61 protein-coding genes and 2 riboswitches (1 of these 63 only partly in view) are annotated in these 56,670 nt (G+C 42.6%); of the genes, 47 read left to right on the plus strand and 14 right to left on the minus strand.

Annotated features, from left to right (window positions below; genetic code table 11):
- From ACIQ0H_RS15200 to ACIQ0H_RS15350, 31 genes are all read left to right on the plus strand, one after another.
- Positions 1-164, plus strand: partial view of a 3-hydroxyacyl-CoA dehydrogenase/enoyl-CoA hydratase family protein gene (locus ACIQ0H_RS15200; protein ID WP_403416323.1) — the final stretch only. Its footprint begins 2,221 nt before the window's first position; the window shows 164 of its 2,385 coding nt (coding positions 2,222-2,385); the start codon falls outside the window, past its left edge; its stop codon occupies positions 162-164.
- Between the two features lie 74 nt (positions 165-238).
- Positions 239-1,414: an acetyl-CoA C-acetyltransferase gene (locus ACIQ0H_RS15205; RefSeq protein WP_403416326.1), complete on the plus strand. Its 1,176-nt coding sequence runs from the start codon at positions 239-241 to the stop codon at positions 1,412-1,414.
- A 151-nt stretch (positions 1,415-1,565) separates the two neighbouring features.
- A complete protein-coding gene (locus ACIQ0H_RS15210; protein ID WP_403416329.1) occupies positions 1,566-3,353 on the plus strand; it encodes an acyl-CoA dehydrogenase family protein in 1,788 nt (595 codons plus the stop codon).
- A gap of 118 nt (positions 3,354-3,471) precedes the next feature.
- Complete coding sequence (locus tag ACIQ0H_RS15215; protein ID WP_403416332.1) at positions 3,472-3,831, plus strand: arsenate reductase family protein; 360 nt, start codon at positions 3,472-3,474, stop codon at positions 3,829-3,831.
- A gap of 75 nt (positions 3,832-3,906) precedes the next feature.
- On the plus strand, positions 3,907-4,290 hold the full coding sequence (gene gcvH, locus ACIQ0H_RS15220) for a glycine cleavage system protein GcvH (protein ID WP_403416335.1): 384 nt from the start codon (positions 3,907-3,909) through the stop codon (positions 4,288-4,290).
- A gap of 70 nt (positions 4,291-4,360) precedes the next feature.
- Complete coding sequence (locus tag ACIQ0H_RS15225; RefSeq protein WP_403416338.1) at positions 4,361-4,702, plus strand: toprim domain-containing protein; 342 nt, start codon at positions 4,361-4,363, stop codon at positions 4,700-4,702.
- Between the two features lie 17 nt (positions 4,703-4,719).
- A complete protein-coding gene (locus tag ACIQ0H_RS15230; protein WP_403416341.1) occupies positions 4,720-5,019 on the plus strand; it encodes a thioredoxin family protein in 300 nt (99 codons plus the stop codon).
- A 54-nt stretch (positions 5,020-5,073) separates the two neighbouring features.
- Positions 5,074-5,179: riboswitch (SAM riboswitch) on the plus strand.
- A gap of 108 nt (positions 5,180-5,287) precedes the next feature.
- Positions 5,288-6,313, plus strand: coding sequence for a methionine ABC transporter ATP-binding protein (locus ACIQ0H_RS15235; RefSeq protein ID WP_403416573.1), 1,026 nt, complete (start codon positions 5,288-5,290; stop codon positions 6,311-6,313).
- Positions 6,306-6,974, plus strand: a complete 669-nt coding sequence (locus tag ACIQ0H_RS15240; RefSeq protein ID WP_403416344.1) for a methionine ABC transporter permease — start codon at positions 6,306-6,308, stop codon at positions 6,972-6,974. The genes ACIQ0H_RS15235 and ACIQ0H_RS15240 overlap by 8 nt, the downstream gene beginning before the upstream one ends.
- 49 nt (positions 6,975-7,023) lie before the next feature.
- Positions 7,024-7,872, plus strand: a complete 849-nt coding sequence (locus ACIQ0H_RS15245) for a MetQ/NlpA family ABC transporter substrate-binding protein (RefSeq protein ID WP_403416347.1) — start codon at positions 7,024-7,026, stop codon at positions 7,870-7,872.
- Between the two features lie 349 nt (positions 7,873-8,221).
- Positions 8,222-9,424, plus strand: coding sequence for a dicarboxylate/amino acid:cation symporter (locus ACIQ0H_RS15250; RefSeq protein WP_403416350.1), 1,203 nt, complete (start codon positions 8,222-8,224; stop codon positions 9,422-9,424).
- 258 nt (positions 9,425-9,682) lie between these two features.
- The gene (gene sufC / locus ACIQ0H_RS15255) at positions 9,683-10,462 is read left to right on the plus strand and encodes a Fe-S cluster assembly ATPase SufC (protein ID WP_403416353.1); all 780 of its coding nucleotides are present in this window, start codon (positions 9,683-9,685) and stop codon (positions 10,460-10,462) included.
- Positions 10,463-10,481: 19 nt separating this feature from the next.
- Positions 10,482-11,789, plus strand: a complete 1,308-nt coding sequence (gene sufD / locus ACIQ0H_RS15260) for a Fe-S cluster assembly protein SufD (protein ID WP_403416356.1) — start codon at positions 10,482-10,484, stop codon at positions 11,787-11,789.
- Complete coding sequence (locus tag ACIQ0H_RS15265) at positions 11,789-13,018, plus strand: cysteine desulfurase (RefSeq protein ID WP_403416359.1); 1,230 nt, start codon at positions 11,789-11,791, stop codon at positions 13,016-13,018. The genes sufD and ACIQ0H_RS15265 overlap by 1 nt, the downstream gene beginning before the upstream one ends.
- The gene (gene sufU, locus ACIQ0H_RS15270) at positions 13,008-13,454 is read left to right on the plus strand and encodes a Fe-S cluster assembly sulfur transfer protein SufU (RefSeq protein ID WP_403416362.1); all 447 of its coding nucleotides are present in this window, start codon (positions 13,008-13,010) and stop codon (positions 13,452-13,454) included. Before ACIQ0H_RS15265 ends, sufU begins: the two co-directional genes overlap by 11 nt.
- An 18-nt stretch (positions 13,455-13,472) precedes the next feature.
- Positions 13,473-14,870 carry a Fe-S cluster assembly protein SufB gene (sufB, locus tag ACIQ0H_RS15275; protein ID WP_403416365.1) on the plus strand — a complete coding sequence of 466 codons (1,398 nt, stop codon included), beginning with the start codon at positions 13,473-13,475 and terminating at the stop codon, positions 14,868-14,870.
- A gap of 203 nt (positions 14,871-15,073) precedes the next feature.
- On the plus strand, positions 15,074-15,937 hold the full coding sequence (locus ACIQ0H_RS15280) for a DUF72 domain-containing protein (protein WP_403416368.1): 864 nt from the start codon (positions 15,074-15,076) through the stop codon (positions 15,935-15,937).
- A complete protein-coding gene (locus ACIQ0H_RS15285) occupies positions 15,937-16,761 on the plus strand; it encodes a sulfite exporter TauE/SafE family protein (RefSeq protein ID WP_403416371.1) in 825 nt (274 codons plus the stop codon). The genes ACIQ0H_RS15280 and ACIQ0H_RS15285 overlap by 1 nt, the downstream gene beginning before the upstream one ends.
- A 15-nt stretch (positions 16,762-16,776) precedes the next feature.
- Entirely contained in the window at positions 16,777-18,138 is a 1,362-nt protein-coding gene (locus tag ACIQ0H_RS15290; RefSeq protein ID WP_403416373.1) for a bifunctional metallophosphatase/5'-nucleotidase, read from the plus strand.
- Positions 18,139-18,184: 46 nt separating this feature from the next.
- Positions 18,185-18,949, plus strand: a complete 765-nt coding sequence (gene yunB / locus ACIQ0H_RS15295; RefSeq protein ID WP_403416376.1) for a sporulation protein YunB — start codon at positions 18,185-18,187, stop codon at positions 18,947-18,949.
- A gap of 54 nt (positions 18,950-19,003) precedes the next feature.
- Positions 19,004-19,183, plus strand: a riboswitch (Lysine riboswitch).
- 144 nt (positions 19,184-19,327) lie between these two features.
- Positions 19,328-20,902: a Na+/H+ antiporter NhaC family protein gene (locus ACIQ0H_RS15300; protein WP_403416379.1), complete on the plus strand. Its 1,575-nt coding sequence runs from the start codon at positions 19,328-19,330 to the stop codon at positions 20,900-20,902.
- A 244-nt stretch (positions 20,903-21,146) separates the two neighbouring features.
- Complete coding sequence (locus ACIQ0H_RS15305; protein ID WP_403416382.1) at positions 21,147-22,337, plus strand: ABC transporter substrate-binding protein; 1,191 nt, start codon at positions 21,147-21,149, stop codon at positions 22,335-22,337.
- A gap of 271 nt (positions 22,338-22,608) precedes the next feature.
- Entirely contained in the window at positions 22,609-23,484 is an 876-nt protein-coding gene (locus ACIQ0H_RS15310; RefSeq protein WP_403416385.1) for a branched-chain amino acid ABC transporter permease, read from the plus strand.
- 13 nt (positions 23,485-23,497) lie between these two features.
- Positions 23,498-24,448: a branched-chain amino acid ABC transporter permease gene (locus ACIQ0H_RS15315; protein WP_403416387.1), complete on the plus strand. Its 951-nt coding sequence runs from the start codon at positions 23,498-23,500 to the stop codon at positions 24,446-24,448.
- On the plus strand, positions 24,438-25,226 hold the full coding sequence (locus ACIQ0H_RS15320; RefSeq protein ID WP_403416390.1) for an ABC transporter ATP-binding protein: 789 nt from the start codon (positions 24,438-24,440) through the stop codon (positions 25,224-25,226). The genes ACIQ0H_RS15315 and ACIQ0H_RS15320 overlap by 11 nt, the downstream gene beginning before the upstream one ends.
- Positions 25,219-25,926, plus strand: a complete 708-nt coding sequence (locus tag ACIQ0H_RS15325; RefSeq protein ID WP_403416575.1) for an ABC transporter ATP-binding protein — start codon at positions 25,219-25,221, stop codon at positions 25,924-25,926. Before ACIQ0H_RS15320 ends, ACIQ0H_RS15325 begins: the two co-directional genes overlap by 8 nt.
- A gap of 550 nt (positions 25,927-26,476) precedes the next feature.
- A complete protein-coding gene (lipA, locus tag ACIQ0H_RS15330) occupies positions 26,477-27,421 on the plus strand; it encodes a lipoyl synthase (protein WP_403416393.1) in 945 nt (314 codons plus the stop codon).
- Positions 27,422-27,471: 50 nt separating this feature from the next.
- Positions 27,472-27,594: a hypothetical protein gene (locus ACIQ0H_RS15335; protein ID WP_403416396.1), complete on the plus strand. Its 123-nt coding sequence runs from the start codon at positions 27,472-27,474 to the stop codon at positions 27,592-27,594.
- On the plus strand, positions 27,591-27,902 hold the full coding sequence (locus ACIQ0H_RS15340; RefSeq protein ID WP_403416399.1) for a YutD family protein: 312 nt from the start codon (positions 27,591-27,593) through the stop codon (positions 27,900-27,902). Before ACIQ0H_RS15335 ends, ACIQ0H_RS15340 begins: the two co-directional genes overlap by 4 nt.
- A gap of 113 nt (positions 27,903-28,015) precedes the next feature.
- Positions 28,016-28,465, plus strand: a complete 450-nt coding sequence (locus tag ACIQ0H_RS15345) for a DUF86 domain-containing protein (RefSeq protein ID WP_403416402.1) — start codon at positions 28,016-28,018, stop codon at positions 28,463-28,465.
- Positions 28,466-28,468: 3 nt separating this feature from the next.
- Positions 28,469-29,230 carry a TIGR01457 family HAD-type hydrolase gene (locus tag ACIQ0H_RS15350; RefSeq protein ID WP_403416403.1) on the plus strand — a complete coding sequence of 254 codons (762 nt, stop codon included), beginning with the start codon at positions 28,469-28,471 and terminating at the stop codon, positions 29,228-29,230.
- Positions 29,231-29,419: 189 nt separating this feature from the next.
- Here ACIQ0H_RS15350 and ACIQ0H_RS15355 read toward each other — a convergent pair whose 3' ends face one another.
- On the minus strand, positions 29,420-29,656 hold the full coding sequence (locus ACIQ0H_RS15355; protein WP_403416577.1) for a YuzB family protein: 237 nt from the start codon (positions 29,654-29,656) through the stop codon (positions 29,420-29,422).
- Positions 29,657-29,851: 195 nt separating this feature from the next.
- On the opposite strand from ACIQ0H_RS15355, the gene ACIQ0H_RS15360 reads away from it, so the two are divergent.
- A complete protein-coding gene (locus ACIQ0H_RS15360) occupies positions 29,852-30,919 on the plus strand; it encodes an NAD(P)/FAD-dependent oxidoreductase (RefSeq protein ID WP_403416406.1) in 1,068 nt (355 codons plus the stop codon).
- 175 nt (positions 30,920-31,094) lie between these two features.
- Here ACIQ0H_RS15360 and ACIQ0H_RS15365 read toward each other — a convergent pair whose 3' ends face one another.
- Positions 31,095-31,427 carry a YuzD family protein gene (locus ACIQ0H_RS15365; protein WP_403416409.1) on the minus strand — a complete coding sequence of 111 codons (333 nt, stop codon included), beginning with the start codon at positions 31,425-31,427 and terminating at the stop codon, positions 31,095-31,097.
- 85 nt (positions 31,428-31,512) lie between these two features.
- Between ACIQ0H_RS15365 and ACIQ0H_RS15370 the strand changes: the two genes are divergently transcribed.
- The 5 genes from ACIQ0H_RS15370 to ACIQ0H_RS15390 all read left to right on the plus strand — a co-directional run bounded on the left by ACIQ0H_RS15370 (position 31,513) and on the right by ACIQ0H_RS15390 (position 35,098).
- Complete coding sequence (locus tag ACIQ0H_RS15370; RefSeq protein WP_403416411.1) at positions 31,513-31,749, plus strand: NifU family protein; 237 nt, start codon at positions 31,513-31,515, stop codon at positions 31,747-31,749.
- A 327-nt stretch (positions 31,750-32,076) separates the two neighbouring features.
- Positions 32,077-32,439, plus strand: coding sequence for a HesB/IscA family protein (locus ACIQ0H_RS15375; RefSeq protein WP_403416413.1), 363 nt, complete (start codon positions 32,077-32,079; stop codon positions 32,437-32,439).
- Positions 32,440-32,676: 237 nt separating this feature from the next.
- Entirely contained in the window at positions 32,677-33,891 is a 1,215-nt protein-coding gene (locus ACIQ0H_RS15380; protein ID WP_403416414.1) for an NAD(P)/FAD-dependent oxidoreductase, read from the plus strand.
- A 141-nt stretch (positions 33,892-34,032) separates the two neighbouring features.
- Positions 34,033-34,530 carry an NUDIX domain-containing protein gene (locus ACIQ0H_RS15385; protein ID WP_403416416.1) on the plus strand — a complete coding sequence of 166 codons (498 nt, stop codon included), beginning with the start codon at positions 34,033-34,035 and terminating at the stop codon, positions 34,528-34,530.
- A 241-nt stretch (positions 34,531-34,771) separates the two neighbouring features.
- Positions 34,772-35,098, plus strand: a complete 327-nt coding sequence (locus tag ACIQ0H_RS15390; RefSeq protein ID WP_403416419.1) for a YuiB family protein — start codon at positions 34,772-34,774, stop codon at positions 35,096-35,098.
- Between the two features lie 57 nt (positions 35,099-35,155).
- Here ACIQ0H_RS15390 and ACIQ0H_RS15395 read toward each other — a convergent pair whose 3' ends face one another.
- Entirely contained in the window at positions 35,156-35,632 is a 477-nt protein-coding gene (locus tag ACIQ0H_RS15395; protein WP_403416421.1) for a divergent PAP2 family protein, read from the minus strand.
- Positions 35,633-35,796: 164 nt separating this feature from the next.
- Here ACIQ0H_RS15395 and ACIQ0H_RS15400 point away from each other — a divergent pair, with 164 nt between their 5' ends.
- Both ACIQ0H_RS15400 and ACIQ0H_RS15405 read left to right on the plus strand, forming a co-directional pair.
- On the plus strand, positions 35,797-37,308 hold the full coding sequence (locus tag ACIQ0H_RS15400) for a leucyl aminopeptidase (RefSeq protein WP_403416424.1): 1,512 nt from the start codon (positions 35,797-35,799) through the stop codon (positions 37,306-37,308).
- A gap of 63 nt (positions 37,309-37,371) precedes the next feature.
- Entirely contained in the window at positions 37,372-37,656 is a 285-nt protein-coding gene (locus ACIQ0H_RS15405; protein ID WP_403416426.1) for a hypothetical protein, read from the plus strand.
- Positions 37,657-38,017: 361 nt separating this feature from the next.
- On the opposite strand, the gene mnhG is transcribed toward ACIQ0H_RS15405, so the two are convergent.
- From mnhG to ACIQ0H_RS15440, 7 genes are read right to left on the minus strand one after another with little or no spacing between them, the layout of a single operon-like run.
- Positions 38,018-38,386, minus strand: a complete 369-nt coding sequence (gene mnhG, locus ACIQ0H_RS15410) for a monovalent cation/H(+) antiporter subunit G (RefSeq protein ID WP_403416428.1) — start codon at positions 38,384-38,386, stop codon at positions 38,018-38,020.
- Positions 38,370-38,651: a Na(+)/H(+) antiporter subunit F1 gene (locus tag ACIQ0H_RS15415; RefSeq protein ID WP_403416431.1), complete on the minus strand. Its 282-nt coding sequence runs from the start codon at positions 38,649-38,651 to the stop codon at positions 38,370-38,372. Before ACIQ0H_RS15415 ends, mnhG begins: the two co-directional genes overlap by 17 nt.
- Entirely contained in the window at positions 38,648-39,127 is a 480-nt protein-coding gene (locus ACIQ0H_RS15420; protein WP_403416434.1) for a Na+/H+ antiporter subunit E, read from the minus strand. Before ACIQ0H_RS15420 ends, ACIQ0H_RS15415 begins: the two co-directional genes overlap by 4 nt.
- Before the next feature lie 6 nt (positions 39,128-39,133).
- Positions 39,134-40,615 (minus strand): Na+/H+ antiporter subunit D, encoded by a 1,482-nt coding sequence (locus ACIQ0H_RS15425; protein ID WP_403416436.1) that lies wholly within the window; start codon positions 40,613-40,615, stop codon positions 39,134-39,136.
- Entirely contained in the window at positions 40,608-40,949 is a 342-nt protein-coding gene (locus tag ACIQ0H_RS15430; RefSeq protein WP_403416439.1) for a Na(+)/H(+) antiporter subunit C, read from the minus strand. The genes ACIQ0H_RS15425 and ACIQ0H_RS15430 overlap by 8 nt, the downstream gene beginning before the upstream one ends.
- Complete coding sequence (locus ACIQ0H_RS15435; protein WP_403416442.1) at positions 40,940-41,371, minus strand: Na(+)/H(+) antiporter subunit B; 432 nt, start codon at positions 41,369-41,371, stop codon at positions 40,940-40,942. Before ACIQ0H_RS15435 ends, ACIQ0H_RS15430 begins: the two co-directional genes overlap by 10 nt.
- Positions 41,358-43,766, minus strand: coding sequence for a Na+/H+ antiporter subunit A (locus ACIQ0H_RS15440; protein ID WP_403416443.1), 2,409 nt, complete (start codon positions 43,764-43,766; stop codon positions 41,358-41,360). The genes ACIQ0H_RS15435 and ACIQ0H_RS15440 overlap by 14 nt, the downstream gene beginning before the upstream one ends.
- A 1,045-nt stretch (positions 43,767-44,811) precedes the next feature.
- Between ACIQ0H_RS15440 and ACIQ0H_RS15445 the strand changes: the two genes are divergently transcribed.
- Entirely contained in the window at positions 44,812-45,375 is a 564-nt protein-coding gene (locus ACIQ0H_RS15445) for a YufK family protein (protein ID WP_403416445.1), read from the plus strand.
- A 25-nt stretch (positions 45,376-45,400) separates the two neighbouring features.
- On the opposite strand, the gene ACIQ0H_RS15450 is transcribed toward ACIQ0H_RS15445, so the two are convergent.
- Together ACIQ0H_RS15450 and ACIQ0H_RS15455 are read right to left on the minus strand one after the other, a co-directional pair.
- Entirely contained in the window at positions 45,401-47,161 is a 1,761-nt protein-coding gene (locus ACIQ0H_RS15450) for a transglycosylase domain-containing protein (protein WP_403416447.1), read from the minus strand.
- A 128-nt stretch (positions 47,162-47,289) separates the two neighbouring features.
- Positions 47,290-48,522 carry an MFS transporter gene (locus ACIQ0H_RS15455; protein WP_403416449.1) on the minus strand — a complete coding sequence of 411 codons (1,233 nt, stop codon included), beginning with the start codon at positions 48,520-48,522 and terminating at the stop codon, positions 47,290-47,292.
- A gap of 128 nt (positions 48,523-48,650) precedes the next feature.
- Here ACIQ0H_RS15455 and ACIQ0H_RS15460 point away from each other — a divergent pair, with 128 nt between their 5' ends.
- Positions 48,651-49,403: a peptidylprolyl isomerase gene (locus ACIQ0H_RS15460; protein ID WP_403416452.1), complete on the plus strand. Its 753-nt coding sequence runs from the start codon at positions 48,651-48,653 to the stop codon at positions 49,401-49,403.
- 56 nt (positions 49,404-49,459) lie between these two features.
- Positions 49,460-49,663 (plus strand): hypothetical protein, encoded by a 204-nt coding sequence (locus ACIQ0H_RS15465; protein ID WP_403416580.1) that lies wholly within the window; start codon positions 49,460-49,462, stop codon positions 49,661-49,663.
- A gap of 147 nt (positions 49,664-49,810) precedes the next feature.
- Here ACIQ0H_RS15465 and ACIQ0H_RS15470 read toward each other — a convergent pair whose 3' ends face one another.
- Complete coding sequence (locus ACIQ0H_RS15470) at positions 49,811-50,260, minus strand: hypothetical protein (RefSeq protein WP_403416454.1); 450 nt, start codon at positions 50,258-50,260, stop codon at positions 49,811-49,813.
- A gap of 101 nt (positions 50,261-50,361) precedes the next feature.
- Here ACIQ0H_RS15470 and ACIQ0H_RS15475 point away from each other — a divergent pair, with 101 nt between their 5' ends.
- On the plus strand, positions 50,362-50,775 hold the full coding sequence (locus tag ACIQ0H_RS15475; RefSeq protein ID WP_403416457.1) for a pyridoxamine 5'-phosphate oxidase family protein: 414 nt from the start codon (positions 50,362-50,364) through the stop codon (positions 50,773-50,775).
- A gap of 43 nt (positions 50,776-50,818) precedes the next feature.
- Here the strand turns inward: ACIQ0H_RS15475 and ACIQ0H_RS15480 are convergent, their stop codons facing one another.
- Positions 50,819-51,724 (minus strand): MerR family transcriptional regulator, encoded by a 906-nt coding sequence (locus tag ACIQ0H_RS15480; protein ID WP_403416459.1) that lies wholly within the window; start codon positions 51,722-51,724, stop codon positions 50,819-50,821.
- Between the two features lie 1,088 nt (positions 51,725-52,812).
- On the opposite strand from ACIQ0H_RS15480, the gene ACIQ0H_RS15485 reads away from it, so the two are divergent.
- The 4 genes from ACIQ0H_RS15485 (at position 52,813) to ACIQ0H_RS15500 (ending at position 56,653) form a co-directional block, all read left to right on the plus strand.
- Complete coding sequence (locus ACIQ0H_RS15485) at positions 52,813-53,880, plus strand: ABC transporter permease (protein ID WP_403416462.1); 1,068 nt, start codon at positions 52,813-52,815, stop codon at positions 53,878-53,880.
- 3 nt (positions 53,881-53,883) lie between these two features.
- The gene (locus tag ACIQ0H_RS15490) at positions 53,884-54,555 is read left to right on the plus strand and encodes an ABC transporter ATP-binding protein (protein WP_403416464.1); all 672 of its coding nucleotides are present in this window, start codon (positions 53,884-53,886) and stop codon (positions 54,553-54,555) included.
- 164 nt (positions 54,556-54,719) lie between these two features.
- The gene (locus ACIQ0H_RS15495) at positions 54,720-56,159 is read left to right on the plus strand and encodes a cryptochrome/photolyase family protein (RefSeq protein ID WP_403416467.1); all 1,440 of its coding nucleotides are present in this window, start codon (positions 54,720-54,722) and stop codon (positions 56,157-56,159) included.
- Positions 56,160-56,353: 194 nt separating this feature from the next.
- Positions 56,354-56,653, plus strand: a complete 300-nt coding sequence (locus ACIQ0H_RS15500; RefSeq protein ID WP_403416582.1) for a DUF3243 domain-containing protein — start codon at positions 56,354-56,356, stop codon at positions 56,651-56,653.
- Positions 56,654-56,670 lie beyond the last annotated feature (17 nt).

A 56,670-nucleotide genomic window follows, 5' to 3' on the forward strand; every position in this document is an offset into this window, starting at 1 on the left:
TGGCATTTGTGTTGGCTGGCGGAAAAGTACCATACGGAACACTTGTGGAGGAGCAGTATATGTTGGACCTTGAACGTGAAGCATTCCTAAGCCTGGTAGCAGAACCAAAATCACAGCAACGTATGCAACATATGCTCGTAAAAGGGAAACCATTGCGCAACTGATTTGTATAGATAAGCGTTCAAAAAGGAACTTTTCACCGGACTTTTTGAACTTCCGATAAAGAGGAGGAATTTCAATGCGTGAAGCAGTACTAGTAGCCGGTGCACGGACTCCGGTTGGCAAAGCCGGCAGGGGGTCACTTGTGTCAGTGCGTCCAGATGACTTAGGGGCGCTTGCCATTCAAGAAACATTGAAACGTGCGGGAGGCTATGATGGGCCAATCGACGATTTAATTATAGGTTGCGCGATGCCAGAAGCAGAACAGGGGATGAACGTAGCGCGTAATATTGGCGCGCTAGCAGGTCTACCCGATACGACGCCTGCGATTACGGTCAATCGGTTTTGTTCGTCGGGCCTGCAATCCATTGCCTATGCAGCGGAGCGTATTATGCTCGGATCTTCGCAAGCAATACTTGCAGGCGGCGTCGAGTCCATGAGTATGGTGCCAATGATGGGCAATACCATTCGACCGAATGCTCATTTGGCAGAGATAGCTCCACAGTATTACATGGGAATGGGTCACACGGCTGAACAAGTTGCCGTCAAATACGGCATTACTCGCCAGGAACAGGATGAATTTGCTGTTCTGTCCCATAAAAAAGCAGGTGCTGCGATTGCGGCTGGAAGATTTGACGATGAAATCGTACCTGTTGAAGTTGTGAAGCGTACTGTCGATGATAACGGTAAATATAGCGAGAAGACATTTACGTTTGGAATGGACGAAGGCGTTCGTCATGGCACAAGCATGGAAGGGTTAGCGAAACTACGACCGGCATTTTCAGTGACGGGTTCTGTTACGGCGGGGAACGCGTCACAAACCTCTGATGGTGCGGGAGCTGTTTTAGTCATGGATCGTGAAGTGGCAGAGGCGCAAGGTTTGAAGCCAATCGCAAAATTCCTGTCATTCGCAGTGGGCGGCGTGCCACCTGAAGTGATGGGCATTGGACCCATTGTAGCGATTCCAAAAGCACTTAAACTTGCAGGCCTTTCTATAGAAGATATCGATGTATGGGAATTAAATGAAGCATTTGCTTCACAAACCCTCCAGGTGATCCGTCATTTAGGTCTTGATATAGACAAAGTAAACTTCAACGGTGGCGCCATCGCGCTTGGGCATCCACTTGGGGCTACTGGAACGATTTTAACCATTCGCATGATGAGTGAATTAAAACGTCAAGGCAAGCAATTTGGCGTTGTGACCATGTGTATTGGCGGGGGAATGGGCGCAGCGGGTGTCTTTGAACTTTTATAAGTGGAAGGCAGTCTAACACCGCGACGTCCTGTCGCAACGACTGCATGACCCACTTCGTGTGGGCCTAAAGCGGAAGCGGCCTGCCCAGAAACGATTTATGACCCTAGCATCTGGCCGCTGGAGTCTGGACAATCAAAAGGAGGAAACGATCATGACTGAATTAAAAACCAATGAACTAATCAAAGGTGGAGCTTTCCTAACAGAGGATATTGACGCGAATCGTATATTTACACCGGAAGATTTTTCAGACGAGCAGAAAATGATTGCCAAAACAACAGAAGACTACGTGAAAAACGAAGTGCTGCCTGTCGTAGGAAATCTTGAAAATCATGAGTTTGAGCATTCTGTTAGACTCCTTAAATCTGCTGGAGATCTGGGTCTATTAGGTGCGGATGTGCCAGAAGAATACGATGGTCTAGGCTTAGACAAAATTTCATCTGCTTTGATTGCTGAAAAAATGTCTATCGCAGGGGGATTTTCTATTACGCACGGCGCACATGTTGGTATTGGGACACTGCCAATCGTTCTATTTGGTAATGAAGATCAAAAGAAAAAGTACTTGCCAAACTCTGTCACAGCCGACAAGATTTTTGCATACGCATTGACAGAGCCAGGTTCAGGTTCGGATGCACTAGGTGCGAAAACAACGGCAAAGCTTAACGCAGAAGGAACACATTATGTCTTGAATGGTGAAAAACAATGGATTACTAATGCTGGATTTGCAGATGTATTTGTTGTCTATGCAAAAATTGATGGCGATAAATTTACGGCATTTATCGTTGAAAAAGAATTTCCTGGCGTTTCTGTTGGAGCGGAAGAGAAAAAGATGGGGATTAAATCATCTTCAACTCGTACGCTTATTTTACAAGATGCACAAGTACCCGTTGAAAACCTATTAGGTGAAATCGGCCGCGGTCATGTCATTGCTTTTAATATCTTAAACATTGGCCGCTACAAGTTGGGAGTAGGAGCAGTTGGTGCTTCGAAGCGTACACTTGAACTAGCGATTACGTATACCAATCAACGTCAACAGTTTAAAACACCAATTTCGTCATTCAACTTAACGAAACAAAAGTTAGCGACAATGGCATCTAAATTATACGCAACAGAAAGTTTGATTTACCGTACGGTTGGTTATTTTGAAGAACGTCAAAGCCAGTTGAGCCTTGATGAGCAAAAAGATGGTAAAGCGATTGCAGCGGCAATTGCGGAATATGCAATCGAATGTTCCATCAATAAAGTGGTTGGCTCAGAAGTACTGGATTATATCGTAGATGAAGCCGTTCAGCTTCACGGCGGTTATGGCTTCATGCAGGAATATGAAGTTGAGCGCATATACCGCGATTCTCGTATCAACCGTATTTTTGAAGGAACAAATGAAATCAACCGTCTCATCGTACCGGGCACATTCTTGAAAAAAGCGATGAAAGGCGAATTGCCTTTGCTCCAGCAAGCGCAAGCATTGCAAGAAGAACTACTGATGATGATGCCTGAAGAAATTAGCGATGAGGCATTGGCACAAGAGAAAGTACTTGTGAAAAATGCGAAGAAAATTGGTCTTCTTGTAGCGGGCCTAGCCGCACAACGATTCGGTACGAAACTAGAAGCGGAGCAAGAAGTACTTGTGAACATTGCAGACATCGCTAATAACATCTTCGCCATGGAATCAGCGCTTCTACGCACGGAAAAAGCGATTGCCCGTAACGGCGAGGAAAAAGAGCAACAGAAGATCCTTTATACACAAATCTTCTGTCAGGAAGCATTTGAAGAGATTGAAAGAGATGCTAAAGAAACTCTTTTCGCGGCTGTCGACGGCGACAATCAGCGTATGATGATTTCCGCGCTACGCAAATTGACGCGCTCTACCCCTTATAATATCATCGTGAAAAAACGGGAAGCTTCCGTGAAATTAATAGAAGCCGAAAAGTATATCGTCTAACCAAACGGATGATACGGCGCCAGTTACTACCTCAATTTGTCCACTTCAAATTGGGGTAGCAGCTGGCGCCGTTTCGAGTTTTTTCTGGTATAATGACAAAAACGGAGGTGGTGTCGACATGGGACTTACATATTACGGATATCCGAAATGTGGAACGTGCAGAAAAGCAAAGGCATGGCTTGAAACGAAAGGCTTGAATTTTCAAGAGGTAAACATTGCGGAAGCTCCTCCAACAGCCGAGGAACTTCGTAACATCATTGCGGTATCTGGCTTGGAATTGAAGAAGTTTTTCAACGTCAGTGGTACGAAGTATAGGGAACTAAATTTGAAAGACAAATTGCCTACTATGACGGATGAAGAGAAGATTAGCTTGCTATCATCTGACGGCATGTTAATAAAAAGGCCGCTAGTTTTCGGTGAAGGTAAAGTGACTGTTGGCTTCAAGGAAGAAGAATTCGACAACATATGGACAAACTGATGACAGACCTTGTCATTAGTCTTGAAATATGCCAAAATTGAATTGAATGAAATACTATTTTTGGAGGGGTACGGAATGAGCACACCAAAAGATCTGCGTTATTCTGAAGAACATGAATGGGTACAAGAAGTAGGCGGTAACTTCCGCATCGGAATTACACATTTCGCACAATCTGAACTTGGCGATATCGTTTTCGTTGAACTTCCATCTGTTGGTGACGAAATCAAAGCGGACGAGCCTTTCGGAAGCGTTGAATCAGTTAAGACAGTATCAGAACTTTACGCACCAATTAGCGGTAAAGTTGTTGAAGTGAACGAAGGACTTGAAGATAGCCCTGAGTTCGTTAACGAATCTCCATACGAAAATGCATGGATGATCGTTGTTGAACCATCTGATGCATCTGAAGTAGATGCATTGATGTCCGCTGAAGCATATGAAAAAATGACAGTCGGAGAATAATTTTCCCAAAAAAACGCTGGTATCGCTCCGGCGTTTTTTTGAACCATAAAATGGAGCGGGAGGAATCCTTGTGGCATATGACAAAGTGATTATTGTTGAAGGGGGCCAGGATCGTAAGCGTCTTGCACGAATCCTTGCCGAGCCTGTTGATATTATTTGTACGAATGGAACAGTCAGCCCTTATCGACTCGAAGAATTGCTTGCGCCCTATGAACAACATGAGTTATATGTCTTTGTCGATGCAGATGAATCGGGTGATAAGATTCGAACGTTATTCAAAAGGGAGTTTCCTGCCGCCATTCATTTATATACGGAAAAGGTTTACAGGGAAGTTGAAACAACCCCCTACAAAGTGCTTGCTACGATATTACTTGAGGCGAACTTTAATGTGCAGCCAAATTTTTTACTTTAAAGGACGGTCTATAAACAATGGAGATATGGTCACGTGAACAATGGGAACAAGTTGTGCAAGAGTCACCCTCTGCAGCATATTATTTATATACACCGATGTGCGGAACGTGTGCTGTTGCTTCTAAAATGATGGAAGTCATTTCGGTAATGAAGCCGGATATGCCGATTGGCAAGGCAGATTTGAATTATGTACAAGACTTGGCAATGGATTACGAAATCGAAAGTGTCCCTTGTCTGCTTATCCAGAAGGATGGGGTTGTGCAACATAAAATCTATGCGTTCCAGTCAGTTCCATACCTTCTTGAGAAAATCGATTGACAACTCGTGCAGTCTTATGATAGCATTTGAACTAGTATTTAATTGAATAGGTCGCTCTTATTAAGAGAGGTGGAGGGATAGTGCCCTATGAAGCCCGGCAACCGTCACGAAAGTGAAATGGTGCCAAATCACACAAAGCAATTGCTTTGACAGATGAGAGATTGGACGAACGTTTATTTATTGATAACGTCAAGCCTTTCTGCCAGTCTGCAGGAAGGCTTTTTATATTGAAAAAATAATGTATAAACAACTTAGTGAGGTGAAGAAGATGATTCGTTTAACGGATGTTCATAAACGGTTTGGTGCAGGACCAGTTAGTATATCTGCAGTCGAGAATGTTTCACTGGATATAGCCGAGGGTGAAATATTTGGAATCATCGGTTATAGTGGAGCGGGAAAAAGTACGTTGATTCGCCTGCTGAACGGGTTAGAAACGCCTACATCAGGGAATGTGACAATAGGTGGCCGAGAAATTTCTTCTATTAAAGGGAAGGAGTTGCGGGCCGCGCGACAAAAAGTAAGTATGATTTTTCAACATTTCAACCTCCTTTGGTCACGGACTGTGAGGGACAATATTGCCTTCCCACTCGAAATTGCGGGCGTGCGCAAGGCGGAACGTGAGCGGAAAGTCAATGAACTAATTGACTTAGTCGGTTTGTCGGGTCGGGAAAATGCCTATCCTTCAGAGTTATCAGGTGGGCAGAAGCAACGCGTCGGGATTGCCCGGGCACTTGCGAATGACCCTGAAGTGTTACTTTGTGACGAAGCGACATCTGCCCTTGATCCTGAAACAACAGATGCGATACTTGAACTTCTCACGGGTATCAATGAAAGGCTTGGCTTAACGATTGTCCTGATTACACATGAAATGCATGTCATTCGGAAGATTTGTCATCGCGTGGCGGTCATGGAGGCGGGGAAAGTCGTCGAAATCGGCAATGTCCTTGATGTCTTCCAATCGCCACAAGAACCGATTACCAAACGATTTGTATCGCAAGTAACTGAATCTACAGAAGTCAAACAGGCGGTCGCACATATTAAGCAAGAACTGTCTTCCGGTACGCTAATCAAACTTGTCTTTGTTGGCGAGCGGACGGAGCAACCAGTATTGGCCAGTCTGATTCGGAAATTTGATGTCGATGTGAATATTGTGCAAGGGAATATTTCACATACTCGTGGAGGCGCCTACGGTACGCTCATTCTCCAACTTGTCGGGGATGAACGTGAAATCGAAGAAGCGATTCAATACTTACATGCGCAAGATGTTCAGACGGAGGTGCTTGGAAATGATTGAGAACCTTTTTCCGAATGTTGATTGGGAAGTGATGTGGGAAGCAACCTTAGAAACACTTTATATGACGGCGCTTTCGACCATTTTCACATTTGTGATTGGGCTTGCTCTAGGTATAGTATTGTTTCTTTCAAGCCCGCGTCAATTATGGGCAAACAAGCTAACGTATACCCTTACAGGAGCTTTTGTTAATATATTCAGGTCCATCCCTTTCATTATATTAATTATTTTGTTAATCCCGGTTACCAAACTCTTGATTGGAACCATTCGTGGACCGGAAGCAGCATTGCCGGCACTTATTATCGGGGCGGCTCCATTTTACGCAAGAATGGTATTAATAGCATTCCAAGAAATTGATAAAGGTGTTATTGAGGCGGCAAAATCGATGGGGGCAAAAACGAAGACGATTATTTTCAAAGTTCTTCTTCCTGAGTCAAAGCCAGCCCTTCTTTCTGGAATAACAGTGACGGCTATTGCGCTTGTTGGGTACACAGCAATGGCAGGTTTTATTGGTGCGGGTGGTCTTGGAACGCTTGCTTATATGGAAGGGTTCCAACGAAGTCGGGGGGATGTCACGTTCGTCTCGACGATTATTATTTTAATAATTGTGTTCGTTCTCCAGATCATTGGAGATTTCGCAGTGAAGAAATCAGATAAGCGCTAAACATACGAAGTCGCAATTATAAACAACATAGAAAAGGGGAGATAGTAAAATGAAAAAACTATTAACAGGGATTTTATTGGCAGTACTTGTGCTTGCACTTGCTGCGTGTGGTACAAAAGACGACGGCGGGAAAAGTAACCAAAGTGGCAATGGAGAAAAAGAGGAATTAACGGAACTTAAGATTGGCGCTTCTAATACGCCGCATGCCATCATTCTTGAAGAGGCGAAGCCTTTGTTGAAAGAAAAAGGCGTGGATCTAGTTATCGAAAAATACCAAGACTATATTTTCCCGAACCAGGATCTTGAATCAGGTGAAATTGACGCAAACTATTTCCAACACATTCCTTATCTAGAAGGGCAAATGGCAGATCACGGCTATAAATTTGTCAATGCAGCTGGCATCCATATTGAGCCAATTGGTATCTACTCAAAAGAATATGCATCTCTTGAGGAACTACCAGAAGGAGCAACCATTCTAATGAGTAACTCTGTTGCTGATCACGGGCGCGCGTTATCATTGCTTGAAGCAAAAGGACTTATTAAACTAGCCGATGGCATCGACAAAGCCAAAGCTGAAGTAAAAGATATCGCTGAAAATCCAAAAAAACTCAAATTTGATGCGAAAAACGATCCAGCTATTTTGCCACAGTTTTTCAATCAAGGTGAGGGCGATGCGGTTCTTATTAACACGAACTTCGCAATAGATGCAGGTTTAAATCCACTTAAAGATTCAATCGCGATGGAGGATTCGGAATCACCGTATGTAAATATTATCGCTGTACGAGAAGGCGATGAAAACAACCCTGAAATTAAAGCATTGGTTGAAGTATTGAAATCACAAGAGATTCAAGACTTCATCTTAGAAACGTGGAACGGCGAAATTGTTCCCGTAAAATAATAAATTTGGCAACACCGCTGATTTGTAAAAACAAATCGGCGGTGTTTTTTTTGTGGAAATAAAGTGAGCGAAAAAGCTTGGGACTAGATTAGTAATCTCTTTTGGTGTTTGCTTATATAACTTTCGCAAGGGGTGCATAAATTTGTTCAATTCGTCTCATCGCGGTTTAATTGTAAGCGTTCCCTTTTTGTGGAGGGGATTTGAAGCGGGTCTTTATTTCAAATTATATAGATGAAAGGAGTGGCAAAATAAATGGAAATAATTAATTAAAAAAAGAGGTTACAATAGTGAAAAGATTATGGTATTGTTAATAAATAAATACAAACGTTTATTTGAGGAGGACACGGGGATGAAGTTCAAACTTGGTCTTATATGGCGTATCATCATTGCCATTGCACTTGCAGTCGCACTTGGATTACTTGTTCCAAAATTCGGGGAAGGCTTTGCAGAGGGGTTTGTTAGTCTAGCAGCTACATTTAATATGCTTTTTGGTGGATTTCTTAATTTTATCGTACCATTGATCATTATTGCATTTATCGCACCTGGGATTGCTGAACTTGGAAAAGGGTCTGGTAGACTCCTTGGGCTAGCAACGGCATTTGCTTATATTTCAACAATCGTAGCGGGTATTATTGCTTTCTTTGCGGCAACAACTCTATTGCCTGGTTTGATTGACAAGGTTGGTAGTGGGGGTATTGGAGAAGCAACTAGAGAAGCAGCTACTTCATTTTTTGAGCTTGAAATGACACCGGTTATGGGCGTGATGTCTGCGCTGCTTATCGCATTCGTACTTGGAATTGGGATGGCATCTATCGGTAGTAAATCAATGCTTGCTGTATTCAACGAATTTCATGTGTTAATTGAAAAAGTAATTTCATATGTTATTATTCCGTTATTGCCATTTCATATTTTTGGTATATTTTTGAACATGACTTATACGGGTCAAGTATCAAAAGTCCTTTCCGTATTTGCGGTGGTGTTCGTGATGATTATTGCCCTACATCTAATTATGCTAACGCTTCAATATACGGTTGCGGGCTCGTTGTCAAAACGCAATCCGTTCGGTCTTATGAAAACAATGGCGCCGGCTTATTTCACGGCAGTTGGTACGCAGTCTTCTGCGGCAACGATTCCGGTGACATTAAGACAGGCACGTCAGGCAGGTGCATCAGAGAAAGTGGCCAATTTCACGGTTCCACTTTTCGCAACGATTCACTTGTCGGGAAGTACCATTACACTTGTATCGTGTTCAATCGGTGTAATGTTAATGAATGGGATGCCGATTTCATTTGGCGCTTACTTGCCATTTATCTTTATGCTTGGTGTAACGATGATTGCAGCACCAGGCGTTCCAGGTGGCGCGGTTATGGCTGCGGTTGGTCTCCTGGGTACAATGCTTGGTTTTGATGAATCCATGGTCGCTCTGATGATTGCCCTATACATGGCGCAAGATAGTTTCGGAACTGCAACGAATGTTACGGGTGACGGCGCGCTTGCTATCATTGTGGATAAGTTTACGAAAAAAGAAGATAAAGTTCCTTCAAAGAACTAATTTTATATTGAAAGATTCGAAAGTCGATACATTGTGTATCGGCTTTTTAATTGATTAGTATTCTCAATAAGGCAGGGATAAATGAAAACGAAGATAGATAGGCTGATTGTTTGCTTGCAAGTCTTGAATTCATGGCATTTAGGTCTGAAGCCCGTCGTTCTCAATGATTTGCAAGGCATTGCTTTATGGGGTAAGATTAGAATGATACTAAATAGAGAATGGTTTTCCGTTCATCTTTAATATATTGGAGGTATTGGAATGGCTACTTTGGAAATTAAAGGCCTTCACGTTGAGATTGAAGGTAAGGAAATATTGAAAGGCGTCGATTTGACGATCAATACAAACGAGATCCACGCAGTTATGGGTCCAAACGGTACAGGAAAATCAACTCTCGCATCAGCGATTATGGGACATCCCAAATATGAGGTAACAGCAGGTACGGTAACACTTGATGGTGAAGACGTGCTAGAAATGGAAGTGGACGAGCGTGCTCGTGCTGGAATCTTCCTAGGTATGCAATATCCAAGTGAAATTACAGGCGTAACAAATGCTGACTTCCTTCGTTCTGGCATTAATGCAAAACGTGAAGAAGGCGACGAAATTTCGTTGATGAAATTTATCCGTGAATTGGATAGCAAAATGGACTTCCTTGAAATGAACGAAGATATGGCAACACGCTACCTGAACGAAGGATTCTCGGGTGGAGAGAAAAAACGTAATGAAATCCTTCAGTTGTTGATGTTGAAACCAACATTTGCCATCCTTGATGAAATTGACTCAGGTCTTGACATCGATGCATTGAAAGTTGTTTCAAAAGGCATCAACGAAATGCGCGGCGAAGAATTCGGTTGCCTTATTATCACACACTACCAACGTCTCCTTGACTATATTACGCCAGACCATGTTCACGTGATGATGCAAGGTAAAGTTGTTAAATCCGGTGGTGCTGAACTAGCACATAAACTTGAAGAACAAGGTTATGACTGGATAAAAGAAGAACTTGGTATCGAAGACGAGACAGTCGGGCAGGAAGTTTAAGAAAGGGGGACGATTCAAAATGACGGTTGAAACTAAAGTGGCATTGACCGAACAGGACGTCCGCTCCTATTCAGCTCAGATGAATGAAGCCGATTGGATGGCGGATTTCCGTGCAGATGCATTAGCGAAAGTGGAACAGCTTGCAATGCCAAAACCAGATAAAACGAAAATCGATAAGTGGAATTTCACGGAATTCCCAGTCCATACGGTAGAGTCTGCTGTTTATGCTTCATTGGACGAGCTTCCTGAAGAAGCACTTGCTTTAATAGATAAAGAGCAACAAAAAAACATATATGTGCAGCATAATAACACGCCTGCGTATCTTTCATTATCAAGCGAATTGAAAGAACAAGGCGTTATTATGACGGATATTTTCACAGCATCACGTGAACATAGCGAGCTTGTGAAGAAATATTTCATGACAGATGGCGTTAAAGTCGACGAGCATAAGCTGACTGCACTTCATGCAGCACTAATGAATGGCGGCGTGTTCGTTTATGTTCCGAAAAATGTTGTCGTAGCAGAACCACTTCAAGTGTTGTTCTTGCATGATGATGCACAAGCTTCTCTCTTCAACCACGTTCTTGTGGTAGCAGAGGCAAATAGTTCGGTGACGTATGTCGAAAACTATTTGTCGACTGTAGAAGAGGCAAAAGGTTTGGCGAATATCGTTTCTGAAGTATTCACAGGCGACAATGCAAAAATCACTTATGGTGCTGTTGATGTATTGGCAGCAGGATTCACGACATATGTGAACCGTCGTGGAGTTACTGGACGCGATAGCCGCATTGAATGGGCACTCGGTCTAATGAATGACAGTGATACAATTTCTGAAAACATTACGCATCTTGTAGGGAACGGTTCTTCTTGTGATTTGAAGACAGTTGTTGTTGGACGTGGTAATCAACGTCAGAACTTCACGTCTGAAATCGTTCACTTTGGACTTGATACAGATGGTTTCATCCTTAAGCATGGCGTTATGAAAGAGGCGGCATCGTCGATTTTTAACGGAATCGGAAGAATTGCTAAAGGTGCAACACGTTCGAATGCTGTTCAAGAATCACGTGTTCTTATGCTAAGTGAGAAGGCACGCGGAGATGCGAATCCGATTCTTCTTATTGATGAGGACGATGTAACAGCAGGACACGCTGCATCTGTCGGTCGTGTAGATCCATTGCAATTGTATTACCTAATGAGTCGGGGAATTTCAAAACAAGAAGCAGAACGTCTTGTCATTCATGGTTTCCTTGCGCCAGTTGTCAGCAAATTGCCGATTGAAGGCGTGAAGAAACAATTGACGGAGGTTATCGAAAGGAAAGTGCGCTAATGCTCAGTAAAGAGATCCGCAATCATTTTCCGATACTGGACCAGGAGATAAACGGGCATCCGCTCGTTTATCTAGATAGTGCTGCGACTTCCCAGAAGCCGCGGCAAGTAATAGAAGCGCTAAGCAACTATTATGGTCTTGATAACTCGAATGTCCACCGTGGTGTGCATACACTCGGTAACCGGGCGACAGAAGGCTATGAAGGCGCACGCGAAAAGGTGCGCAAGTTCATTAACGCGAAATCGACGGAAGAAGTTATTTTCATGCGTGGGACGACAACTGCACTAAACACAGTTGCACAAAGTTACGGACGGGCGAATGTCGGTGAAGGTGATGAAATCGTCATTACTTACATGGAGCATCATTCGAATATCATTCCGTGGCAGCAGCTTGCGAAAGAAAAAGGGGCAGTGTTGAAATACGTCGACCTCGAGGAAGATGGCACACTATCACTCGATAAAGTTCGCGAAGTCATCACGGACCGGACAAAAATCGTTTCCATTATGTATGTTTCCAACGTACTCGGTACGATGAATCCGATTAAAGAAATTACTGAAATTGCGCATGCGCATGGTGCTGTCATGGTCGTTGACGGCGCGCAAGCTGCACCGCATTTAAAAATAGACGTTCAACAGCTTGACTGTGACTTCTTTGCTTTCTCAGGACATAAGATGTGCGGGCCTACGGGTATCGGCGTCTTGTACGGGAAAAAGGCGTTACTGAACAATATGGAGCCTGTTGAGTTTGGTGGCGAAATGATCGACTTTGTCGGTCTTTATGAATCTACATGGAAAGAGCTCCCTTGGAAGTTTGAAGGAGGTACACCAATCATTGCAGGAGCAATTGGCTTGGGTGCTGCCATCGATTTCTTAGAGGAAATTGGACTGGATCAGATTGAACGTCATGAACATGAACTAGCTGGCTACGCTATGGAGCGCATGTCGGAAATCGACGGGCTAACGATTTATGGTCCGCTTGATCCGAAAAAACGTGCGGGGTTGGTGACATTTAATTTGAATGACGTTCACCCGCATGATGTTGCAACGGTACTCGATATGAACGGCATTGCTGTTCGAGCGGGACACCATTGCGCACAGCCGCTTATGAAGTGGTTGGATGTATCCGCTACGGCACGCGCTAGCTTCTATATTTATAATACGGAAGCTGACGTGGATCGCCTCGTGGAAGGACTTCGTATCGCAAAGGAGTATTTCAACGATGTCTACTAATAATCTAGACCAGCTATACCGCTCGGTCATTATGGATCATTACAAAAATCCAAGGAACAAAGGCGTTCTTGAGGATAATAATATTACGATTGATATGAATAACCCAACATGCGGCGACGTCATTCATCTTACACTTCAAGTGGAAGATGGCATCGTCCAAAATGCGAAATTCGAAGGCGAAGGCTGCTCGATTTCCATGGCATCTGCTTCCATGATGACGCAGATTGTGAAAGGGAAGAAAGCGGACGAAGCTGTGAATTTGGCACATGTTTTCTCTGACATGATGTTGGGGAAAGATATCGATGATTCCATCGACTTGGGGGATATCGAGGCACTTGCGGGTGTGGCGAAATTCCCTGCACGCATCAAGTGTGCGACACTTGCGTGGAAAGCGATGGAAAAGGGAGTCGGAAATGATACCGATTCAACAGATTAAAGGAACGGAGGAATTATAATGGCTAAAAAGATGCCGGATATCGGCGATTACAAATATGGTTTTGCGGATAAAGACGTATCAGTTTTCCGTTCGGAACGTGGTTTGACACGTGAAATCGTGGAACAAATTTCAAGCATGAAGAACGAGCCGCAGTGGATGTTGGATTACCGCCTAAAGTCATTGGAATTGTTCTACAAAATGCCAATGCCTCAATGGGGTGGAGATCTTAACTCACTTAAATTTGATGAGATTACTTACTATGTTAAACCATCTGAAGGAACTGAACGTTCATGGGATGAAGTACCGGAAGAGATCAAGCGTACGTTTGATAAACTGGGAATTCCTGAAGCGGAACAGAAATACCTTGCAGGTGTTTCAGCACAATACGAATCAGAAGTTGTTTACCACAACATGAAGCAAGACCTTGAAGATCTAGGTATTGTCTTCAAAGATACAGATTCAGCGCTTAGAGAAAACGAAGAATTGTTCAAGAAACATTGGGGAACAATCATTCCGAACTCTGATAATAAGTTTGCTGCTTTGAACTCAGCTGTTTGGTCGGGTGGATCATTCATCTACGTACCACCAGGTATTAAAGTAGATACGCCACTTCAAGCATATTTCCGGATTAATTCGGAAAACATGGGGCAGTTCGAGCGTACACTTATCATTGTTGATGAAGGCGCAAGCGTGCACTACGTCGAAGGATGTACAGCACCTGTTTACACAACAAACTCACTTCATAGTGCGGTTGTTGAAATCATCATCAAAAAGGATGCGTATTGCCGTTATACGACAATCCAAAACTGGGCAAACAACGTTTACAACCTTGTAACGAAACGTGCAGTTTGTGATGCAAACGCAACAATGGAATGGATTGATGGAAACATCGGTTCGAAATTGACGATGAAATACCCAGCAGTCATCCTTAAAGGTGAAGGTGCACGTGGTATGACATTATCGATTGCACTTGCTGGTAAAGGGCAACACCAAGATGCAGGCGCGAAAATGCATCACCTTGCACCAAACACTTCTTCAACAATCGTTTCTAAATCGATTTCACAACACGGCGGGAAAGTAACATATCGCGGTATCGTTCACTTTGGTCGTAAAGCGGACGGTGCACGTGCGAATATCGAGTGTGATACGTTAATTATGGATGATAAATCAACATCAGATACGATTCCATATAACGAAATCCTCAATGATAATGTGTCACTTGAGCACGAAGCGAAAGTATCGAAAGTTTCGGAGGAGCAGCTCTTCTACTTGATGAGCCGCGGAATTCCTGAGCTAGAAGCAACTGAAATGATCGTTATGGGCTTCATCGAACCATTTACAAAAGAATTGCCAATGGAATATGCTGTAGAAATGAACCGTCTCATCAAGTTTGAGATGGAAGGTTCTATCGGATAATCTATTACATGGAAAACCGGTCCTAGTGACCGGTTTTTTGTCGTTCAGTGAAAGTTGGGTAGTGAAGATTATGAAAAGGTAGCCTAGTTTCCAAGAGCGTCCGAGTTCACTACATTCACAGCATTCAGTCGGCATTAACGTAAAAATGTCATCGGCATATGTTAAAATACTAATAACGAAGCATTTGAAAGGGGGTGAGCGGGATGATTCAGATTGGATTGACAGGCTGGGGGGACCATCCGGCTGTTTACGATCCGTCTTCAACAGCAAAGGAAAAGTTACTCGACTACAGTGCTCACTTTCCAATTGTCGAACTAGATGCTACCTTCTATGCAATCCAACCGGAACGCAATATTAGGAAATGGATGGCCGAAACACCGGATAATTTCCGTTTTGTTGTCAAAGCTTATCAAGGGATGACTGGGCATAATCGCGAACCACTGCCATATGAATCGGTCGATGAGATGTACAACTTATTTCGATTGTCGGTTACACCGTTACAAGAGGCGGGGAAGCTAGCGATGATCCTTGTTCAATTTCCGCCTTGGTTTGATTGTACGAAGGACAATGTCGATGAAATTCGGTTCATTTGCGATAAATTGGGTGGCTTCGATATCGCCATAGAATTTAGACATCAGTCATGGTATTCACTTGAATTTAAGAAAAAGACACTACTGTTTTTGCGCAGTTTGAATGCTATCCATTCCGTTTGTGATGAACCGCAGGCTGGTGAAGGGAGTATACCGCTTGTAGCGGACGCGACTCGGCCAGATAAAGTGCTCGTTCGCCTACACGGTCGTAATACCCAAGGATGGCGCAATACAACCGGCGATGATCAGGCGTGGCGGAAGGTGAGGTACTTATATCATTACAATGAGGCTGAATTGAAAGAAATACAGCTAGCTGTAGAAAAATTACAAGCTGAAACAAAGGAAGTATTCGTTATTTTTAATAATAACTCCGGCGGACATGCAGCACAAAATGCGCAGCAATTTCAAAAAATGCTTAACATCAACTACGAAAGTCTGACGCCGAAACAGCTCAACTTTTTTGAGGGAGAATTTTAATGGAATATCTTATTTTGGCCATTATTGGTCTTGCATCAGGAATTATAGGGGCGCTTGTTGGCCTAGGTGGTGGCGTGATTCTCGTGCCAGTCACCCTTTTTATTGGTATCACTTTAGGGCTGATTGATGGGATTACCCCGCAAACAGTCGTTGGTCTTTCCGTGATTATGATGATTGCAATAGGACTTGCTTCTACGCTTTCCTATATGAAAGCAAAAACCATCGATTACAGAAGTGGTTTGATCTTTTTTGCAGGCAGTATTCCAGGGACGCTCCTTGGAGCATTTGTGAATAAAGGGCTCGATTTACCGTCATTTAATTTGTACTTCGGAATACTACTGATTATTTTATCGACATTGTTATTAGTCCGAAAATATTTAAAACCGGTTAGATGGTTTGTCGATCATGGTAAAAAAAGAACATTCACGGACCGTTCTGGAGAGACGTTTGTGTTTGGCTATCCCGTGTGGTTTGCTTTACTTCTCACATTCGGTGTTGGTTTTGCATCAGGATTATTCGGCATTGGGGGAGGCTCCATTATGGTGCCGGCAATGATTCTGCTATTCTTATTCCCTCCACACGTTGCCGTAGGGACATCGATGTTCATGGTATTCTTGTCGGCGATTGTGAACTCGGTCACTCATATATCGCTGGGGAACGTGCCATGGCTGTACGTCATTCCGGTCGTTCCAGCAGCTTATATCGGAGCAAAAATTGGAGCCATGTTAAATCAAAAAATGAAGTCAGAAACACTCGTATTGGCTTTGCGAATCATTTTGTTAATCTTAGGGATCCGTTCGATTATCGACGGAATTTGGGGGTGAGTTACGATAAGTAAAATGGAAACGATTCACTTTTATCATACAAATGATGTACATAGTCACTTTGAAAACTGGCCGCAAATGAGCCGCTTTTTATGCGATAAAAAGCGGGAGCATTTGACCAATGGAGAGGCTTGTTATGTAGTCGATATCGGGGATTACGTCGATCGCTCACACCCTTTTACGGAAGGGACAAATGGGCAAGGGAATATCCGTTTATTGAACGAGGCGGGTTTTGATGCGGTCACGATTGGCAACAACGAAGGAATTACCATGTCGCAAGAAGCACTTTCTTCCTTATATAAAGATGCCAAATTTAAGGTGATTGTTGGTAATTTATTTGAACAAGATGGAGAGCGTCCGTCATGGGCGTTGCCTTACACAATCTACGTCACAGGACAGGGGACAAGGATAGGCGTCATCGGCGCGACAGCGCAGTACACGACGTTCTATTCGAAGCTAGGTTGGGAAGTGACGTCGCCACGGCAGGAATTGAAACGGATTGCTAAGTCCATTGTAGGGGAAACGGATCTAGTCGTTTGTCTGTCGCATATGGGGATTACAGAAGATGAAAAACTCGCGATGGAATGCCCTGAAATCGATGTGCTTTTTGGGGCGCACACACACCACCTGTTTCACGAAGGCAAGTTGGTAGGCGATACGTTGCTAGCGGCTACGGGGAAATACGGGGAATATGTTGGGCATGTGACGGTGCATGTGGACGTCCAAGCGAAAAAAGTGATGGATATGACTGCGGAGCTTTACAGGTCGGATCAACTTACGCGGACTGAAGAAGATATTCAGCAAGTGAATGCACTTATTGAATCGGGAAAGCAGGCAATGGCGGAAAAAGTATTCTATAATTCCGAGCCGTTGCCACAAAACTTATTTGGTCCGAGCCCGTTAGCTTCCTTTTTTGGTCGGGCACTAATTGCGTATACACAAGCGGATTGTGCGTTGTTTAACGCTGGTATTTTCCTTGGAGGCCTAGAAAAAGGTTGGGTCACGAGGGAAAGTTTACATACCCTACTTCCACACCCTATAAACCCTTGTATCATCACATTAGATGGTACAGAGTTATTAGAGATTTATGAGTTGTCTTTGAATGAAGAATGGCCGCGAATTGAAATAAAGGGACTGGGTTTCCGTGGTACGCTCATGGGGGCAATGATGCATGAGCGACTGTATAAAAATCGACATGGCAAACTGTACGCAGGAAACCGTGAAGTTGTCTCAGGACAGGCGTATACAGTAGCTACACTGGATATGTTTACATTTGGCTTTTTCTTCCCTTCTTTTCAACAGGCAAAGAAAGACTACTGCATGCCTGAATTGATCAGAGATGTGTTAGGTTGGTATGGTATGGAACTGAATAAATGAATATACGGCTCCTTTTCTGCATAACGTAACAGCAGGAGGAGTCGTTTTGAAATTTAACTCGCAAGTTACTCGAAAATCGAGGAAAAAGAAACGAAAGTTTTTACCGCTCCTTATCCCAACTACTTTAGTCGCAATTGCCTTGTTCTTATACATAGTAAATATGAGACTCACCCCAATTTATAGTGATTATGCGGAAGTGCAAACAACGAATATCGCTGCTCATGTCATAAATCAAGCACTCAAATCAAAGGAGTTAAAATTGCCAAGTAACGATGAGATTTTTGCACCAATCCCCAATGATACTTCTGGAGCTATCTCTATTAATAGTGATGCAACCAACCGAGTGATGGGGGATATACATGCATTAGTCGCCAATTATTTGAAGCAGGCTGAAACAGGGAATCTTGACATGTTGCCGATGCAAGACAATCTTGAATATGACCCTGAAGCCATGGAAGGTCAAGGAGCAGTGGTCTTTTTTGTACCACTGGCGCAGGCACTGAAAATTCCGCTGCTTGGTAACCTAGGGCCGAAAATCCCAATCCGCTTTCATATCATTGGTGACGTGCATACTGATATTGAATCAACCATTACTGAATTTGGGATTAACAGTGCAGTTGTCGAAGTGAATGTGGTCGTGACGGTAAATGTTCAAATTATCGTGCCGCTTGCCTCGCGGAAAAGTGAAGTGGTACAGAAAATTCCAGTTGCAATGACGATTATCAAGGGAACTGTTCCACCGGTATTCAGTAATGGAGGAAATGCCGCGCCTAATATAGAGATTCCGGTCAAACTGCCGGATCAGAAGTGATAAGACTTGAAAGTGTTCGAGATTATTGATAGGCTAGTATAGTAATTAAAATACCGATTGGGTAGAGGCTGCATTGCTTATCAGTCACACACGCGAGATTGACATCTATGACCGTATGTAAAAGGAAGCTTTGCCGAAGTTTGATGGGATTGTCGAGTCCATCAGGCTGGGGTTATTCCGAATAGGAATAGCACTGTCATACGTCTTTTTGATGTATGATGAGCTACAAGTCGTACGTTAGATAAGCAAGTATATTTATCCAACAAACGAAACGTAGATAAGGCCGGCTTCCTGATACACTTACCCAAGTGTCGATAGGAGCCGGTTTTTTTATTCTCTGATGAAGGGCCTCAACCCAACAATATGGAGGATTATAGGATGATAGGAACTTGGGTTTCAATTTTACCGCCACTCATTGCCATTGGCATGGTATTGGCGACGAAACGAGTATTGTTATCACTTGGGTCGGGAATTGTCGCTGCGGCTGTACTAGCAGCATCATTTTCGCCAGGTGAATCTGTAAAGAATTTATGGAACGGCATGATCGTCTCTTTCTGGGATGGAGGAGAATTAAATACGTATAATATTTATATCATGTTATTTATTCTTTTACTCGGTGTCATAACGGCATTTGTTAGTCTATCCGGCGGTAGTAGAGCATTTGCGGAATGGGCTGTAAGTCGTATTAAAACAAAGCGTGGAGCAAAATTATTAACAGTAGTTTTGGGGATTGCTATCTTCGTGGATGATTATTTCAATGCATTAGCGGTTGGGCAGATAGCTCGTCCGATAACGGATCAGCATAAGATTTCCCGTGCGAAATTGGCTTATTTTATTGATTCAACGTCAGCACCGATTTGTTCGATTTCTCCCATTTCTAGCTGGGGAGCTTTTTTAATCGGACAAATGGCACTTATTTTTGGAGGGGCTGCGGCAATCAGTTATTCTCCATTATCCGCCTTTATCATGATGGCACCTATGAATTTTTACGTTGTGGCAACACTTGCAATGGTCTTCTTCTTTGCATGGACGGATGTCGATCTGTTTGAAATGAAGAAGCATGAGCGACTTGCGACAGACAAGGGACAGTTATTTGATCCTGATAAGGAAATTCCAGGTCAATTGAAGGAGGATTTTCCTGTGCATGGACATGGGCGTGTACGTGATCTTGTGGCGCCAATTGTAACACTTGTGGTTGTGACATTTTCGATGATGTTCTGGACCGGCTATAAGGCTGGTGGATCGATGAGCATTTGGACGATTTTTGAAAATACGGACGTACCGTTGTCGTTGCTTACAGGCGGAGTGGCTGGAACTGTGGTTGCTGCACTTCTCTATAGTATGCAGATGAAACAGAATGAGACGGCTAGTGTACAGCTGATGATTCGTGCATTCGTGAGTGGTGTGAATGCGATGATGCCGGCTATTCTAATACTCGTTTTTGCATGGGCATTGACGGATTTAATCGCAGTACTAGATACAGGGGCTTACTTGTCTGAAGTTGTAATGAATGCAGACCTACCAGTCGCGTTTTTACCAGTGATCATTTTCGTTCTTGCCGGGCTGATGGCATTTGCCACAGGGACATCATGGGGGTCTTTCGGGATTCTATTACCGATTGCTGGGACCATTATGATTGATGCTGCACCGGAAATGTTATTACCAGCATTAGCAGCAGTTCTGGCTGGGGCAGTTTTCGGCGATCATTGTTCACCGATATCGGATACAACTATCCTGTCATCCACGGGTGCGGGTAGTAACCTAATGGCTCACGTGACAACTCAGTTACCTTATGCGATCATTAGTGCGCTAATAGCTGCTACTGGTTATATCATTTTGGGCATTACAGGTTCCGTGTGGCTTGGCCTTGTTGCTGTAATTATTATTCTTATCGTTCTGTTTTCTGTTTGGACGATAAATGCGAAAAAAACAGCAGCTCAGCTATCAGTATAATGATAAACAATGAGAAACGATGAAATTTCATCGTTTCTTTTTTTGTGGAAATGCGATTTTTTGGATAAAAAGATGTTTTGACAATAGTCAGTCATTTATATATACTAGCAATAAGATTTAAAACAATATGAAAGTAGTAAACAATCGATTCTTGCTTTTGAAAATGAACATATGGGGGGAAGACTGAGGATTCAAAGCACTACGCTTAGAGTTATCGGAATTTTTAAACAAAGGGGGATTTTAAATGAAATTTAAAAAATTCGCAAGCGTATTTGCTACAGCTACCCTTGCAGTTGGCCTATTGGCAGGATGTGGTACAGGTGAAGATGCGGACGGTGGCAGTTCAGGCAGTGGGGGTGGCGACACGATTAAGATCGGGGTCAACCTAGAGTTAACAGGCGGTGTTGCTTCTTATGGAACATCGGAAGTGTCCGGGATTGATCTTGCAGTTGATGAAATTAACGACGCTGGTGGAATTGACGGTAAGGAAATTGAAATCGTCAAAGTCGATAATAAGTCAGACCCTGCTGAAGCGACAAGTGCAGCACTTAAATTGATCACTAAAGACAAAGTTGTAGCAATTATCGGAGCAGCAACAAGTGGTGCAACAGTTGCACAGGCTGAAATTGCCAATGGCAATAAAGTGCCTCTTATCAGTCCATCTGGAACAAGCCCAACGGTAACAGTTAAAGAGGATGGCAGCGTCAATGAATTTGTGTTCCGTACATCATTCATCGATCCATTCCAAGGGACAGTTGCAGCGAATTTTGCAGCGAAAGAATTAAAGGTGAAAAACGCTGTGATCTACTCGGATAACTCAAGTGACTATTCAAAAGGTCTTGCAGCTGCATTCAAAAAAGATTTTGAAGCGGCAGGAGGCAAAGTAATCCTTGAAGAATCTTATCTAGGAAAAGACACAGATTTCCGTTCTACCCTAACGCGTATTAAATCAGCAAATCCAGAATTTATTCTTATCCCCGGCTATTATGAAGAAGTGGGGTTGATTGTTAAACAAGCTCGTGAAATGGGCATCGATGTTCCACTTATGGGCGCTGATGGTTGGGATTCTCCAACTCTATTGAAATTGGCTGGTGCGGATGCATTGAACAATACATTCACAACAAATCATTACTCTTCTGAAGATCCGGATGGAATCATCCAAGATTTCAATAAAAAATTCGAAGAGAAGTATGGAAAATCACCAGATGCATTTAACGCACTTGGTTATGACACTGTTTACCTCCTTGCAGATGCTATCAAGCGTGCAGGTGGACCAGACTCCGTGAAGATTAAAGATGCTTTAGCAGAAACAAAAGACCTTGAACTGGTCACTGGGTTATATTCAGTAGATGAAAATCACCACCCAGTCAAAGCGGCTACAATTCTTGAATACAAAGACGGCGAACAAGTGTTTAGAGCAAAAGTAAATCCTTAATTCAAGTGCTAGGAATGGGGGGAGGCTATCCTCTCATTCCTTTTTTATTGCCTACTTTATAAAGTTGAAATATTGAATGCATGTATACATTGAGCGAAGGCGCCTTAACAGGGGTAGCCGAAGCCATAAGACTGGCCGGCGAAGCTGCTTGGCTAATGGTGGGAGGCATTCCCGAGGAAGGATGTAGTTCAATCCTTCCCTAGCGCCACAGCGAGTTCAACGGAATTCTTTATTTCATCCTATCAAGAACAACTAAAGGAGTGAAAAGTGCATGGAATGGTTACAGCAACTGATAAACGGTATTTCACTCGGAAGTATATATGCGTTAATAGCATTGGGCTATACAATGGTTTATGGAATCATAAAACTTATTAACTTTGCACACGGAGAAGTATTCATGATTGGAGCATTCATTGGGTATTTTTCGATTGCTGGGTGGGGGCTTGGACTCTTTCCTGCATTGTTAGTATCGATGACAAGCTGTGCCATCATTGGTGTTATCATTGAGCGAATTGCTTATAAAAGATTACGCAATGCAACGAGAATTGCTGTACTGATCACGGCAATCGGGGTATCTCTTCTGATTCAAAATGGTGTTATTTATATGCGTGGGGCACAACCAGAAGTGTATCCAACGGTATTAGCCAATAAATCATTTTCTATTTTAGGTGTTCAAATTAGTAGTCAATCCATCTTAATTCTTTCTGTTTCGATCGGCCTAATGATCATTCTTCAATTCATTGTACATAAAACGAAGATTGGAAAAGCGATGCGTGCTGTTTCCTATGATAGTGAAGCTGCTAAATTGATGGGCATCAATGTAGATAACACAATCTCAGCGACGTTTGCGATTGGATCAGCACTAGCTGGAGCAGCAGGCGTTATTTTCGGTATTTATTATACAAAGATTGACCCTTTGATGGGGGTTATTCCTGGTTTGAAAGCATTCGTCGCGGCTGTTCTTGGTGGAATTGGAATTATCCCAGGAGCGATGGTCGGAGGTCTTGTGCTGGGAGTGGTAGAAACGTTTGTCAGTGCACTTGGTTTCTCTTTATGGAGAGATGCTGCGGCATTCGTCATTTTAATCCTAATTCTCATTTTCAAACCGTCAGGCATCTTTGGTAAAAATACACGTGAGAAAGTGTAGGTGAAATAACATCATGAAAAAATCAAAACAATTTTGGTTATTTATCGGAACATCCATCGTTTCTTATGCCATTGTTCAACTCCTCATCAGCGTGGGGATATTGGATGACTTCTATATCAATACGATTGTCTTCATGTCCATCAATATTATGTTGGCGGTCAGCTTGCATTTAGTGATTGGGATTACGGGACAGTTTTCATTGGGTCATGCTGGGTTTTTAGCAGTCGGTGCCTATGTATCGGCGATTGTCACGATGAAATTACATCTGCCATTTCCAATTGCTATTTTGGCGGCAGGAGTCATGGCTACCATTGCAGGATTAATTATCGGGATTCCAAGTTTACGGTTAAGAGGAGATTATCTAGCGATTGCCACGCTTGGATTCGCGGAAATCATTCGAATTGTCTTTTTGAATACTGATTATGTAGGTGGGGCGGCAGGTATGCAAGTCGCTCATTTAACAAATTGGACCTACACATTTATTTGCCTTTTTGCCACGATTGTTGTGATTGTTAACTTTACCAATTCGCGGCATGGTCGAGCGTGTATATCGATTCGGGAGAATGAGATAGCAGCGGATGCAATGGGTATTAATACAACATATTATAAGGTTCTAGCGTTTGCTATTGGTGCTTTCTTTGCAGGGATTGCAGGTGCCTTGTATGCACATAATTTTTATATTATTCAACCTGTAAACTTCGGATTCTTAAAATCAATTGATATTTTAATTTATGTCGTGTTAGGTGGGCTTGGAAGTCTGTCAGGTGCAGTTTTGGCGACGATTCTGTTGACGCTTGTCTCTACATTCTTACAAGGATATCCCGAAACACGCATGATTATTTATAGTCTTGTACTGATTATTGTGATGCTCTATCGCCCTAAAGGTTTAATGGGTACGATGGAAATTACCGATTATTTCAAGCTATGGAGAGGTTCGAAAGGAGGCAGCAAACATGGCCAGTGAACCGTTACTTAAAGTCACAGATGTTGGTATACAGTTCGGTGGGCTAAAAGCCGTTTCGAATTTTAATATGGAAATTAAGCAAGGTGAGCTTGTTGGTCTGATTGGACCTAATGGTGCAGGCAAGACAACTAGCTTTAACTTGTTAACGGGTGTTTATACACCAACGGAAGGCGACATTCTACTGAACGGGCAACGCATTAATGGCATGGCGCCTTATCAGGTTACGCGCAAAGGGATTAGCCGGACGTTTCAAAATATCCGTTTGTTCAATGAATTATCAGTGCTAGATAATGTGAAAGTGGCTTACCATTCATTGGCTAAGCATTCGGTTTTGAGTTCGATGTTACGCCTTCCTGCTCACTTTTCTGGTGAAAAAGAAATGGAAGAGAAGGCAATGGAGTTCTTAAAAATCTTTCAATTGGATAAATACAAAGATGAAGATGCGAAAAACTTAGCTTACGGGAAACAGCGTAGATTAGAAATTGCTAGGGCATTAGCGGCAGGACCTCAGTTATTATTACTTGATGAACCTGCCGCTGGGATGAACCCGCAGGAAACGAAAGAATTGATGGAGTTAATCGCTTTTGTTCGTGAGAAATTCAATTTAACGATTTTATTAATTGAACATGATATGAACTTAGTCATGGGGATTTGCGAGCGTATTTACGTATTGGACCATGGTGTACTTCTTGCCGAAGGATCTCCTGAGGAAATCCGTAATAATCCAAAAGTAATCGAGGCTTATTTGGGGGAGGAAGTGCATGATGAGCATGCTTAAAATCGAAAATATAAATGTCTATTATGGAAGTATCCATGCCCTGAAAGGTGTTTCGTTAGAAATAAATGAAGGTGAAATTGTCACATTGATTGGTGCAAATGGAGCCGGGAAAAGCACATTGTTGAAAACGTTGTCGGGTTTATTGAAACCGAAAGAGGGTTCCATCAGCTATTTGAATTCATCAATAGCGGGTAAGCCAGCCCAAGCCATTGTAAAAGCAGGCATCTCACATGTGCCAGAAGGGCGGCGCGTGTTTGCGGATATGAGTGTGGAAGAGAATATTGAATTAGGTGCTTTTTTAAGAAAAGATAAGGCGGGTATTAAAAAAGATTTTCAAAAGGTCTATGAGATTTTCCCGCGTTTGCATGAGCGACGCAAGCAGTCTGCGGGGACATTATCTGGCGGAGAACAACAGATGTTAGCGATGGGAAGAGCAATTATGGCAAAGCCAAAGCTATTATTATTGGATGAACCATCCATGGGCTTGGCTCCATTAATGGTGAAAACGATTTTTGAAGTCGTGAAGGATATTAATAAAGAAGGAACAACCATTTTACTTGTTGAACAAAATGCCAATATGGCTTTATCAATCGCGGATCGAGCGTATGTCATCGAAACAGGCAGGGTTATTCTGTCAGGGACTGCTGAAGAGTTACAGGCTAGTGAAGAAATTAAAAATGCCTATCTTGGCGGACATTAGGATCGAAAACGCTTGGTGTCAGGATTCAGGCGTGAATAGAGAAGTTATAAATTTTTCTCGGTACGAGACTATTATAGTTTCCAACCAATAAAAACAGAGCGGCTAACCCCAAAGATAGAGGAGTTAGCCGCTCTTTCTGCTGTCCAGCTCCGGGCGCCTCGATCTTGTTGGTAAAGGCAAAAAGCGCCTTTATCCTCAAGCTCTCTGACGTACAGGAAGTACTAGTGCAGGACGTGGCGGGTTTAGTCGGCCAGCGCCTGTCGCGGGCCTACAGGAAGTAGGTCACGGAGTCGTTGCCGCAGGACGCGGCGCGGCAGGACGCGGCGCCCTTAGACTGCGTTCCTCATTTCGGGCGCCCTCCGCTTTTCCGCCAGTTGTTTGAAGTCTGAATATATGATACATTGACAGTAGTGTTGGAAACTATCCAACCTATTGTAAACGTATATGAATGAAATAAGTTGAATTGTTGAATACGTATATAAACTGAGCATTGGCGTCAAGCGGTTTTTATCTATACTTATAATAGACTGTAGGAATGGAGTAGATTGTCGTGTCGTGCAGACCAGAGCAGGGAACTAGAGCTGAACATGTTAAAAAACCAGATTGGTTAAAAATCAAGCTGAATACGAATGATAATTATGTAGAACTCAAGAAATTGATGCGAGAAAATAATTTACATACCGTATGTGAAGAAGCTCGCTGCCCGAACATCCATGAGTGCTGGGGAGAGCGTCGTACAGCAACGTTCATGATACTTGGTGCGGTATGTACGCGCGCCTGTCGTTTTTGCGCGGTCAAAACAGGACTACCGACTGAACTTGATTTAGCGGAACCAGAACGCGTTGCGGATTCTGTCGCGCTTATGAATCTAAAACATACCGTGGTAACGGCTGTTGCACGTGATGATCAAAAAGACGGCGGTTCTGCAATTTTTGCTGAAACGATTCGTGCCATTCGCCGGAAAAATCCATTTACGACTGTGGAAGTACTACCATCAGATATGGGTGGCGATTATGATAATCTAAAACGACTTATGGATGCAAAGCCCGATATCCTCAATCACAATATAGAAACTGTTAGACGTCTAACGCCAAGGGTCCGTGCGCGGGCAAAGTATGATCGTTCACTCGAACTTCTACTACGTGCAAAAGAAATGCAACCTACAATCCCGACAAAATCTTCTTTGATGCTTGGACTTGGTGAAACGCATGAAGAAATTTTAGAAACGATGGATGATTTGCGTGCGCACAAAGTGGATATTATGACAATTGGCCAGTATTTACAGCCAACGAAAAAACATTTAAAAGTACAGAAATACTACTCGCCGCAAGAATTCGGCGAACTTAGAAAAATCGCAATGTCCAAAGGGTTCTCTCACTGTGAGGCAGGTCCGTTAGTTCGCTCGAGTTACCATGCCGATGAGCAGGTAAATGCGGCCGCTAAGGAAAGGCAACGTCTAGGTGATGGGGAACTTGAGGTAACACTGCAAAGCTAATAAAGGTAGTTTAAAAAGTCCGGTGAAAATATCTCGAGGAGGCCCGCATAATGCGGGTCACGCGGCTATTGCCACAGGACGTGGCGTTTGTTGGCCGCGATCTGTCAGCTTGCTCCTCGGCTATTTTCATCCTCCTTTTTGAACGCTTATTTAAAGTGGCGGTGAAAAAATGATAAAATTAGATGATTGGCATTTTGAACTGGTGACGAATTATCGTGACGGTTTTAATGAGGAGGCACTACTTGCACGTTATGGTGATGTCCTTCTTAAATATGATTATATACTAGGTGACTGGGGATACGGACAACTTCGTTTAAAAGGTTTCTTCGATGATACGAACCAGAAGGCAACGTATGAAACAAAGATCAGTACCTTAGAGGATTATCTGTATGAATACTGCAATTTTGGCTGTGCTTATTTCGTGTTGAAAAAAGTGGAACGGGTCAAAAAAGACGCATCCTTATCAGAAGGAACTAACTAAAAGACTCGCAAATGGATGTGATACTGTCCATTTGCGAGTCTTTTCTATGCGCCATGATAGATATGGTATTATAGAAAAGGATATATAAAGATAACAAACGGGAGGGACAGGCTATGTATTTTGTTGACAGAAATCAAATTAATAAAGCGCTTGGTCATATGGAGAACTTGCTTGGGATCTATGAAAAAGAAAGCGGTTGGGCAGATGATGAAATTCGTACACTTGCACTAGAACGAATTGCACAAGTCGTCATCGAATCGATTATTGACGTTGGTAACTCGATGATTGATGGTTTCATCATGCGTGATCCGGGAAGTTATGAGGACATTATCGATATTATGGAAGATGAACGGGTAGTGACGCCGGAAATGGCTGCTCCGTTAAAACGTGTGATTGACCTGAGAAAAATGATTGTTCGCGAATTCACCGAAGTGGATGCTGAGGAGATTAATACTGTCCTGCATGATACGCTGGCAGAACTTCGAGAATTTCCAAATAAAGTCCGTTACTATCTTGAAAATGAGTTGGGACCGGTATCAGCGTTCTTACCGGAGGATCAGTGAGTTATGCAACACTATAAAGCAATCTGCCTTGATTTGGATGGGACTGTTTACCGAGGAACTGAACCGATTCCGGAGGCAGTCTCTTTCATTGCGAGTGCGCAACAGCGTGGTATAAATCCTTTTTTTATAACCAATAATTCTTCAATGACTCGTTCGCAGCTGCAAGAAAAATTGGCTGCATTCGGCATTAAGACAGAAGGTAACCGCATTATGACATCTGCGATTGCGGTGGCGAAATATTGTAAAGAAAATTATAGTGGTGCATCTGTTTTGATGGTTGGTGAAAAAGGGTTGGAAGATGCGCTGGTATCAGAAGGCATTGAGTTAGTGGTGGATAATCCAGATGTGGTCATTATGGGAATTGACCGGGATATTACCTATGCGAAATTGTCAGCCGCTTGCCTTGCGATACGAGCAGGTGCTCATTTCATTGCAACGAATGCTGACAAGGCATTTCCAAATGAGAAAGGCCTGGTTCCGGGGAATGGCTCCTTCGTAAAATTGGTGGAAGCTGCGACGGGAAAGACGGCTATATTTGTTGGTAAACCAGAATCGCATATGTTAGGTTTCATTCAGCAAGAAAACGGTTATTGTAAAGAAGAGATGATTATGGTTGGCGATAACTATGATACGGATATCCAAGCTGGCATCCGCTTTGGCATCGATACGCTACATGTGGCAGGTGGCGTTACATCTAAAGAAGAAGTATTGTTAAAAGAACAGCAACCAACGTATCACTTTCAAACATTAGCGGAATGGAATTAATCAATCACGCCTGAGCGTGATTGCGTCCGGATTTTGAATCGGGCTTGAGGTCTACACGACGCGGCGAACTTAGGTTGCCTTCTTTAACTCCTTTCGAAATCCGTGACATCCGCCGGAGGCATTATCTAAATTCAGCTGAATTTAGATAGTAAAAAGCTAACCGCCTTAAATGGCGGTTAGCTATAATGCTCAAAAGAGCGGATTGTCTTCTATGAATTGATAGATCCGTTCAGTCAGTTCCTTGGGCGTGTCGCCTTGGACAACTTCACCGTTGACAACTGCGTAAAAAGTATCCATACATTTTGTACAATAGCTTAGACAACCATATTCAAGAATGTCTAGATTAGGATCTTTTTCCAACGTTTCAAAAGTTTCTTGTGAACCGTTGGCTAGATTACTTATGCAAAACTCGACAATCGGATTCATGACGATCACCTCACTCATTGGAATCCTACTCTTTTTTTCCCCATACGTCAATTCCTCTGCACTACCATAGCTATCTGTTAAAACGACTTATAGGTTGAATTTTTACTGTGGAATGTATCATTGTGAAGTTTGTCACAAACTGATATAATCAGAATGAGAAAATAACGAATTAACGGATTATGAAGGAGAAGAACTATGAGAAAACTTGTACTACTTGGTGCTGGATATGGAAATATGCGTATTATGCTGCGCTTATTGACGAAAGATCTTCCAGATGACATTGAAATCACACTCGTCGATCGGACCCCTTTTCACAGTTTGAAAACGGAGTTTTACGGACTCGCGGCTGGTACAGTGTCAGATTCAGATGTACGTGTGCCGCTTCCAATCCACGATAGATTGAAAGTGGTCGGCGGAGAAATTATTGAAATTAGACCGGATGAAAAATGTGTCTATCTCGATGATGGGGTACAGATTAAGTATGATGAACTTGTGATTGGTCTAGGTTGTGAAGATAATTATCACGACGTACCGGGAGCGGCTGAATATACGTATAGTATCCAAACAATCGGCAAGTCAAGAATTGCGCATGAGAAAATTCTTGGTTTTGGAGCAGGTGCTACAATCGGAATCGTTGGAGCTGGTTTAAGTGGTATTGAGCTGGCAAGTGAATTGCGGGAAAGTAGACCTGATTTAAACATTAAATTATTCGATCGAAGCCCACGCATTTTGCGCGATTTCCCTGAAAGGCTCAGCAATTATGTAAAACGCTGGTTTGACGAACATAATGTCGATGTTGTATCGAACTCCAATATTACCAAAGTTGAACCAAACGCTTTGTATAATCATGAAGAAACGATCCCTGTCGATGCGGTTGTGTGGACAGCCGGTATTCGTCCCGTTGCACCTGTTAAAAATATCGACACAGAAAAAGACAAATCGGGTCGTGTTATTTTGAATATGTATCATCAGTTACCTGCATTTAACGATGTCTATATCGTAGGGGACTGTGCGTCGTTGCCTTACGCGCCAAGCGCCCAGGTTGCTGAAGAACAAGCTGAACAGATTGTGAAGATATTGCGTTTAGTGTGGGCTGGAGAAGCATTGCCAGACAAGTTGCCAGAGATTAAGCTAAAAGGCTTCCTTGGCTCCTTAGGGAAGAAGCAAGGATTCGCCTATCTTGCAGACCGCACGGTAACAGGGCGCATTGCAAGGTTATTAAAGTCCGGTGTGCTGTGGATGTATAAGTGGCACAATGGCTAACAAGAAAAAATCCTTTATTCACAAGTCAATTGTGAATAAAGGATTTTTGTCGTTTAGGCTCCAACGCCTAGCCCCTCGAGTCGCTTCAGTCTTGCTGATAAAGGCAAAGAGCGCCTTTATCTTCAAGCCTTCCAGCGCTTGTCGGGGCTAAACAGGCGCTTGCGCTTTTGTTCTTTTAAGCTTCTGCTGTATAGCCGTGCTTTTCAAGTGCTGCGAAAACCGGTTTTAATTGAATATAGCCTTCGCCAATCATTTCGTCTTCAATCATCACAAGTGGATAGAAATACTCATCATTGCGTACTTGTTCTGCAATCCCATTTTGACGCTCATCAGTAATATTCTCTGCATCGATATCAATATAATGGATATCATAAGGCTGATTCGGATACTTTCTATCAATAGCAGCCTGTAACCATTCGTAAGTATCTTTGGATGAAGGTGCGTTTACACAGCTTGCACAGATAACCTCTGCTCCATAAATTTCAATGCTAACTTTGTCTGTTTTCAATTTAACTATCTCCTTCCGGCGCAATATTGGATTTTTTCTTTCGTGCAGTTTATAATAAGTATAATGAAAGGGGAGTTTAAAAACAATGACAGAAACAACGATGACTGAATCAGTTCAAGAAGTATTAGATAAATTACGCCCATTCCTATTGCGTGATGGAGGAGACTGTGAGTTAGTTGATATTGAGGACGGCATCGTGAAACTTCGCCTACTCGGTGCATGCGGAACATGCCCAAGCTCAACAATCACATTAAAAGCAGGGATTGAACGTGCTCTTCTAGAAGAAGTTCCAGGTGTTGTAGAAGTGGAACAGGTATTCTGATTTAGCACTTTAAAGTAAGTGGGAGCGGGCCGAGTGTGGGTCCGCTTTTTTTTGTTGCTTAGGAAATTTTAAAATCTCGAACTGTGGATAAGTTGCGACGTATAGATTTTGCGTCTAGGCTCCAGCGCCTAGGGGCTCGGGTCGTTTCGGTCTTGCTAGTAAAGGCAAAGTACGCCTTTACTTTCAAGCCCTCCAACGCCTGTCGCCCCTGAACAGGCGCTTGCGCTTTTGTTCTTTAACTTCTGGGTAAAGTAAGCGTTTATGATTGCGTTATGGTTAAATTCCTTGCTATGATGAGAGAAGAAAACAAAGGGAAGGTGAACGCAAATGGCACAAGTTGTTGAGGTAACTGAGGCAGCGGTGTTTCATGTAAAAGAAATGATGCGCCATAATGGGGAAGAAGGTTCATTCTTACGTGTGTCCGTCAATGGCGGCGGCTGCAGTGGCTTGACGTATGGAATGGGTTTCGAGACCGATAAGTCAGAGGATGATCAGTTATTAGTCCAACATGATTTACAGATCCTAGTTTCGAGTGAAGATGCCGGGATCCTTGCCGGAACACAAATTGATTATAAAGAGTCCCTTATGGGGGGCGGATTTACCATAAATAATCCTAATGCGATTGCTTCGTGTGGGTGCGGTACTTCATTTAGAACGGCGAAGAAAGCTGGAACTCCAGCTGACTGCTGATTTATTTTAAGTCCCTTACAATCTAGTGTAGGGGCTTTTTTTGTGCGCTGATTATAATTCTATGTTTTCAAAAATTTTCTATTTCAATTATAGTATTGAAATGCCATATCAAAAGGGCTACTATAAGAGATAGAAGTTTGTCGAAAAAATGACAAAGGCCGGGACTGTGTAAATCGTCGGTGTACTTGATTTCACGAGGGCCGGGCACATAATAATTTAAAGGTGGTTTCGATCTTCGTGAAAAGACCGACAATTTTAGTGTTAGGTGCAGGATACGGCGGTTTAGCGACAGTCGTAAATTTACAAAAATCACTAGGGACTGACGAAGCGGATGTCGTCCTTATTAACAAAAATGATTATCACTATGAATCCACATGGCTTCATGAGGCGGCTGCAGGAACGTTGTCTCCTGAACAAGTTCGTTATGATATCAAATCAGTTATCAATAGCCAAAAAGTAGAATTCATCAAGGCAGAAGTACAAGGAATCGACGTTGCTAGCAAAGTTGTAACGTCAAGTGTGGGTTCACATTCATACGATTATCTTGTGATCTCTCTTGGTTTCGAAGGTGAAACTTTCGGTATTCCAGGGCTTGATAAGTATGCATTGTCTATGGCAAACGTGAAAGCGGCTCGCCAAATTCGTGAACATATCGAATACCAATTTGCTACATGGTCTCTTGAAGAAGAGAAAGATGATAGCCGTCTAACAATTGTTGTTGGGGGAGCAGGATTCTCAGGAATCGAGCTACTTGGTGAACTTGGTAATCGTGTGCCTGAGCTTTGTAAAGAGTTCGACGTTCCAGCTGACAAAGTACGTGTACTTTGTGTGGAAGCGGCTCCTATGGTTCTTCCAGGATTCGATCCGGAGCTTGTGCAATATGCAGTTGCTAAATTAGAAGCTAAAGGCATCGAATTCTCAATCGGTACACCGGTTGTTGAAGCGACTGCTGAAGGTGTTAATATTAAAAAAGGCGAAGATGAATTTGAATTCATCAAAGCTGGTACTGTCATTTGGGCAGCAGGCGTTCGCGGTAACCGTTTGATCGAATCATCTGGTATCGAAAACATGCGTGCTCGTGTTAAAGTTGACAAAGATCTTCGTGCACCAGGTCATTCTGATGTATTCATCGTTGGAGACTGTGCATTGATGATTAACGAAGAAATCAACCGCCCATACCCACCAACAGCGCAAATCGCTATGCAACAAGGTGAGAAGTGTGCGCACAATATCGTGGCACTATTGAAAAACCAAGCGACTTCAGAATTCGTACCTGACTTAAAAGGTAGCGTTTGTTCACTTGGTCACGACGATGCAATCGGTCTTGTATTTGGTAAAAAATTAACGGGATCGAAAGCTTCATTCATGAAAAAAGTGGTTGATAACCGTTCACTATTCATGATTGGTGGAGTAGGTCTTACAATTAAAAAAGGGAAATTCAATTTCCTATAAATCGACTCAAAACTCTTTAAGCATCTGCCTGTCTACTGACGGCAGGTGCTTTTTTTGGAAAGATAACTTTGTTATCTTTGGTCGGTGTTTAGGCTCCGGGCGCCAGACGCCCTGCGCTTTTCGCAGAAGGGACGGGGGATAATGTCGCGAAGTAATCGTGGGAATGTATGGCTTGGGGCAGCTGGTCTTGTTGTCAATAATGAAGGGCAGTGGCTTGTTGTGCGAAAAACTTATGGTGGACTTAAGGGGAAGTGGTCGATCCCTGCTGGTTTTGTCGATGGCAAAGAAACGGCAGATCACGCTGCCATTCGTGAAGTGAAAGAGGAAACAGGCATTGACTGTAAGTTAGAAAGCATGATTGGCTTTCGCACAGGTGTATTGAACGGGGAGATAAGTGATAATATGGCGATATTTTTTCTTAGCCCTACAACAGAGAGTCAATTTTTAGTTCCGCAACTAAAAGAAGTTTCTGAAGTAGCATGGAAAAGTCCGCTAGAATTAAAAGAAGACCCAGATTCTTCTTTACTGATTTTGGAGATGGCTGAAAATGTGATTGAGGCTGGGTTAGATGAAATCAACGATATCAACCCCGGTGAAATTTTTGGCTATACGTCCTATAAACTATTTTTCAAAAAGTAGTTATCTGCAACAATCATATAAGTTGGATAGACGAATGTTCTTGTAACTATCTATATAAGTTGTACTTATGATTTCCACACAATCTCCAGCGGAGGCATCCCCAAGCGTCGAGCGTTGTTAGTAAGAATCTTTAATTCAACTCATATAGTTAAATTGCGACAAATTAGCAAACAGGTTGTGATTTGTTGAAAGCTTTCTCTTATTCATGTAAAATAATGAAAGGAAAACGGAGGTTATTACTTTGGGAACCATTTCATTGACGCACGTCGTCTTATCCGTACTAATTTTCATAGTCATGTTTTTTGGTATCGGATTCCTATTAAATATGCTTCTTCGAATGACATGGTTGATGGCTATCATTTATCCAATCGTCGTCGTGCTTATTATTGATGAAGTGAAAGTATATGAATACTTCACAAAGCCGAAATACGCATTCCAACTTCTTGGAGAAAAATTGACGGCACTTCATACAGCGGATATCATTATTTTAGCAAGTGGTCTTGTAGGCGCAATCATTTCAGGATTCGTTATGAAGATTTTGAGAAAACAAGGTTATCAGATGTTCTAACTTAAATCTAACAAAAACGGTGTATTCAAGCGGAAATGCTTGGATACACCGTTTTTTTTACACGATAAAATTATAGATGATTACGGAAATTAGGATACCGGTAACGGCACCTGCAAATACTTCGCTCGGTTTGTGGCCAAGCAATGTTTTTAGCTCCTGTATTTTTTGTTGACCATCTTTTTGCTGCCAGCCTTTAGCTTCTTGGACGAACGTTTGAAAATCCAATCGCATTTGGTTAATGATAAGAGCTTGTTGTCCCGCTTGGTAGCGGATTCCCGTTGCATCGAACATGACGATAACAGCAAAAATGGCAGAAACGGCGAAAAGTGGTGAACCGAGTCCAGCTTCATAAGCGATGGCGGTAGTCAAAGCCGTAACTGCCGCCGAATGAGAGCTCGGCATCCCGCCTGTTGATGTCATGAGCTTCCAATCGAGTTTGCCACTTAGAAGAAAATAGATGGGGATCTTCACAAATTGTGCAAAGACAATACCGAATAATGCCGCGAGGAGCGGAATGTTTTGGAATATAGCCATCGTTGTCCACTCCTTTGAAAATTGAACTTGTTAGATAATACAGTTAGTATACCACAAAGCTTTGTTGCGAAAACAAAATGGTTCGGATTCTGAATGAATTCATACAAACGGCTGAAAATTTGGTATATAATAGAGGCTGTATGAAAAAATTGGAGGCCAGTTAAATGAAAACAATCATTGTAGAACCAGACTTTAATAAAGTAGAAGCAGATGTCCTTGTCATTGGTGTCCCGGAACATGCGGAAAATATTGAAGGCTGGGCTGGATTTGTCAGTTCTTTTAGTCCACGTCTACCAGAATGGCTTAAATTGGGAGATATTAAAACGGCTTTGTATAAAATCGTTACAATGCCAGCTATAGAAGAGCGTGGCTATAAGCGTGTATTCTTTGTCGGTCTCGGTTCACAGAAGGCGTTGACAGGAGATTCCTTACGCCAAGCATTCGCGGCAATCGGTAAAGAACTTGCCAGTGCGAAAGCGGCATCTGTTGCGATTTGGACGGCTCCTTTTACAAATGATGACCTAACTTGTGAAGATGTTGTGTTTGCAGCATCGGAAGGTATCGGGCTTGGCATGTATAAGTTTGCGGGATATCGCACCGATTCAAATGAGCGTGATGTTTCTTTGGAAGCACTAACTTTCTTATCTGCATCAGATGCGGATGAATTGAAAGCGGCATGTGAAGTCGGGAAAGTATATGCCTATGCGGTCAATGAAGCGCGTAATTTAGTCAATATGCCACCCAATCTATTAACGGCAACTAAAATGGCTGAGTATGCGCGTGAACTTGCGGAGAAATATGATTTTGACATTGAAGTACTCGGTAAAAAAGAAATGGAAGAGCTCGGCATGGGTGCCATCCTTGCGGTCAATCAAGGATCTGTTGAAGAGCCGAAACTCATTGTTTTAAAATATGCTGCGACAGAACAATGGGAAGATGTTATCGGCCTAGTCGGAAAAGGCGTCACGTATGATACAGGCGGCTATTCATTGAAACCTCGTGAAGGTATGGTGGGGATGAAAGGTGATATGGGTGGTGCGGCTGCGGTTCTTGGTGCCATGACCATCATTGGTGAGTTACGTCCACAGAAAAATGTCATCGCGGTGATTGGTTCTACGGATAATATGGTTTCAGGGGATGCCTTTAAGCCAGATGATGTCATTACATCATTAAGTGGCAAGACAATCGAAGTGCTTAACACTGACGCGGAGGGACGTCTTGTATTGGCGGATGCCGTGACGTATGCGAAGCAATCCGGAGCAGATTACCTGATCGACGTAGCAACGCTAACAGGTGGTGTTATTGTTGCACTTGGCAATGATAAGACGGGTGCTTTGACGAATGATGAAGGGTTCTTCGAAGAATTCATGGAAGCATCTATGGAGACAGGTGAATTCGTATGGAGATTGCCATTAACGGAAAACGATAAGAAAAGAATTCGTAAAAGTGATGTAGCTGACCTGAATAATTCACCTGGCCGCGATGGACACATGATCTTCGGTGGAGGCTTTGTAGGGGAATTTGCGGGCGATACACCATGGATCCATCTAGACATCGCAGGGACGTCAGACGCGGCTGCTGCGCATGATCTAGGACCAAAAGGGGCGACGGGCGTAATGGTACGAACATTGGCGACGTTTGTTGAACGGCTGGCAGATTCTGAACTAGAGGGCTGATAGGCAATTGTCTCCTGACTTATCCTTTTGTATGAATAGGATAAGTGGAAAGGGGGGATGATTATGCCTAGAGGTTTTGATGGTGGTCGAGGTGGATTTGGCCGCGGATTCGATGGTGGTCGTGGATTTGGCCGCGGATTTGATGGTGGCCGCGGATTTTTTGGTGGGTTTGATGGCTTCGGCGCGCCGTTTCTTGGTGGCCTTGCTGGTGGTCTTTTAGGATCGGCACTGTTCCCAGGTGGTGGTTATGGTGGTGGTTTTGGTGGAGGATATGGTGGCTATCCTCCGTATCCGCCGTATCCTCCGTATGGCTATCCGCCATGTTGGAATTGCGGACCGTTTTATTAACTTGCATCAGCAGAAGTCCCTCACTTCTATAGGTGGCGGGATGAATCCAAGTCTGCAATTTAATACAGAGGGTTTTCAAATTCCCTGCTGAGTCAAGTTAATGCCTCCGGCGGATGTCACAAATTTTGAAGGGAGTTAAGGAAGGCAGTCTAAGATTGCGACGTCCTGTCGCAACAAGGAAGGATGCAGTTCAAACCTTCCCCACTGCATGACCTACAAAGAAGGATACAAATCAATTCTCCTCCCTGTAGGCCTTAAGCGCAATTCAAAATTTGGATGTAATTACGCCGAGGCGTAATAGATTACTTTGATCCATAAAAATACGCATGACAGTCGGATATCCGGCTGCCATGCGTGTTTTTTAATGTTCTTTTTGATTGTTCTTTGCTTTTTTTACAACTTCTGCGAGATCATCCCCAACAGTGAGTTTGGTAGGTTTGACACCGGATAGATAGGCTGCCCGCCCCATGAGATGTCCACCAATTGGAGAAGTGATGAACAGGAAGGCGATGGCTAAAATGAGCTGGATGCTAAAGTTGCCTTCCTTCAACCAAAAGTGAAAAAATACACCTAACAAAATACTGAGTACACCTAACGTCGCACTTTTGGAAGCCGCATGTGCCCGCGTATAAACGTCGGGTAAACGCAAGATGCCGATGACTGTTACGATGGTGAAAATGATACCGACAACAATCGTTGAAATGATGAGTATATTAGCGATTACGGTCACGTTCGATGATCTCTCCTTTCTCAATGAATTTGGAGAACGATACAGTCCCGATGAATGACATGATCGCAATTAGCAAGATGACTTCGAAGAAAAATCCAGTATCGAATAAAATCGACAACAAGGCAATAGCTGAAATAAGCATGACACCAATCGCATCAAGTGCAATCAGGCGATCTGGTGTAGAAGGACCGCAGAAGACACGGTATAGTAAGCCGCCCATCGATAGGATGACTAGAATGAGACAGATCCATATGAACGTTGTCATGGACGACTCACCTCCTTAATCGCTTTTTCGAATGTATTTTTAATGGAATCAATTGCTTCGTCTACGTCGTCAACATCAATTGCATGAATGTAGAGTGTGCGTTGATCATCAGAGACGTTTAACACGATTGTTCCGGGTGTCAATGTAATGAGACTTGATAATAATGTAATCTCCCAGTCGTGCTCAAGATCGGTCGGTAGCGCAAAAATCATAGGTTGAATATCCATCTTCGGTCGTAACACAACGCGTAGCACGGAAATATTCGATAATGTCAGCTCTTTGAAGAACAGTAGTGTTAATTTAACCGTGGCCCATAGTCGCCAAATGTATAGTCTTTCTTTGAAAAATCGTCTCATCATAAAGATTAAAAGAAGACCAATCAAGTAGCCAATGATGAATGTCGAGGCTGTCATGGAAGTACTCATGAACATCCAGACAAAGGCGATGAAAACGTTCAATAATAGTTGGAAAGCCATCGCAATCTACTCCTTTAACACCGCATCAATATAGATGGACGGTTGTAGTAATACGTTCGCGGCATCCGTCATATATGGCATGAGCCATTCAGTACCCACACCGTAAAATACCGATAGGACGACCAACACGACGGCTGGAATCATCATGCGTCGGTATGGACGACGTTCCGTTTTGGGTAGTGCAACGGGTTCTCCCCAAAATGCATAGATGAAAATTCGAATGACAGATAACAAGACAATCAGGCTCGATAGGAGAAGGATGATACTCCCCCAGACATGGTCCGCCTCGAACGCCCCTTTTACAATCAGCAGCTTTCCAATGAAACCACTTAACGGCGGAATACCCGCTAGTCCAAACGCAGCGATTAAATAAATCCATCCAAGTGGGGCGTGTGTTTTCATAAGCCCACCCATTTTACGTAAGTTGGATGTACCCGTGACGTAAATGATTATCCCGATAAGTAGGAACAGAGCTCCCTTGATTAACATGTCATGAATGAGATAGAAAACCGCACCTGATAAGCCAGATTCGTTCATCTGTGCTGCGCCAAATAGAATGACGCCAACAGCGATGACGATGTTGTAGATAATAATTTGTTTTAGATCGAAATAGGCAAGTGCCCCAATACAACCCGCTATAATCGTCAAGATGGATAATACATACAAGATTTCATGTGTAAATCCGATATCATGGACGAAAAACAACGTGTACGTTCTCATGATGGCATAGACGCCAACTTTTGTTAGCAACGCTCCGAATAAGGCAAGCACCGGTATCGGAGGGGCTGCGTACGATCCTGGCAACCAGAAATACAGTGGAAAGATAGACCCTTTTACTCCAAATACGATGAGCATGAGAATGGCAATCACTGTAATGATACCGGGTTGTCCAATTTGTGCAATCTTCACTGAAATATCGGCCATGTTTAATGTCCCGATAACGGAGTAAAGGAACGCGACTGTAATGACAAACAGTGCCGATGAAATGACATTCACAAGTATATATTTCATTGATTCGCGAAGCTGTCTTTTCTCCCCGCCAAGGACGATTAACACGTACGAGGCGATGAGTAACACTTCGAAGAAGACGAACATATTGAAAATATCGCCTGTCGTAAAGGCACCATTGACGCCAGTTACCATGAACAAAATAGCTGGATAGTAAAAGAAACGTTCTCGCTCTTTCCCAATAGCTGTAAAGCTGTAGATGACCACGCAAAGTGTCAGTAAAAGCGTTGTCGTCACCAGCAACGCTGAAAACATATCAGAAACCATGGAAATGCCGAATGGCGCTGGCCAACTGCCGAGCGTCAGGGCTTGAATCCCATCCGCTTTCACCTTCGCCACAAGGAACAATGCGGCAACTAAGCTGATCACAAGACCAATGCATGTCAATGAACGTTGCACGCGAATATTGTCCTTGAAGAACAGAAGAAGTATCGCGAATAGGAATGGTAAAATGATGGGAAATAAAGGTAGATTAATCATGTTCGTCATTTCCTCTCATCAGATTCATATTGTCTGTTTGATGTTCAGCATACGTCCGATAAGCTAACACAAGGATGAAAGCTGTTACACCGAAGCTGATGACAATGGCCGTCAAAATAAGGGCTTGCGGCAATGGGTCTGCAAAATCGGTTACACCATCTGTAAGTACCGGTGGAGCAAGACCGCCAAGACCACCCATCGTCAGGATTAACAAATGGGCACCATGACTAAGTAAACCAGTCCCCAAAATGATTTTCAGAATACTCCTGGATAGTATTAAATAAGTAGCCGCCATGAACAAAATGCCGATGACCACAATCATAATCAGTTCCATTCGTCATCTCCTCCAATCGACTGAATCATCGTAATCGCCGCGCCTACAACGACAAGGTAGACACCTGCATCGAAAATCATAGCCGTATGCAAGGAAGTTTTTCCGAATAAAGGCAACGTGAAGTAATCGAAAGCATGTGTAAAGAACGGTACATTGAACAGAATCGAACCAGCAGCTGTTCCAAGAGCGAGTAACAACCCGATGCCAGTTACAATCGTAAAGTTGAACGGCAATGCTTTTTGTACCGTTTTCAAATCAAAAGCAAGCAACAGCAGGACAATCGCGCCGGTTGTTAGCAAGCCTCCGACGAAGCCGCCACCAGGTGTATAGTGTCCAGCAAAGAAAATATGGATGGAAAAAAGGAAGATGATGAAAAATACGAGTTTGGTTGTCGTCTGTAAAATGACATCATTTGTTTTCATCCTTATCCTCCTTTCTTGATAGGCGCAGTCGAATCATCGCGAGTACACCGAACCCTGCGACTGCTAGTACAGCAATTTCAAACAATGTATCAAAGCCACGATAATCCACAAGAATCACGTTGACGATATTACCGCCACCCGCTTCAGTCGCAACCGTATCTTTGTAATATTGTGAGATGGATGGAATCAGTTTTTGTGAGTGTGCCGACAACGCGACAAGCATGACAGTTATACCGACACCAGCCGAAATGAGTAGATTCATCAATTTGTTAGGTTTGGTTTCGCCATGGCTTTTCAAAGCAGGCAAATGCTTAAACGCCAACAGGAACAAAGCGACAGATATTGTCTCGATAACAAGTTGAGTAAGTGCTAAGTCGGGTGCTTTGAAAATGACAAAGAACAAGGCGACCGAATAACCAACTGCACCGAGTGCGATAATAGCTGCCAAACGAGTCTTCGCTAGCAGAATCATGACCGTAGCAATGACAAGAATAATCGCTACCAAAATACCATAAACACTTACAGGTGAAAAACTATCCATATCGACAACGAAGGCATCTTTGATGAATAGTGCTGCCGTCGTGATCGCAATGATAAAGGCGAACATATACAGCAAATAGGTCCGGATTAGCCCCGTCATATAGAAACGTGATAGACGGTTCATCCCACCTTCACCGAACAGCATGGCTGAATCATACAAAGCATTCAACGATACATACTGTGGCTGAATGTCGTACAGTTTCTGCCACTTCGACATCGTTACATACAGGATGGCGCCGACGCCGACAATGGCAATCGTCATCCATAATGCTGGCGAATCAAAGCCGTGCCATGCGGCAACATGAACATCTACTTCAGATGGGTGATTGTACAGACCGGGTTGAACCGCAATAACGGCCGGCTTGACTAACCATTTCCCAATGAGGTTGGGGATGAAGAAAATCCCGACAACGAGTGTAGCCAAAATAACTGGGGATATGAGCATCCCGATTGGTGCTTCATGCGGCGTTTTCGGAAGCGATTGACTTTTCCGTTGTCCTGCAAACGTTTTGAATACAAAGTAAAAGCTATAAACGAATGTGAAGACACTCGCGATCCAAGCAACAACTGGGAAGATGATTCCCCATGTATCAAAGTTAAATAACTCAAAATGACGAAGGGCCAGCATGGATTCTAGGAACATTTCCTTACTCAGGAAGCCGTTGAAGGGCGGCAATCCTGCCATCGACATTGAGCCGATGAACGCCACGGTAAAGCTGATAGGCATAATGCTCATCAAGCCGCCGAGTTTACGGATATCCCTCGTACCCGTTTCATGATCGACAATTCCAGCAATCATGAACAAACTACCTTTAAAGGTCGCATGGTTAATGAGATGGAAAATCGCTGCGAATGCTGCAAATTTAAAAATCGCGTCATCCGTATGATAGGCGACTGCACCTGCGCCGAGTAGCGACATAATCAGCCCAAGTTGACTGACGGTTGAGAAGGCTAGAATCGCTTTCAAATCAGTTTGTTTGACAGCGAAGAACGATCCCCAGAACAGGGTCAGTAATCCGATGCCTGTAACGAGCCAGATCCATACTTCAGAAACGGCGAAAATAGGTGTGAAACGTGCAACAAGATACAGTCCAGCTTTCACCATTGTGGCAGAGTGGAGATAGGCACTGACAGGTGTAGGCGCTTCCATTGCATCTGGCAACCAAATGTAGAATGGGAACTGCGCAGACTTTGTAAATGCACCAAGCAACACAAGAACGAGTGCAAGGGTAAAGAATTCATGTCCTACAAAAGTTGAAGCATTGGCGATGAGTTCGCGGATGGAAAACGTTTCGCCCATGATGCCGAGCAGTACGAATCCTCCAAGCATCATTAAACCACCAAACACTGTAATCATCATTGACTTCAAGGCACCAAAGCGCGAACGATCACGCGTATTCCAATAGCCAATCAGTAGGAATGAGGAGATAGATGTTAATTCCCAAAATAAATAGAGGGTAATCACATTATCCGACTGAACAACGCCTAACATGGCGCTCATGAATAACAGTAGATAGACATAGAAGTTGCCAAGCTTCTCCCGATCTTTATCGAGATAAAAGATGGAGTATAGAACAACTAGTGCACCAATGCCTGTGATTAGTAATGTAAACAACAGGCTCAGTCCGTCAATATAGGAAACGAACAAAATATCAAGGGATGGAATCCATTGAAGTTCCGATACGGCGTGTCCGCCATCCATTGTCGTTGTCAGGAATCCTATATAGAAAATGAATAGCGACAGTGGGACCAACAATACGAACCATCCGGTATGTATGCCTTTTAAACGTTTAAAAAGAAGTGGAACGAAAAGGGCAGCTACAATCGGTAGAAAAATTAATAGTACAAATTCCAAGAAAATCCTCCTTTTTTTGAGGTGCTAAGTACCCCTTCCTAGTGTGAGTACCTGGACCCTAATGTTAAACACACAAAAAAAGTCTAACACAAAAGGGCATAGATACCCCTTGGTGACAGACTCCTCCAAGTACGTTCAATTATTTAACTGAAGTCACTATAACATAGCTCAAGAGAATTGTAAAATTGAAAAAAGTGGGATACACCGCGACTTTGTTGCTAGTATTGGTGTGTTTCCTATAGTATAGGAGTTATGAAATTATCACGTTTGTTGATTACCCAAAATCAACCAAACATATTATACATCAAGCGCTACGTGTATAATATGTTCGGATTGCTTTGGTTTGAATGACTTCTATACGATAACCGGGATGTCTGAATGTGTAGGGATGCGACTTTGTCGCATCCCTACACATTCTTTTCGGTAATCGTATGGTGGTCTTTCATCCGTCGCACTCCAAAAGCGCAGATACACGAAGTGAAGAAGCTTTTTGTGACGAAAGAATTACATGCTTCTTAGCTGGAGAGGAGCCGCCAAAGATGAAATTTTGTCGGCCGATGCTTTCTCTATGGTTTTTTTCTTCTTTTATTTTAAGGAAGCGCTACTTTCTATAAGGCATCACAGGTGGAGGAATTGTAGTGCATTCCTCCTTTGATGAGATGCATAATCTTTGCTAAAAGTAAGCAAGAAACGCATTGTACAAAGTGCTCGAGTGCCCGGAATTGCATTTTCGGGCACTTACAATCTCTTTAGAAGGTCATCTATTCTTTTCTTTCAAAGCAGATGCATTTTTCATTTGAATATTGAAGGGACGCGACAGGAAATTAATCACAACAGGATAACCGAAAAAAGTGTGGCTAGAAATGACGAAGTCATTTCTAGCCACACCCCGCCCCTCAGTAAATTTGTCGTGATTAATTCGCCGAAAGCGGACCGGAAATGGTCCAGTGAAAATGAAGGTTTTCAAGCTTATCTTACTAGTATTCTATTCAAGAAAATGCTTAATCAACAGACGTGTGAAATTATATTATTTTTGAGGTGTCCGATGAAGAATCCATACATATTTGGTTATTTGCCATTTGTTACAATTGTGCTATTCAGTTTGACGTTTGGTGTTTATTCGGTAGGTGTCTCGGTAGATCTATTTAAAGAAGTTGGTTTGTATGCGGGGATGCGGGAATTTTTAACAGACATGCAGCTCCGGCTATTCTTGCTAGTGATCTTTACGCTACTGTTCTTTATGGTTTTTTCGGCGTTGAAATTAATTGCCGGGACCATTCATGAAACGGCTATGTTGTTCTTTTCAAAAGATGTAGAGGGAGAATCGTATAGCGAGGCAAAAGGCGGCAATGTGATTTATTTTTTCGGTTCGCTTATATCGGTTGGCGGCATCCATTCGGTTTACATATTGGCCGCTATTTTCTTACTGACCACCTTCGTTTATTTCGTGTATGTCGTGTATAAGTTAAGTAATTACATGACGATTGGCAGGACAGTGGGATTGATTGTTTTTGAAATGACTATTTGGAGTGTACTTATCTCCACGATTCTCTACATTTTGCTTAAGCTTTATAATGGTGTGCTAGCGAGTTTACCTTTTTTGAATTAAAAAAGACTAACCTTCCATTAGAAGGCTAGTCCTGGAGCAATGCGGAAAAAAGTTGTAGATGGATTTTTTGTTCACTCAAACGTTGCATAGACTGCGGCTTATCGTAGCCAACCCAGACGGCTGTCGTGTAGGTGTCATTCAATCCACCTACCCATAAATCTTTATAGTTATCCGTTGTGCCCGTTTTGGCGCCTGTATAGGCAGTCGTATACGGGATGCCGCGTCCCGTACCATTTCTAACGACATCTGCTAGTAAGTCACGCATTGTGTTCACCGTGGCGGGCGACCAGATGTCGATTTTTTTATCATCCCATTTATATAGAAGATTTCCTTCTTTATCCTTCACAGTACGGATTGCATGAACGGGGCTATAGCGACCGTCGATGAAGCTAGAATAGGCCCCCGCGAGTTCAAGTGGCGTCATCCCTTTAGCGAATCCTCCGAGTGCAGCCGTATAGTTTCGATCCTGCTGCGTAACGGATTTGAACTGGAACGGTTCAATAAATTCGAACGCCTTGTCAATTCCAACGGATTGAAGTAAACGGACAGCAGCAGTATTATGGCTGTGCCGAAATGCTTCTTTCACTGTAGTTGTCCCGTACACGGAGCCCCCGACATTTGTAGGGCAGTATGTACCGATACAAATATTGCGGCTATTGATGGGGGAATTATCCGTATATGACCCGCTTTCAAAGAAGGGGGCATAGACCAAGATCGGTTTAATGGCAGAACCTGGTTGACGAACCGCTTGAAATGCGCGGTGGAAATCGGCTTTTTTATAGTTTTTCCCGGCAAATAAGCTGATGATTTCCCGTGTATCATTGTCGATGACAGCTGCCCCTGCTTGTAGTTCCTTGGGTTGTAACAAGGTGGAAAGGGCACGCTCGTCCTGCCGTTGTTTGTGTGGATCAAGCGCTGTTTCAATGATGGGGCCTGTTGCCAACACTTCGGCTGTCCGTAGCTGGATTTGCGTTTTATCTGTTAGACCCTCCGATTCGGCAATCAGCTCCGACAGTTCAGAAAGGACATATGTACTGTAAGCTGGAAAATTATTTTCTTTCTTTTTCAGCTGTAATGTAATAGGTATATTGCTATAGGTTTCGGCTTCTATTGTGGTGATCACGCTATTCCTTGCAAGGATGGCTAGTAGACGCTCTTGTCTCTTTTTCGTTTGATTGAAACGCACTAATGGATCATATAACGAAGGATTGTTTGGAATGGCTGCGAGAAATGCCAGTTGCGCTTCATTCAACTCCTGAAGGGGTTTGCTGAAGTAATAGGTCGCAGCTGCGCCGATTCCGTAGACTTGATGACCGAAATACATTTCATTCAAGTACATTTCTAAAATTTCGTCCTTCGTCGATTGCTTCTCGAGCTCCGCCGCATAAAAAAGTTCCGTTACCTTACGCTCATACGTCTTTTCGGTCGATAACAACCGCATGCGCACGACTTGTTGGGTAATGGTTGATGCACCTTGTTGCAGATCATCTGTTGCGCTATTGACAGCGAATGCTCGAACGATTGCTGCGATATCATAACCACGGTGCTCAAAAAATCCCGTATCTTCACTTTCAAGAAAGAGTTGACGTGCGAATAGCGGGATGGAGGCAAGTCGAAGGGGTTCTCGCCACTCTACATACTCCTCTGCAAAAATGACTCCGTTATGATCAGTCATCACTACGGTGAAGTTGATGGGTGGAGCCGATAGTTCAATAGAATTGCTCATTTGCTCGTTTAACGAATCAGCCGTAGTTAACTCGGCGGCAATCGCCTTTTGGATGATCATTAGGATAGGGATGAATAAAAGAATGATAACTATACCAATAGCTTGTTTCAAAACTCCGGAGCCTCCATTTAAAAGTCTTGTATTAACAAAAATATAGCACACCCCAGTTAAGGAAGTGTGCCATTTTTTCACGTATGCGTTTTTTGTTCTTGCATCGCTAGAAAATCTTCGAAGTCTTGAACAGGTTTTCTTTTCGCATAGTACAAGAATGCAAAACCCACCAAAAACAATGCCCCTGTCACGATGAAGACTGCCGAGATACCGAGGAATCCACTAAGGATCCCCCCAAACATAGGACCGATGATATTCCCAAGAAAGCGGAAGCTTGTGTTGTAGCCCATCACTTCTCCTTGGATATCAATCGGTGCTTCTCGTCGGACAAGTGCAGTTGTGATTGGAATCATTCCACCGATTGCAATCCCAAATAGTAGTCGACAAATGATCAGTTGCCATAACTCCGTAACAAACGCTTGTGGGATGATGAATACAAAGGATAACAGCAGTAGAATCGATAACACCTTTTCGTAGCCGATATCATCCCCGAGTTTCCCCCAGTGGCGAGCGAACAACAGATTACCTAGCCCAGCCGCACTAAAGGTGATGCCTGCTAGAAGTGCCACGTCTTTGGCGTCTGATAGTTCTGCCACGTAGAGTGACAACAGTGGCTGGATGCTAAAGTTCCCAATCTGAATGAGGGCGGTGACCACCATAACATTCAACATCAGACGGTGGTGGAGGAGCCCGCTCAATATCGCTTTTCGTGAATAACGGTTAGCTCGCGCATTTTTTGCGCGTTTCTGCTCTTGGAGGCCGAATAGGACGATAATGGCAGCAACTATAATGGAGATTGAGGTAATCACAAAGGTATATTGAAATCCGAAAGTATCCGCAAGTAATCCGCCTAAAACCGGACCGAATAATGTACCTGTTACGCTCCCCATCTGTAAAGTACCTAGCATTTTACCCGCATCTTCTTTCGCCGTCTGAGAGGAGATAAAAGCAAGTGAGGTCGGGATGAACCCTGTGACGACCCCATTGAGAAGTCGCAATAGGAAAAATGCTTCAACCGAATCGACAAAGCCCATCAGAAAGACAGAAGTAGCAATCCCGAAGCCATTAATGAGTAAGATGGGTTTAAAGCCATATTTGTCAGCGACCCGTCCCCAAATAGGCGACATAATGAAAGCCGTCACAAATGACGCACCAAAAATAAGGCCAGACCATTTTTGAACGTAGGCATCGGAATGGTCACCGAAGGTTTCAATATAAAGAGAGAGGAAAGGCATAATCATTGTCATGGTGCCGGCGACAAGGAAGTTGGAAATCAAAATGATGATGAAATTTCGTTTTTGCACGTCCATGTGAAAACCCGCTTTCTGTATCGTGCTCTACTTGTAGTATAAAACAGTTCGAGTGACGAAGGAAGTTTCGTGCTTAATCGTCGAAATAGTTGTTTAGATATGGTAAAATGATTCGGGGTGAATGTGAAATGAAAAAGTATTTTTTCTCTCTACTAACAATCTTTGCTTTGATCCTGCTAACCGCCTGCGGTACGGACACGGACAAAGTTCAAGAGAAGGAAGAACCAGTTGACAAAGCTGGGCAAGCACCGACCGAAGAAAAAAGTGAGAAAGAACAAGAGGAGGAAACAACTATGTATCCACAATTATCAAAAGAAGTAGCAGCAAACGAGGCGCTCGTTGTCATGAACACGACACTTGGACCAATTAAAATCAAGCTTTTCCCTGAACAAGCTCCAAAAACAGTCGAAAACTTTTTGACGCACGCTGAAAATGGCTATTACGATGGCATCATTTTCCACCGCGTTATTAAAGATTTCATGATTCAAGGTGGAGACCCAACTGGTACAGGAATGGGTGGAGAAAGCATTTACGGTAAAACATTTGAAGATGAGTTCACAATGGACCTATTCAATCTAAATGGTGCACTTTCTATGGCAAACGCTGGTCCTGGAACGAATGGTAGCCAGTTCTTCATCGTTCAAGCATCACAAGCACCTGGAACTGCTAAGCAAATGGAAGATGGTGGATGGCCGGCGGAAATCGCTAAAGCTTACGAAGAAATGGGCGGCACACCACATCTTGACCAAAAGCATACAGTATTTGGACAAGTGATTGAAGGCATGGACGTAGTTAACAAAATTGCTGCAGTGAAAAAAGGACCTCAAGATAAGCCTGTTGAAGACGTTTCTATCGAATCGATTGAAATTCTTCAAAAATAATTCTCGTCATGTGAAATTACAACAGTAAGGAAGTGTAACAAGTGGACGTCCTATTAATGCCGTTCCTTTACTTTCCGGAAGATAAATCAGAATACGTCTCAGCGGCCTTTTCGTTTTTGTTTTTTGGAATTCTTATGGTACTGACCTTCAGGTGGATCAAACGTCATTCGAAGAAACAGGAACTAGAAACGAAAGAACTCGAAGAACGTATTTTGCGCGAGCGCCGCGAGGCACAAAAAAAACAGCATCCTCAAAATTGAGGTGCTGAGATTATAGTGAAAAAAGAGTTTGAGATGGCAACACCTCGAACTCTTTTTTTTTTTTGAGTTAAATCATTAGAAATACCAAGTTATCCATTATTACTATTTATCAGGATAATATAAATGGCTTGTAGGGAATCTGTATAGCTACTTTTCTGATAAATCTTGAGCAATTAATTCACCTATTATATACCCATAAGTTATGTGTCCCACCATCCAATATGATAAGGAAGGGAGACTCGAAAAGCTGGGGGTCCTATCAGAAAATGTAGTGGTAGGGAATAATGCTACTCCAATGAAGAAACAAAAAAACGTACATAAAGCAATAATTTTCTTTCGAGATAAAATCTGCTTATAAATGACCAGCGAATATAAACCGAAAGCTAATACAATTGAAACTAAAAGATGAAAACTCACTTCAACAAGTTCTGGAAAAACGAACTGATTGATGTAAGGGATATAATCGACGTTTAATAATAGCGTGTAAACTTTTAAATGCGTATTTTGCTCAACAATTTTCAACAATGCAGCTAAGAATAAACCTGAAATCATACCAGATAAAATAGCATTACGAAATCCTTGTTTTGTTACGAGCATAATTCCACTCCTCATTAAGTTATTGCCATTGATGTGAAGAATGTATAACTCCTTGCTGAGAGAGGTAAACTACAACAAGTCTAAAAAAGGAGTAGATCCTGATGGATTCGAAAAAAGAAGCGCTGAAAATCTTAAAAGAAAGCCCTGTCGGAACGATGGCAACCGTTCAACAGAACAAGCCCCATACACGGTACATGACGTTTTTTAATGATGAATTTACGCTGTACACCGCAACATCAAAACAAACTCAAAAGGTGGATGAACTTGAGTCGAATCCGTATACACATATCCTAATTGGATATGAAGGAAAAGGGATGGGTGACGAATATCTTGAAATAGAAGGTATAGTCACCATTTCTGACGATGATAGCATCAAAGAAAAGGTGTGGAATAAGCATATGAAATCGTGGTTTAGCGGTCCTGAGGATCCAGACCTTGTCATTTTGAAAATTTCACCCGATGCAATTCGTGTGATGAATAAAAAAGGTGAGGAACCAAAAGAAGTTACACTCTGACCAAAAAGTACCAGCGCTAGATGCTGGTACTTTTTTGATGTGATTAGCGTAAGGTTTCTTCAATTGAGTTTGTAACGTGTATTGCTCGAAGTTTTTTGTTCGTTGTGTAGGCAAGTGCACCTGTACCGCCTAAGTAAAAATCAATGTGTTTGTTGTCTACAGCGAACTGATCTAACCTCTTTAGTAAGTCTGGATCATTTTCAAATGGAGCCGTTGTTGTTGCTGATAGTAGTACTTTAGCTGGCTTCAATTTTTCTACAAGCAATTCAATAGAGCCAGGAGCAGGGGAAGCACCAACAAGCATTGTTCTCCAGCCTTTCTGCATAAATTGCAATAGAAGTATGTGTAAAGGGATTTCGTGCAGTTCATAAGGAAGGCAAGCTCCGACGATTAAAGACGCATTTTCACGGCATTGATAGTTACGACGAATTTGCACTAAAAAGTCACGTGTGACAAGACTAGAGACAGCCTCTTGGTATTCATTCCATTCCTTACGATGCCATCTGTCTCCCACCTCTTTTAAAAAAGGGACGATGACGGATGTCAAAAAAACATCTAATCCGTAAGAATGGTAAGCTTTTTGTAATACTAAATGTAATTCTAATTCATCGCAATGTGCTCCTTTTTCTAGAAGTTGAAAGACATAATCATTAAGGATTGCTGGATGTTGAAGGGATTGGGGAGGTTCTGGCACAGCATCTACTACAATCTTTCTTGCTTTTGTCATCTCGACAGCACGCTTAACGGTATGTCCTTGTTCAGAGAGAGTTTTGACGCTTAGCAGAAAATTTATATCTACTTCACTATATATACGATAGCCGTTTTCCAGTCTTTTTGGTTGTACTAGATGATAACGTTCTTCCCATTTGCGGATCACTTGTTTTGATAATCCAGTCATATCTGAAACTTGTTGAATAAGATACATTCCATCTAAATCTGTTGAAGACATGTTGTTTATGACATCCTTTCGGCAAACTATAAGTCCATGTGTAAGTATAAGGATTTTGGGTGCTTTGTACAATGTTGTAGTTCGAAGGTTGTACAAAAAGTGTGTGACCAAACCTGTATCGACTTCAAAGAAACTTCCTCGTGTATAGGTTCAAGCTTTCCAAACAAGCAGCATTGGAATAATTCGTATCCAACCACTTTCAGCCATTCAAAGTTTTCTCTTTGTTCAATACCTCCAGCGAGAGGAACAGCACCAATTTGTTTAATTGGATTTACAGAACCCCCTGTACAAATTTCATTTTTAACTTCATAAAATTAGGCATTAATTGTTCAAACACTTCTATTGTATTAAAGCCTTCTCCTACAACATCCACATTTTCTATCTGGACTACAATAGGCCTTCATTTACTGCCATGCAATTTGAAATAGACGGACTCAAATTCCATTATATCTGTGAAATATCTTCCTAATCTACATATTGAATTATGTAAAACTAGTATATAACAAAAGGTGTTTGTGTATAACGTTTTGTTGTAAACTATATACAATGGTTTGACAACAGATTATTACTCTGTTAATAATGGAATTAGAAAATAGGTATAATTGAACTGTAATGAATGGCGGAACATTTTTTGGTAGACTCATAAAACGGATAAGGAATAATGTGGAAGAATCAGAGCCATCCAACATGCTAGCGCAATCATTGCCCATAACGAAAATCGATTTGCATACATATCCAGAAAAAAACAGATGGAGCTGATAGGATTTACAGCCTTAGACATGAGGTCTGTAATTTATGAATAGGTATTAGAGGTTACTTCTCTTGGACTAATAATTAACGGACGAATGTAGAACGATTGAAGAGATTATTAAGTAGTTACATCATCGGTATGTTCGATGGGCACATTTTAGCAAATACAAGAAGTGATGGTGCGCATGATTGTAGAAGAAATAAAATCTACAGAAAAAAGGGAAAGCTAGATGTTGATTTTTGTGAAGTTTATTGACTTGAAATGCTACGAAAAAGGTAGCACGACAGCGGGCAGCCTTCATCAAACAGCTTTACAATTATAAAAAGGAAGTGAAAATATGTTTTTAGCCTTGAATGAAATCAAGAAAAATAAATTACGCTTTACATTGATCATTGGTGTATTAATGCTGGTATCTTATTTAGTATTCTTTCTATCCGGACTTGCGACAGGCTTGGAAAATTTGAATCGCGAATCGGTCGATAAATGGGAAGCCACTGCAATCATATTGACAGAGGAATCGGATAAGAGTATGTACCAATCGTCACTAACAATTGGAGATGCAAACGATATCGGTGCTAAAGAAATGGCTGTCATTGGCCAATTAAATGCTGTTGCCGGTAATGGTGATCAAAAGACAAATGTGTCGATTTTCGGGATAAACAAAGATGAATTCATTATGCCGGAAGTGACGGAAGGCGATGTGTTTGCTAAAGACAATGAAGTAATCGCAAGTGATGCATTAAAAGAAGAAGGATTTAAAGTAGGCGATACATTGCACTTATCTTCGTCTGAAGAAGTCCTAACGATAGTAGGTTTCACAGACAAAGCCAGATTTAATGCAGCTCCAGTTCTGTATGGTGATTTGTCTACTTTTCATCGTGTGAAATACGGTGAAGCGGCTGATGCAAATAAAGAAAGTATAAATGGAATCGTCGTTCGTGGTGATAGTACAGCAGCAATTACTCAAAATGAATCACTGGAATTAATTGAAATTGAAACGTTTATACGCAGTTTACCGGGCTACACGGAACAGAGTTTGACACTGAACTTTATGATCTATTTCTTGTTCGCTATTTCAGCGGTTATTGTAGCCATCTTCCTTTACGTTTTGACTGTCCAAAAAATCAGCATGTTCGGTGTGATGAAAGCACAAGGCATCTCGAATGGCTATCTGTCTCGTTCAGTCATTGCACAGACATTCCTATTAGCTGCAGTAGGTGTAGCTGTCGGTTTTGTGTTGACTTTAATTACGGGTGCATTTTTACCTAGTGCAGTACCTGTAGCTTTCGATCTTATAACGATGCTCGTCTACGGAATTGTTCTGATAGTCGTCGCTATAATGGGAGCGGTGTTCTCCGTTCTTACAATTGTTCGAATCGATCCATTGAAAGCGATAGGGGGATAAAAGATGTCAGTATTAGAATTAATACAAGTGAAAAAAACATTTGGCACGGGTCATAAACAAGTAGAAGCCCTGAAGGAAACAAACTTCACTGCGTACAAGGGTGAGCTAATTGCAATTATAGGTCCATCTGGATCGGGTAAAAGTACATTCCTTACGATTGTTGGTGGGCTTCTGACACCAACTTCAGGTGCTGTCATCATTAATAGTAAGAATCTAGCGGATTTAAACGAGAAAGAGCGTTCGAGAATCCGGTTAAAGGAAATTGGGTTCATTTTACAGGCTTCAAACCTTATCCCATTTCTGACGGTGGCCAATCAGTTGAAACTATTGGATCAAGTAAAAAAAGGGAATATGACAAAATCCCAACTTGAAGAGCTATATGAAGATTTGGGGATTGGTGATTTACGAACTAAATATCCAGCAGATTTGTCCGGAGGGGAACGGCAACGCGTGGCAATTGCCAAAGCATTGTACAGTAATCCTTCTATTATTTTGGCAGATGAACCAACAGCGTCGCTAGACTCAGATCGGGCTTATGAGGTAATGGAGCTATTGAAAAATGAAACGAAGAACAAAAACACCACTACTATTGTCGTGACACATGATATTAGACTGATAGGTTACTTTGACAAGGTATACAAAATGACGGATGGTGTACTTATTCAAGAAACATAAAATGAATCATACGCATAGAGATGACTGACTCGAAAAGAAATTTAAGAATCATCTAAAATCCACTGAACAGTCAAATCGAATGTGTACGTTTTTACCTATGCGACCATAGAATATTGACTTAATGGGACATACTACTCTTAACTGATGCGAAGGATGAGATGTAGTTGAAAAAAATAATCGTTTGGTTTAGAAAAGATTTACGCTTGCATGATAACGCAGCGTTATGGGAAGCGGCTCAACAAGGGATTATCATTCCTGTTTTCATCTGGTCAGAGGAAGAGGAACGAGAATACGCAAGAAGCGAAGCGGCTCGATGGTGGCTTCATCATTCTTTGAAAGCGTTGGAAGAAAAGCTGAAATCGCATGGTTTAACCCTCATTTTAAGAAGAGGCAGTAGTTTTGAACAACTCACCTTAATATGTAACCAAGCGGAAGCGGATGCTGTCTTTTTTGGCGAGCGATATGAGCCTTCCATAAGTAGGAGAGATGGTGTGATTACTAAAAACCTGCTTTTGTACGTAAGTGAAGTTCGTTCATTTTCGTCAAGCTTGTTGTTCCCGCCTGGTGATTTATTGAACCAAAAAAATGACCCATATAAGGTATTTACGTCTTTTTGGAAAAGAACGATGCGTGAATCTGTCAATCGTCCACTTCCGATACCGGAAAATATGGTTCCATACGATGAGGCAATTCCATCTTTACAAGTGGAAGGGCTTGGTTTGTTATCAGAAAACACCTGGTATGAAAAATTTCATACATACTGGGAGCCGGGTGAAGAGGGTGCTATTACGAGGTGGCAACAATTTGTGGATGAAGGGCTTAGCCGTTACGTTGTGGACCGTGATATCCCCTCCGCCCATTCGGTTTCATTGTTATCGCCTCATTTAGCATGGGGAGATATTAGTGTTAGGTCGGTTTGGCATTCAGCTAAAAGACTTCACAATGAGGAAACGGAAGAATTTAACGGAACATCCATCGAAGCGTTTCTGAGGCAACTCATATGGCGTGAATTCGCTTATCACCAGCTCATTCATTTTCCAAAAATGCTCCATGAACCTTTACGTGAAAAATTTAAAGGATTTCCATGGCTAGCGGCTCATGAAGAGTTGGCAAAATGGCAAAAAGGCTTAACGGGTTATCCGCTTGTCGATGCAGGTATGCGGGAACTATGGGAGACGGGTGCAATTCATAATCGGGTTCGTATGGTTGTTGCTTCTTTCTTAGTCAAACATCTACTTGTTTCCTGGGTTGAAGGATCGGAGTGGTTTCAAGAAACCCTCGCTGATTTTGATGCGGCAAGTAATGCAATGGGCTGGCAGTGGGTGGCTGGCTCAGGAATCGACGCGGCACCGTATTTCCGGATATTCAACCCAATCATACAAAGTCAAAAGTTTGATGCAGAAGGCCTTTACATTCGCAAGTGGATTCCCGAGCTTACAGAAATCCCTTCAAAGTATATCCATGAACCGTGGAAAGCACCCGTAGATGTACTGTTAGAAGCCGGGGTCGTACTTGGGGAGACGTATCCACTCCCTATCATAGATCATTCACTTGCCAGGGGGCGTGCGTTAGAAGCGTATGCACAAGTAAAAAACAACGTATGAAGTTTATCCGCCTTCCTTGAAAAAGGGAGGCGGATTTTTTTGTCTACTGGAACAATTACAATTGTTAAAAATCAAATACACCTCATCATAGTGCGTGAAGTCAATTTTCTAACGAAGGATATATTTTCTCGGATTCAAAATAAATTTTAGGGCAGAGTACTGAGTGAACCAAAAAAGGAGTGATTTTAGTGGATATGAAGGATAAAGTGCAAAATGAATTAGCTAAGATTAGCGATGAAACAAAAGGTGAGATTTTAGAAAACTTCAATCAATTCAAGCAGTATCTCGCTGAAAAAGTCGAGTTGGGGGAAAACATGGGATTGAGTGAAGAGAAGCTTGCTAAAACTACAGAGTTAGTTGCAAATTATCTCGCCAAGCATGAAGAACCACGGAATAGGGAAGAGCATGTGTTACTGGAACTTTGGAAATCTGGATCTAAAGAAGAACAACATTCATTGGCGCATATGCTCCTTAAAATGGTGCGGGGAGCTTAATAAGATGTGAATGTCTA

It is taken from the genome of Sporosarcina sp. NPDC096371 (genome assembly GCF_044762865.1).
GTDB lineage: Bacteria > Bacillota > Bacilli > Bacillales_A > Planococcaceae > Sporosarcina.

What these genes read in the sequence shown, in the direction of transcription:
- ACIQ0H_RS15205 (WP_403416326.1), top strand. Translation starts at nt 239, where the DNA reads ATGCGTGAAGCAGTACTAGTAGCCGGTGCACGGACTCCGGTTGGCAAA.
- ACIQ0H_RS15210 (WP_403416329.1), top strand. Translation starts at nt 1,566, where the DNA reads ATGACTGAATTAAAAACCAATGAACTAATCAAAGGTGGAGCTTTCCTA.
- ACIQ0H_RS15215 (WP_403416332.1), top strand. Translation starts at nt 3,472, where the DNA reads ATGGGACTTACATATTACGGATATCCGAAATGTGGAACGTGCAGAAAA.
- gcvH (WP_403416335.1), top strand. Translation starts at nt 3,907, where the DNA reads ATGAGCACACCAAAAGATCTGCGTTATTCTGAAGAACATGAATGGGTA.
- ACIQ0H_RS15230 (WP_403416341.1), top strand. Translation starts at nt 4,720, where the DNA reads ATGGAGATATGGTCACGTGAACAATGGGAACAAGTTGTGCAAGAGTCA.
- ACIQ0H_RS15235 (WP_403416573.1), top strand. Translation starts at nt 5,288, where the DNA reads ATGATTCGTTTAACGGATGTTCATAAACGGTTTGGTGCAGGACCAGTT.
- ACIQ0H_RS15240 (WP_403416344.1), top strand. Translation starts at nt 6,306, where the DNA reads ATGATTGAGAACCTTTTTCCGAATGTTGATTGGGAAGTGATGTGGGAA.
- ACIQ0H_RS15245 (WP_403416347.1), top strand. Translation starts at nt 7,024, where the DNA reads ATGAAAAAACTATTAACAGGGATTTTATTGGCAGTACTTGTGCTTGCA.
- ACIQ0H_RS15250 (WP_403416350.1), top strand. Translation starts at nt 8,222, where the DNA reads ATGAAGTTCAAACTTGGTCTTATATGGCGTATCATCATTGCCATTGCA.
- sufC (WP_403416353.1), top strand. Translation starts at nt 9,683, where the DNA reads ATGGCTACTTTGGAAATTAAAGGCCTTCACGTTGAGATTGAAGGTAAG.
- sufD (WP_403416356.1), top strand. Translation starts at nt 10,482, where the DNA reads ATGACGGTTGAAACTAAAGTGGCATTGACCGAACAGGACGTCCGCTCC.
- ACIQ0H_RS15265 (WP_403416359.1), top strand. Translation starts at nt 11,789, where the DNA reads ATGCTCAGTAAAGAGATCCGCAATCATTTTCCGATACTGGACCAGGAG.
- sufU (WP_403416362.1), top strand. Translation starts at nt 13,008, where the DNA reads ATGTCTACTAATAATCTAGACCAGCTATACCGCTCGGTCATTATGGAT.
- sufB (WP_403416365.1), top strand. Translation starts at nt 13,473, where the DNA reads ATGGCTAAAAAGATGCCGGATATCGGCGATTACAAATATGGTTTTGCG.
- ACIQ0H_RS15280 (WP_403416368.1), top strand. Translation starts at nt 15,074, where the DNA reads ATGATTCAGATTGGATTGACAGGCTGGGGGGACCATCCGGCTGTTTAC.
- ACIQ0H_RS15285 (WP_403416371.1), top strand. Translation starts at nt 15,937, where the DNA reads ATGGAATATCTTATTTTGGCCATTATTGGTCTTGCATCAGGAATTATA.
- ACIQ0H_RS15290 (WP_403416373.1), top strand. Translation starts at nt 16,777, where the DNA reads ATGGAAACGATTCACTTTTATCATACAAATGATGTACATAGTCACTTT.
- ACIQ0H_RS15300 (WP_403416379.1), top strand. Translation starts at nt 19,328, where the DNA reads ATGATAGGAACTTGGGTTTCAATTTTACCGCCACTCATTGCCATTGGC.
- ACIQ0H_RS15305 (WP_403416382.1), top strand. Translation starts at nt 21,147, where the DNA reads ATGAAATTTAAAAAATTCGCAAGCGTATTTGCTACAGCTACCCTTGCA.
- ACIQ0H_RS15310 (WP_403416385.1), top strand. Translation starts at nt 22,609, where the DNA reads ATGGAATGGTTACAGCAACTGATAAACGGTATTTCACTCGGAAGTATA.
- ACIQ0H_RS15315 (WP_403416387.1), top strand. Translation starts at nt 23,498, where the DNA reads ATGAAAAAATCAAAACAATTTTGGTTATTTATCGGAACATCCATCGTT.
- ACIQ0H_RS15320 (WP_403416390.1), top strand. Translation starts at nt 24,438, where the DNA reads ATGGCCAGTGAACCGTTACTTAAAGTCACAGATGTTGGTATACAGTTC.
- ACIQ0H_RS15325 (WP_403416575.1), top strand. Translation starts at nt 25,219, where the DNA reads ATGCTTAAAATCGAAAATATAAATGTCTATTATGGAAGTATCCATGCC.
- ACIQ0H_RS15335 (WP_403416396.1), top strand. Translation starts at nt 27,472, where the DNA reads ATGCGGGTCACGCGGCTATTGCCACAGGACGTGGCGTTTGTTGGCCGC.
- ACIQ0H_RS15340 (WP_403416399.1), top strand. Translation starts at nt 27,591, where the DNA reads ATGATAAAATTAGATGATTGGCATTTTGAACTGGTGACGAATTATCGT.
- ACIQ0H_RS15345 (WP_403416402.1), top strand. Translation starts at nt 28,016, where the DNA reads ATGTATTTTGTTGACAGAAATCAAATTAATAAAGCGCTTGGTCATATG.
- ACIQ0H_RS15350 (WP_403416403.1), top strand. Translation starts at nt 28,469, where the DNA reads ATGCAACACTATAAAGCAATCTGCCTTGATTTGGATGGGACTGTTTAC.
- ACIQ0H_RS15355 (WP_403416577.1), bottom strand. Translation starts at nt 29,656, where the DNA reads ATGAATCCGATTGTCGAGTTTTGCATAAGTAATCTAGCCAACGGTTCA.
- ACIQ0H_RS15360 (WP_403416406.1), top strand. Translation starts at nt 29,852, where the DNA reads ATGAGAAAACTTGTACTACTTGGTGCTGGATATGGAAATATGCGTATT.
- ACIQ0H_RS15370 (WP_403416411.1), top strand. Translation starts at nt 31,513, where the DNA reads ATGACAGAAACAACGATGACTGAATCAGTTCAAGAAGTATTAGATAAA.
- ACIQ0H_RS15375 (WP_403416413.1), top strand. Translation starts at nt 32,077, where the DNA reads ATGGCACAAGTTGTTGAGGTAACTGAGGCAGCGGTGTTTCATGTAAAA.
- ACIQ0H_RS15385 (WP_403416416.1), top strand. Translation starts at nt 34,033, where the DNA reads ATGTCGCGAAGTAATCGTGGGAATGTATGGCTTGGGGCAGCTGGTCTT.
- ACIQ0H_RS15395 (WP_403416421.1), bottom strand. Translation starts at nt 35,632, where the DNA reads ATGGCTATATTCCAAAACATTCCGCTCCTCGCGGCATTATTCGGTATT.
- ACIQ0H_RS15400 (WP_403416424.1), top strand. Translation starts at nt 35,797, where the DNA reads ATGAAAACAATCATTGTAGAACCAGACTTTAATAAAGTAGAAGCAGAT.
- ACIQ0H_RS15405 (WP_403416426.1), top strand. Translation starts at nt 37,372, where the DNA reads ATGCCTAGAGGTTTTGATGGTGGTCGAGGTGGATTTGGCCGCGGATTC.
- ACIQ0H_RS15415 (WP_403416431.1), bottom strand. Translation starts at nt 38,651, where the DNA reads ATGACAACGTTCATATGGATCTGTCTCATTCTAGTCATCCTATCGATG.
- ACIQ0H_RS15420 (WP_403416434.1), bottom strand. Translation starts at nt 39,127, where the DNA reads ATGGCTTTCCAACTATTATTGAACGTTTTCATCGCCTTTGTCTGGATG.
- ACIQ0H_RS15425 (WP_403416436.1), bottom strand. Translation starts at nt 40,615, where the DNA reads ATGATTAATCTACCTTTATTTCCCATCATTTTACCATTCCTATTCGCG.
- ACIQ0H_RS15430 (WP_403416439.1), bottom strand. Translation starts at nt 40,949, where the DNA reads ATGGAACTGATTATGATTGTGGTCATCGGCATTTTGTTCATGGCGGCT.
- ACIQ0H_RS15435 (WP_403416442.1), bottom strand. Translation starts at nt 41,371, where the DNA reads ATGAAAACAAATGATGTCATTTTACAGACGACAACCAAACTCGTATTT.
- ACIQ0H_RS15445 (WP_403416445.1), top strand. Translation starts at nt 44,812, where the DNA reads ATGAAGAATCCATACATATTTGGTTATTTGCCATTTGTTACAATTGTG.
- ACIQ0H_RS15450 (WP_403416447.1), bottom strand. Translation starts at nt 47,161, where the DNA reads ATGATCATCCAAAAGGCGATTGCCGCCGAGTTAACTACGGCTGATTCG.
- ACIQ0H_RS15455 (WP_403416449.1), bottom strand. Translation starts at nt 48,522, where the DNA reads ATGGACGTGCAAAAACGAAATTTCATCATCATTTTGATTTCCAACTTC.
- ACIQ0H_RS15460 (WP_403416452.1), top strand. Translation starts at nt 48,651, where the DNA reads ATGAAAAAGTATTTTTTCTCTCTACTAACAATCTTTGCTTTGATCCTG.
- ACIQ0H_RS15465 (WP_403416580.1), top strand. Translation starts at nt 49,460, where the DNA reads ATGCCGTTCCTTTACTTTCCGGAAGATAAATCAGAATACGTCTCAGCG.
- ACIQ0H_RS15470 (WP_403416454.1), bottom strand. Translation starts at nt 50,260, where the DNA reads ATGCTCGTAACAAAACAAGGATTTCGTAATGCTATTTTATCTGGTATG.
- ACIQ0H_RS15475 (WP_403416457.1), top strand. Translation starts at nt 50,362, where the DNA reads ATGGATTCGAAAAAAGAAGCGCTGAAAATCTTAAAAGAAAGCCCTGTC.
- ACIQ0H_RS15480 (WP_403416459.1), bottom strand. Translation starts at nt 51,724, where the DNA reads ATGTCTTCAACAGATTTAGATGGAATGTATCTTATTCAACAAGTTTCA.
- ACIQ0H_RS15485 (WP_403416462.1), top strand. Translation starts at nt 52,813, where the DNA reads ATGTTTTTAGCCTTGAATGAAATCAAGAAAAATAAATTACGCTTTACA.
- ACIQ0H_RS15490 (WP_403416464.1), top strand. Translation starts at nt 53,884, where the DNA reads ATGTCAGTATTAGAATTAATACAAGTGAAAAAAACATTTGGCACGGGT.
- ACIQ0H_RS15500 (WP_403416582.1), top strand. Translation starts at nt 56,354, where the DNA reads ATGAAGGATAAAGTGCAAAATGAATTAGCTAAGATTAGCGATGAAACA.